A 55,103-nucleotide genomic window follows, 5' to 3' on the forward strand; every position below is an offset into this window, starting at 1 on the left:
TCAAGAGGCGATCCTCGAACGAACCAGCAGGGCAAGTTGCAGCGTGTTCGAGCAGGCTCGACACACTGACGTAGGGGTGTTCTTCAGAATCGACGACCAGAAACTTCAGTGGCGGCTATCGGTATGGGCAGTGGTGGAAAACTGCCTGCAGCGCCCAGTTCCATTCGCCACGGTGCCAATGAGCGCTTATCAAACAGACTATTCCCGCATGGCTGCGTGAGGTGGGCGATTGTTCGCGCACGCTCGGTGGCTTTGATCAGGCCAGGGGGTATGAGTTCCTTCGATAATGGCAATTTGCCTTTATATTGCCGCAGGGAAGGAGCAGTGGGGCGGCGCAGGGCGGGGGTAACCCGCCGTGGTTTGGAGGCTGTCGTTGTCATGGCGGGTTGCAGCCGCCCTGCGGCTATTCTTCGGCCTGAGCGGCCTTGAGGCTTTCATAGGCCGGTGCGGCGTAGATGCCGACTTCCACGGCCAGCTCCATCACCCGCGGCAGGTCGCTGCTGTACACCAGCACGGCCTGTAGCGCGTCGTCCAGCGGTTCGCTGAAATCCAGCAGTACATAGCCTTTGGTTTCCGGCGAGAGGCTGCTGAGTTGCACCTGGATACGGTTCAGCGCCTTGAGCGGCTCGGTCTTGACCAGTTGCTTGGGCTTGAGCACGAAGCTCACGTCGGGGCCGAAGGAGTCGACGATCTGCTGAAACAGCGCATCATAGCTGTCGGCCTGGAACAGCACGGTTTCCGGCAGGCTGCCGACCACCACCCACTCGCCAAGGGGGATGGGGAAGCTGTCGTCGTAGTTGATGTCCGGGTTGGCGGCGAGGAAGGCCTGCGGGTCGGCATAGGCCTGGGCCGCTTCATCGGCGATTCGGGCGACCTCTTCCGGCAGCATGCAGCCCGAGCTTATTTTGCCGATCAGTTCTTCGAGCTGGGCTTTCATCGGTGATTCCTGGCGAGGGGTAAAGGGTCGCAAAGGATAGCCTGGGTGCGCCCTGGCCGCGAGGGCCTGTTAAGCTTGCGCACTTTGTGGACTCGGCAGGCTGTTGAAGACGACCGGCTGCCATCACTCAGGGAGTTATTTGTGAGCGCGCGTATCCATCCTCTGGCCGGGCAGCCGGCACCCGCCTCGATGCTGACCGATATTGCCGGGCTGCTGGCAGCCTATGACGAGCTGCAGCCTGATCCGACCCAGGCCTCTCAGCGTGTCGCGTTCGGCACGTCCGGGCATCGCGGCTGTTCCTTGCAGGGCAGCTTCAATCGCTGGCATGTGCTGGCCATCAGCCAGGCGATCTGTGATTACCGGGTAGCCCAGGGCATCAGCGGCCCGCTGTTTATCGGTGCCGATACCCATGCGCTGTCACAGCCGGCGCTGGACAGTGCTCTGGAAGTGCTGGCGGCCAATGGCGTGCAGACCATGATCTCCGCCGGTGGTGAGTTCACCCCGACGCCGGCGATCAGCCAGGCCATCCTGGTGCATAACCAGGGCCGCAGTTCGGGTCTTGCCGACGGTATCGTCATCACCCCCTCGCACAACCCGCCGGACAGCGGCGGTTTCAAGTACAACCCAACCAATGGCGGCCCGGCCGACAGTGATATCACCAGCTGGGTGCAGAACCGCGCCAACGCGTTGCTGGAAGGCGGCCTGCGCGAGGTCAAGCGCATGCCCCTGGCGCAGGCGCGGCAGGCGGCCAATGTGCAGGAGTACGATTACCTCGGCAGCTATGTGAGAGATCTGGGCAATGTCATCGACTTCGCCCCGATCCGCGCCGCCGGTCTGCGCCTGGGCGTCGACCCGCTGGGCGGCGCAGGGGTGCACTACTGGGCGCGCATCGCCGAGCAGTACGGCCTCAATCTGGATGTGGTGAGCGAGATTATCGATCCGCAGTTCGCCTTTATGAGCCTGGACTGGGACGGACAGATCCGCATGGACCCGTCCTCCAGCCATGCCATGCAGCGCCTGATTGGCCTGAAGAACGGCTATGACATCGCCTTCGCCTGCGACACCGACTACGACCGTCACGGCATCGTCGCGCCGAGCGTTGGCCTGCTGCCGGCCAACCACTTTCTCAGTGTGGCCATCGATTACCTGTTCCAGCATCGCCCCCAGTGGAGCGCCACAGCAGCGGTAGGCAAGACCCTGGTCAGCAGCGCCATGATCGACCGCGTCGCTGCGCGCCTGGGTCGGCCATTGCTGGAAGTGCCGGTGGGCTTCAAGTGGTTTGCCAGCGGCCTGTTCGATGGCTCCCTTGGTTTTGGCGGCGAAGAAAGCGCCGGGGCGACCTTCCTGCGCCGCGATGGCCGGGTCTGGACCACCGACAAGGACGGCATTGCCCTGGCCCTGCTGGCCGCCGAGATGACCGCAGTGACCGGGCGCGACCCTGGCGAGCTGTACCAGAGCCTGAGCGACGAGTTCGGTGCGATTTATGCCAACCGTGTCGACGCGCCCGCTACGCCTGCGCAGAAGAAAGCCCTGGGCCAACTCTCGCCTGCGCAGATCGAGAGCCGTGAACTGGCCGGCGATGCCATCACCCAGGTGCTGGACAAGGCCCCGGGCAATGGCGCGGCGATTGGCGGGATCAAGGTGATCAGCGAAGGCGGCTGGTTCGCCGCGCGGCCATCGGGTACCGAGGACATCTACAAGATCTACGCCGAGAGCTACCGCGACGAGGCGCACCTGCAACGCATCTTCGGCGAGGCGCAGCAGCTGGTCGATGCGGCGCTGGAGTAAGCTCGGCTTTGACGGGCGGGGGAGGGAGCAAGGCGATGCAGCGTCTCGAGGTGAAAATTCGCCTGCATAACGGCAGCGATATCGCGATTGGCCCGGGCAAGGCCGATCTACTCGAGGCCATTGCCCAGCATGGCTCGATCAGCGCCGCGGCGCGGGCTCTGGGCATGTCCTACCGGCGCGCCTGGCTGCTGGTGGAAACCATGAACCGCAGTTTCCGGGAGCCGCTGGTCACCACCCTGGCCGGCGGTAAACACGGTGGCGGCACGCAGTTGACCGCCATGGGCGAGCAGGTGCTGCAGCGTTACCGGCACCTCTGCGCGCAAGCGCTGGCCGCAGTGCAAGACGGCTTTGCCGACCTCGGCGATTTGCTCGCCAGCCCCGCCTCCTCGACGCCTTAAGGCCTCAAGCGCATAGGCAGGTTTTGCTGGACGGCATTTCGTTATATATGGAAGGATATAGCGCTTGTTGAGGAGCTCGCCCGATGATGTTCGGTCTACGTAAACCGCTACGCGCTTTGCTGCTGATGTGCAGCCTCGTCCCGATCATGTCGCTGGCAGAAACGGCGAACGTCGCCGCAGCCTCGAACATGCAGTTCGCGTTGCAGGAGATCGCCGCGCGTTACCAGAAGGACAGCGGTCATTCACTGCGCCTGGTCTTTGGTTCGAGCGGCAATCTCTACCGGCAGATCAGCCAAGGGGCCCCTTTCCAGTTGTTTCTCAGTGCCGATGAGGCCTATGTGCAGCAACTGGCCGCCGCGGGTAAAACCCTCGACGAGGGGGTGCTCTACGGTCTTGGACGCATCGCCTTGATGGCACCCAAGGGGTCGTCGTTAACTCTCGGTGGCGAGCTTCAGGGTTTGACGGCCGCGTTGGCGGAGGGGCAGATCAAGAAATTCGCCATCGCCAACCCGGAGCATGCACCCTACGGTCGCGCGGCCGAACAAGCCTTGCAGCATGCGGGTTTGTGGGACGCGCTGCAGGGCAAGCTGGTGCTTGGCGAGAACATCGCCCAGGCGGCGCAGTTCGCCACCTCGGGCAATGCCCAGGGCGGCATGGTCGCCTATTCCCTGGCACTTGCGCCGGGGGTGGCCGAGCGTGGCGAATTCGTCCTGATCCCTTCGGTCTGGCATCAGCCGCTGCGTCAGCGCATGGTTCTGCTCAAAGGTGCCAGCGCCAGCGCCCAGGCGTTCTACCAATACCTGCAGCAGCCAGCCGCCCGGGCGATCATGACCAAATACGGCTTCGACATGCCTGAGGCCGGGTAGGGGAGGACGCAATGGATTGGCCCGCGCTGCTGCTGTCCCTGGAACTGGCCCTGTGCACCATGCTGATTCTCTTGCCCGTGGGCATCTGGATCGGGCGCAAGCTGGCCTGGAGCCAGTTTCGCGGCAAGAGCCTGGTGGAGGCGCTGCTGGCGTTGCCGCTGGTGCTGCCGCCGACCGTGCTGGGCTTTTATCTGCTGGTGGTCATGGGAGGCAACTCGCCCATCGGTCAGGCCTATCAGGCGCTTTTCGGCAGCCAGTTGACCTTTTCCTTCGCCGGCTTGCTGGTGGCCTCGCTGCTGTTTAATCTGCCCTTCGCCATTCAGCCCATGCAGCGCGCCTTCGAGGCCGTTCCGCGGGATGTGCGCGAGGCGGCGCGCTGCTGCGGCCTGTCGCCCTGGCGGGTGCTGCGGCGCATCGAGCTGCCGCTGGCCTGGCCGGGGATTCTCTCGGCCCTGGTACTGACCTTCGCCCACACCCTGGGCGAATTTGGCGTGGTGCTGATGGTCGGCGGCAGCATCCCGGGGGAGACCCGTACCATCGCCATTGCCATCTACGACCGGGTACAGGCCTTCGACGACCAGGCCGCCGGGCTGATGTCGGCAGTGCTGTTGCTGATTTCCCTGTGCGCCATCGGCCTGTCCTACTTTGCCACCTCGCGCCTGGCAGCGAGGCAGCGCCATGACTGAGGGCCTGCATCTCGACCTGCAGCAGAGCAGCCCGATTCCGCTGGCGGCCCAGCTCAGCTGTGCGCCCGGAGAAGTGCTGGCCTTGGTCGGACCCTCTGGTAGCGGCAAGTCGACCCTGCTGCGCAGCATTGCCGGCCTGTATCGACCGGCTCACGGCAGCATCCGTTGCGGCGGCGAAACTTGGTTCGACAGTGGGCGTGGCATCGCCGTGCCGACCATGCATCGGCGGGTCGGCATGGTGTTTCAGCATTTCGCCCTGTTTCCCCATCTCAGCGCCCGGCACAACGTCGCCGAGGCGCTGCTGGATTATCCGCCGGCCGAACGCATGGCGCGGGCCCAGGCCTGGCTGGAGCGGGTGCACCTGCACAACCTGGGTGAGCGCCTGCCCCATCAGCTGTCCGGTGGCCAGCAGCAGCGCGTGGCGGTGGCCAGGGCGCTGGCCCGCGAGCCCAAGGTGTTGCTGCTCGACGAGCCCTTTTCCGCAGTGGATCGCAGCACCCGCGAGGTCCTGTATGGCGAGCTGGCCGAACTGCGCGAGGAGCTGCGCATGCCGGTGGTGCTGGTCACCCATGACCTGGACGAAGCCACGCTGCTGGCCGACCGCATGTGCATTCTGGCAGCCGGCCAGACCCTGCAGGCCGACACCCCGGATCGTCTGATGCAGGCTCCGGCCACGGCCGAGGTGGCGCGTTTGCTGGGCATGCGCAATATGTCCAGCGGCCGGCTGCTGGGGCATGCTGGCGATCACAGTCTGCTGGCCTGGGGCGATTACCGTCTCAAGGTCCGCGCCCAGCCGCAGCTGGCGGTGGGGCAACAGGTGGCCTGGGTTATGCCGACCTCGGGGGTGCTGCTGATGCCGCTCAATCAGCGCCCGGGTACGCCTCTGGATAACCCTGTGGCGGTGCGCATCGAGCGCCTGCTGTCGTTGGGCGAGCAATACCGGGTGACACTGCTGGCCGGCGCGGAACGCCTGAGCATGAACGTGCCGCGCCATGTGGCGCAGCGTTATGGTCTTGAGGTCGGGCAGGCCATTGACGTACGTCTGCGCGGCGAGACGATTCATCTGATGCCGAGCTAGTGGCCTGCGCCACGGCGATCGATGTGAACGGCCACTGCGCCACTTGTTGCGCAGTCTTCTGTGGATAAGTCTGTGGGTAGCTTGCTCTGTCCATTGCCGTTATGGGGCTGTAGAGGGGCTGGCAGCTTCTTGCGCAGCACTGCGCAAGAAGCTGCTCAGCTTTCAGTGATAGACCGCACTATGTGACCTTTCCATTATTTGTAGTCACGCTAACTGTTTGAAATATATGTATTTTTAATGGCTGGCACGGTTATCGCTCTTAGTCTGGCTCCCGGATCGCTACAGATCCATGACCCAAGGCAAGGAAAGCACTCATGCCAACACCCGCGTATCTGTCCCTCGAAGGCACCAAGCAAGGCCTGATCACCGCCGGCACCTTCACCGAAGATTCGGTCGGCAACATCTTCCAGGAAGGTCATGAAGACCAGATCCTGGTTCAGGCCTTCAACCACCAGGTCATCATCCCGCGCGATCCGCAGTCCGGTCAGCCGACTGGCCAGCGCGTACACAAGCCGCTGATGATCACCAAAGTCTTCGACAAGTCCTCGCCGCTGATCTTCAACTCCCTGACCTCCGGTGAGCGTCTGAACAAGTGCCGTCTGGAGTGGTACCGCACTTCCTCCACCGGTACCCAGGAGCACTACTTCACCATCGAGCTGGAAGATGCCGTGATCGTAGACGTGCAGTCGCGCATGCCGAACTGCCAAGACCCAGGCATGTCGCACTTCACCCACCTGGAAGACGTGTACTTCACCTACCGCAAAATCGTCTGGACCCACGAAGTCTCCGGTACTTCCGGTTCCGACGACTGGCGTACCCCGATCTCCGCCTAAGCACTGGCTGAGTTCGTGTAACACCGCTTCGGCCAGGCATCGTCCTGGCCGTTGCGTTTCAGTCTTGGCATCTATCCGCACGAGCCTCGTAGGGTGCGCCATGGCGTTCCAGGCGGCAGGCGATAAACGTCGGGTACGCCCGGTTATCAGGACGATGTGCTCGTAAAATTGCTGGCTCATTCATGGATCGAAAGAAGAGGAACAACGAATGTTCGCCCCTGCCAACCAGACCCATTTCAGCCTCAGCATCGAAGGCCTCAGCCACGATCTGCAGGTGCTCGAATTCAGCGGCCGCGAGGCGATCAGCCAGCCCTTTGAGTTCGAGCTGGAACTGGTCAGCGAACGTCCCGACCTCGACCTGGAGAGCCTGCTGCATCAATCGGCATTCCTGGCCTTATCCCAAGCCGGCAACGGCATCCACGGGCAGATCTACCGCGTCGCCCAGGGCGAATCCGGCAAGCGCCTGACCCGCTACCACGTGACCCTGCGCCCGCAGCTGGCCTACCTGGCGCACCGCACCAATCAACGGATCTTCCAGCACCTGACGGTTGAAAAGATCATCGGCCAAGTGCTCGAAGAGCACGGCATCCAGGCCAACGCCTACCAATTCCAGCTCGGCTCGATCTACCCCGAGCGCGAGTACTGCGTGCAGTACGACGAGAGCGACCTGCACTTCGTTCAGCGCCTGTGCGAGGAGGAGGGGATTCACTACCACTTCCAGCACAGCGAACAGGGCCATGTACTGGTCTTTGGCGATGACCAGACACCTTTCCCCAAGCTCGCCCCAACTGCCTACCAGCAAGACAGCGGCCTGGTCGCCGACAAGCCGGTAATCAAGCGTTTCGGCGTGCGCGTGGAAACCCGTACCAGCCGGGTGACCCGCCGCGACTACGACTTCGAAAAGCCCAAGCTGCTGATGGAGGCCGAGGCCAAGAGCGAGTTCGTCCCGGACCTCGAGGACTACGACTACCCTGGCCGTTTCGTCGAACGCGAGCGCGGCAAGCACCTCAGCCAGCGTGCCCTCGAACGGCACCGCCACGACTTCGAACAGGCCCAGGGCGAAAGCGACCAGACCCTGTTGGTATCGGGGCACTTCCTCGCCTTCACCGACCACCCGCGCCCCAGCTGGAACGACCTCTGGCTGCTCAGCGAAATCCACCACGAGGGCAAGCAACCGCAGGTGCTGGAAGAGTCGGTCACCGAGCACGGCGAAGCCGATGGCGGCTTCCAGCAAGGCTACCGTAACCGCTTCACCGCCACGCCCTGGACGGTGCCCTACCGGCCGAGCCTGGAACACCCCAAGCCGCGCATCCTCGGCAGCCAGAGCGCCGTGGTCACCGGCCCCGCTGGCGAAGAAATCCACTGCGATGAATACGGCCGGGTCAAAGTGCAATTCTTCTGGGACCGCCACGGTCAGGCCGACGACAAAACCAGCTGCTGGCTACGGGTATCGTCGAGCTGGGCCGGCGACCGCTACGGTGCGATCGCCATCCCGCGCATCGGCATGGAAGTGCTGGTCACCTTCCTCGAAGGCGACCCCGATCAACCCCTGGTTACCGGCTGCCTGTACCACAAGGAACACGTCGTTCCCTACGACCTGCCGGCGAACAAGACCCGCAGCGTGTTCAAGACCCTGAGCAGCCCCGGCGGTGGCGGCTACAACGAAATACGTATCGAGGACAAAAAGGGCGAGGAGCAGATCTACATCCACGCCGAGCGCGACTGGGACGAAAACATCGAGCACGACCAGAAAATCCGCGTCGGCCACGAACGCCACGACACCGTCGAGGCCAACAGCTACAGCGAATTCAAAGCCGAAGAACACCGCACCATCCACCTCGACCGCAAGAGTGAAATCAAAGCCAACGACCACCTTACCGTCGGCAACAACCAGCACATCAAGATCGGTACCGGCCAGTTCATCAACGCCGGTCAGGAAATCCACCTGTCCAGCGGCCAGAAAGTCGTGCTCGAAGCCGGCAGCGAACTCACCTTCAAAGCCGCCGGCAGCTTTATCAAACTCGACGCCGGCGGCATCACCATGGTCGGGCCGATCATCAAATTCAACTCCGGCGGCGGCCCAGGCAGCGGCTCGGGGGCTGCGCCGATTCGGCCGGGCAAGGTCAAAGCGGCGGATGCGGATAAAGCAGGGGAGTTGTTGATTCAGGCGCAGAGGCAGGCGCTGCAACGTAAGCAACCGCTCTGCGTCATCTGCGAAGCCGCCAAGCTGGAGGCCGCAGATGCCGACTAACGATCTGCGTCAACTGCCGCCAGCCTTGCCCTGGGAGGCTCCCGCTTACCTGCTGTTGGACGGCATCAGCGTCGAGACACTGCCGCAACGGCTATATCAGTGGTCCGAGTCGCCCGACTTCGACGTGCTGTACCTAGATACTCCATGGGCTGAGCTGAGTGATGTATCTCCCTGCTTGGTTCGCCTCAGTGGGCAGCAGGACCCAGCACTGGCCGCTTTTCTGGAGAACAGCCACGACGAATGGGGCTACCTGCTGTTCAGTCGTGCCAGCCGGGCTGCGTTGCTCGGCCATTTACGCTGGTTGGTATGCGTGCGCCACCCGCTGGGTGAGGAGATGCTGCTACGCCTGGCCGATCCAGCGGTGATTCATGCCTTGCTTGAGCCCACGATGCGGGGCGCAGATACCACGTTATTTGGGCCCATCGAGCATATTGTTGTCGCAGATAGTCTGCACCACTGCTGGTACCAGCATTTATGCCCAGGCGTGGCACCCACCAATGATCATGGGCGCGCCTATCCGCTCACTGACGAACAGGTGCAGCGTTTAGGTGAGGTCAGTTTTCGCAGCATGCTGATCCGCCTTGATGCACATATGCGTGAGTATTTTCCCGCTTTCCAGCAACCGCTGGATCATGTGCAGCGCTGGCAGTATTTAAAGGCACTGGCCGAGCGTGGCTATGCCCAGGGCTTCCATAGCGAACATGAGATAACCCTCTACGCCAATATCTTCGGCCTTTTGGGTGATGGTGCCCTGCAGGCCCATGCAGACATTGCCGCATTACTGACGCAAAAATCGTCACTCACGCCCTCACAGCGAATTGAACAGGCTGCGGACCTGGCTTACGCCCGTGCCCAGACAGTGGAAAGGACCTCCTCATGACCGGCGGCAACCCCAATCACACCGACAAAAGTAGAGACGACGTAAAAAGCCCATTCGCCTCCTGCCCGCATATGAAAAACAAGGTGCAGCTGTTGCCCTTACGCTATGGCCTGGTTGAACGGCTCGATCCTTCAGCAGAGCTGAGCCTGCCTTACACGCTCAAGTCGCGGCCATTGGGTATTCGTTGGCTCAGAGATGGTTGGCTGTATGTGGTAGTTGGAAAACAACCCAAGGCGATATTGCATGAGTACCGCATTGCCAAGGGGGGCATTACCCAGCTGCTGTGGAACAAGGCCGAGGTCACTGCCGATAAGCGGGAGGCGAGTGTCGGCGAAGCCCAGCTGATTTTCTCCCGCAACGATCCGCTGCATGTGGCCTACTCCGAGGTGCAGTGGACCGCCGCGAAATGCGCTCAGGTGCTAAAGAGCTCTAAAGAGCGTAATCACTTTATGCAAGCCGTAGACCTCGGCCGGGTCGACCCTATTAAGGGGGCCGCGAATTTACTGACCGCAGACCAGGCCACCAAATGGCTTGCCGAGGTAGCAGAGCAGCCAGCCGCGCTGAACGCGAGCCAGGGAACGAAGCCAGAAGAAACTCAGGACTATGCCTGGGAGCAGCCGCCGCTGTTCCAGCAGGCCCAGTCAGGCAGGCTAAAGATGGGCCTGAATGCTGAGTGCAAGCTAGATTATCTCCATCTGGTGGTTCGTGATGATATTGGGGTTCTGCGTGATCTTGCTGCCCATCAAGACCTTGTTGCCGGTTGGATCACCGACTGGAGCAGTGCCGAAACCAACCAGAAGAAGTATGTGGTCGGCTGCTATATCGAATCCTTGTACAGTCTGAACGAGCAGCTTGTGCTCAGCGCCTCCAAGCAGGACCCACGCTTCGCCAAGCTCGAAGACGAAACCGATCCGGTCCAGCGCCAGAGCATCGTCGACTACATCAACGTCAAGTACAAAACCCAGTGGAGCGGCCCCGGCACGCACAGTGGAGCCATCAAGGCTTCGCGTATGCGCATGCGCCAGAGTCTTGGAGCGCCGCTCTATGTCCGCTATGAAGACTTTATCGAAAGCCTCGATGAGAATGCCGAAGATGCTTTGGAAGGCGCAAAGCTGGGACAGAAAGGCATCGATGACCTTATAGATCGCCCCGGCATGGAGGCTTTTCTCAAGCACCAGCGCACCCAGCTCAAACGCTGGAACCAACGGCTTGATCTCATCACCGAAGATCGCATTGCCCTGCTCAAGGCTGAACGCTTCCACCGCGCGGCCTGGTACTTCGACCCCCACTCGAGCGAGCAGGTTGAGGCCGCACTCGCCACTGAGTATGCCTGCCTGAAAGATATATGCCGCACCGACAAGGCCACCGATGCGATGGTCGACCTGCTGGATAAACGCCCAGAACTGAGCTTGCCTGGGTTTTTCACCCTGAGTCACAGTGATCAGATCGATATGCAGGCCAAGCTCTCCAGCTTGATCAAGGGCATACGTGGCGTGGCCATGGCCAGCAATGACTACAGCGGAGCGCAGGAGCTTAGCCTCCAGTTCAAGGGCTTGGTCGAGCAACGGTTGCCGCACATATTCAACCTCAGCGACGCGGCCATTACCTTTGATCAGGTACGCAATACCGTCTACGAGCCGGCCAAACAACTGCGCCTGGCCACCGCTATGGACAGTGCCATGCAAGGCCTGCGCAATGCGGCTCCGCTGGACCCCGGCAAGGTGTTGCGCGCCCTACCGGGGGCGGCGTGGCTGGATGTGCTGCGGGCCTATGGCCAGGGTGGCATCACCCTGGAGTTTGCTTCCGCCAGCCAGATCCAGGCATTTGAGGCAGATACCCGCCAGTTGGCAGAGCTGCGTGGCACGCTTACCGCGCTGAAACATCAAATCAGGCAGACCCTCGCCTTCGAGCGCCGGGGGCGGCTGCCACGCGGCAGCCACCGCAGCCTGCTGACTGAACGCAAGAAGCTGCAATCAAGCCTGCTGCCGCTGGAGAGTCGAGTTGCCACCGCCATCAGCCCGGTTGGTGAGGGCCCGAGCAAAGCTGGGGCCAAGATCAAAGGCCTCAACAGTGCCCAGGTCGCCGAGTTTCAGCGCATGGCCGAAGACTTTCGCCTTAAGCGGCCGTTCCAGGGCTTGAGTGCATCGGTATTCCGCTCGGCCGGAGCGGATATATTTGCCTCGGCCGTGGCGGTTTGGCAGATACGCAATTTTGTTGTGGTGAGTGCTGAGCTAAATAGAAGACCAGAATGGCGTGGGGTAGAGTTACTAGCCTACTTAAACGCTTTCTTTTCAATGGCCGCTGGAGTGTTTGCTGCCGCTCAGGGCATTGCGGTTACCAGCCTTTCGGTGGCAGTGAATAACTACGCCAGTGTCGCCGGTAAAATCACCATGGCCGCACGACTGGGCAAGCTCACCGCCAGTTTTGGTTTGCCCGCGTATTTCTTTAGCCTTACCGCCGCATCCATCAGCTTGAAGGGCAATATCGACAAGTTTAGCGAGGGCCTGCGCCGGGGCGATGCGGGTATGCTGGCGGGTGCTGGCCTGGCCAGCGTGGGCGATGCTGGGCAAGTCGGTATTAACAGCTGGGCCCTCTACCGTTCGGCCGGCATTGTGATTGGCGTGCTAAAGGATACCCAGCAAGCCCGCGCGGCGGCCTGGGCTTTAGCTGGGGGGCGCTTGGTCAGCATCGCCGCACGGGCCAACCTGATTGGCCTGGCCCTGACCGGTCTGCAACTGGGTGGGGAATGGATCTACAACCGCAATAACCTGAGCCAACTCGACGACTGGCTGCAACAAGGTCCCTGGGGCTTGCGCGATGCTCAGCGGCCATTGGCGGCCGAGCATCTGCGCCTGGCCACGATCACCGCTGCGCCAAGCGCGGGTTTGCAACCCGGCAATGCCGCCGGCCTATTTATCCTGCAGGTACCCGGCGTAATTACCGCCGAGCTGGACGATAGCGGCATAAGCCTGGCCGCCTACTGGCTAAGCAACCACCAGCGTAACGATTGGGAGCCCTGGAGCGAGCCACTGCTCTACCAGTTCAAATTACTCAGTAAACTGCACGAGCCGCTGCGGTTGGGGCTGGAGATTTACCCTCAGGAGGCCAATGCCCAGCACGGCCTGGCCATCGAGCTGCGTTACCCGCCTCTGGCAGGCAGCAACGAGGTGCAGACCAAACGCTTTGAAAGCCAGACCCTGAATGTCCAGCAAGGCAAACCCATGGCGGAAGTCGCGCTGCTGCGCGTACGCACCGCTAATGCCCCCAGCCTGCCGCTTACGCTGGATACTCTTGACCTACCTGCCACCAGCTAAAGGACCCAGTTTCCCCCATGGCCAACGCCCCCGCAGACCCCGACTTCGACCTGAAAAACCAGCGCCCAAGCGCTGGTGAAGTCCGGCGCTTCGCCACCGGCGAAGCCCTGTTTCTTGCCCCCTTACCGCTACCCTCCGGGCACACCCCAATGGATCTGGGTGGCAGTTTTCTGGAAGTTAACGACATCTACCTCGATGTGGGGCAAAGCAACTTCAATAAAGCCTTCCAGGCCCAACTGATGATTTGGGTATTAATGAGTTTTCTGATTGCGTGTTTGATAGTTGCACCCTTTCTCCTAGGAGTTGGGACATTTGGCGATCCATACGGGCGATCTTTTATGAGTCGCGCAGCGAAATTGATGCCCCTTGCGGCGCTAATTGCCTTGATGGGAGGGGCATTCTTCGGCTCGCTGGGCACCACCGCAGTTATCCGCACCACCCTGCAGAAAGCCCGTTCCCGGCCTATGCGTTTTAACCGCCAGCGTCGTGAGGTCTGCTATTTTCCGAGTGGCTCGGACGAGCCGATCATTCAACCGTGGGAAGAGCTGGTGGCCTGGGTTTCGATCAGCACCGGCACCACGGGCGAGGGCATTATGAGTACCTATACCCTGGGGATGGCCCTCGACAACCCGAAAACCGATAAGACCCACTTCCTTAATCAAGGTGTACTGACTCCGGCCCACGGCTTGTCAAAGTGGGAGGCTATTCGGGTGTATATGGAAAAAGGCCCAGCCTTTTGTCCCGGCAAAGCCCCCTACGAGGGCCGCCACACCTTTGATGAAGAGCGTGAATCCATGCGCGAGGCCTACCGCGAAGGAGACTGCTCGGCTATCGGCGTGGCTTGGTGGTACTTGCGTAATATCGTCACCTGGTGGCGTTTCCCCTACTGGGTTGCCGAGTGGGACCACCGCTATAGCATGAAAGCCATGCCCGCCAGCATCGAACAATGGTCCCAGCCCCTGCCGCCCGCACAATGGGCCAAACCCAGCAGCGCGCTGCTGGCGCAAACGGCCCAGATCGAAAAGGCCTTGGCCACGGGCCAGAGCTTTATGGATTACTTCAATAGCACGCTAGGTGATCCGGTCAGCCCGCAGGGCGAGCGCAGCTAAAGGACGGCTGTCGGGTTGCCTGATTGCTTTATCCGGCATCCAGGCCCAGCTTCTGTGGTCAGGAGCTGATCGCCCACCAGTTCACCCTGGGCGGACGCTAACAGCCAGCAAGGGGTGAGCTGGTGGGTAAATACGAGTACGACGAGCAAGGCTGCCTATACGGCATCAATAGCTCGGCTATCGTCGGGAGGGACGCCACTGACTTGGCCATCGCCGTGAAGCCAATCCCGCCACAAATTAAAGCTCTGGCCAGAGTACTCCCGTCCTAGCGCAGCTGCGCCTCGGCCAGGGTGCGTTGGTTAGGGATCAGGTCGGAGCACCAGTGCTGGCTGGCCCAGTGCAGCAGTTCCTGCGGTTGGCCGTAGCTTGCGCCTTCCGGCACTGGCTGGCCGAGGGTGCGCAGGGCGCGGATCAGCAGGGGAGTGGCCTGGTCGGCCGGTAGCGGTGGCGAGCGGTAGGATTTGCCCAGCTTGTGGCCGTCGGGCTGGATGATCAGCGGTACGTGCAGGTAGCGCGGCTGCGGCAGACCCAGCAGTTGTTGCAGGTAGAGCTGGCGCGGGGTGGAGTCGAGCAGGTCGGCACCGCGCACTATGTCGGTTACGCCCTGCCAGGCATCGTCAATCACTACTCCAAGCTGGTAGGCGTAGAAACCATCGCGGCGCTGGATCACGAAGTCGCCGACTTCGCGGCCCAGGTGCTGGCTGTAAGGGCCCTGTACCCGGTCGGTGAAGCCATAGCTCTGTTCGGGCACACGCAGGCGTATTGCCGCGTTGGCGCGGGGGTGCCCGGCCTCCCGGCAAAACCCCGGGTAGATGCCCTGATAGCCTTCCAGCTGCTTGCGCGAGCAGATACAGGCATAGGCCAGGCCCCGCGCCAGCAAGGTATCGACCAGGGCGGCGTATTCGGCATGTCGGTTGCTCTGGCGCACCAGTTCGCCATCCCACTGCAAGCCGTAGCTTTCCAGGGTCTTGAGAATGGCGCTCTGCGCGCCGGGGACTTCCCTCTGCGGGTCGAGGTCTTCCATGCGCAGCAGCCAGCGGCCATTTACTGCGCGCGCGTCGAGGTAGGACGCAAGGGCTGCGACCAGTGAGCCAAAGTGCAGGTAACCGCTAGGGGTGGGGGCGAAGCGGCCGATATAGGCGGGCGTGTTCATACGGGCGAAGGACTGCCGGTTGCGCACAGGGAGACAGAAACAACAGAGGGTGCCGAAGCACCCTCTGGGTCAGATCAGGAACCGATCTGCTTTTCCTTGATTTCCGCCAACGTCTTGCAATCGATGCAAAGGGTGGCGGTGGGGCGGGCTTCGAGGCGGCGGATGCCGATCTCGACGCCGCAGGAATCGCACCAGCCGTAATCGTTGTCTTCGATCAGCTGCAGGGTTTCGTCGATCTTCTTGATCAGTTTGCGCTCGCGATCACGGGCACGCAGTTCCAGGCTGAACTCTTCTTCCTGGCTGGCGCGGTCCGCTGGATCGGGGAAGTTGGCCGCTTCGTCCTGCATATGGTGCACAGTACGGTCGACTTCCTGCATCAACTCAAGCTTCCACTTGTTGAGGATGCCGGTGAAGTGGGCGCGCATCGGCTCACCCATATATTCCTCGCCCTTTACTTCTTTATAGGGCTCGAAACCACGAGTCAGTTGGCTGCTTTTTGCTTTTGCTTTGGTGGGCATGGATGACCGCCTCTCACTCTCTCTAATCCACTGCGCAGGACGGTGTCCCTTGCCGATCCTACGTCGAGTAGAACTGGCCCTGCGGCTGCAAGCGGGCGAACTTACCAGATCGACTCGCACGACGCCACTCCCTGTTGTCGTGGTGACTGACGTTTCGCCCGGGCCTTGGTTTAGAATCCGCGCCTTAATTCATTTGAAGGCAGCTCCATGGCCCCGTCCTACAGTGCACGCAGCCGCGCCATAGAACCTTTTCATGTGATGGCGCTGCTGGCCCGCGCCAATCAGTTGCAGGCTGAAGGCCATGATGTGATTCACCTGGAAATCGGTGAGCCGGACTTCAGCACGGCTGCTCCCATAGTCGCCGCCGGTCAGGCCGCTCTGGCCGATGGTCATACCCGCTACACCGCCGCGCGCGGTTTGCCGGCCCTGCGCGAGGCGATTGCCGGCTTCTATGCCGAGCGTTATCGCCTAAGCATAGACCCTGAGCGGATTCTGATTACCCCGGGCGGCTCGGGGGCCTTGCTGCTGGCTACCAGCCTGCTGGTCGACCCAGGCAAGCACTGGCTGCTGGCCGATCCCGGTTACCCCTGCAACCGCCACTTCCTGCGTCTGGTGGAGGGTGCGGCGCAGCTGGTGCCTGTGGGCCCCGAGGTGCGTTATCAGCTGACCCCCGACCTGGTGGCACGGTATTGGGACCAGGACAGCGTCGGCGCGCTGGTGGCCTCGCCGGCCAACCCGACCGGCACCTTGCTTAGCCATGACGAGCTGGGCGGGCTGTCTCGGGCGTTGCGCGAGCGCGGCGGGCACCTGGTGGTGGATGAGATCTATCACGGCCTGACCTACGGCGTGGACGCCGCCAGCGTGCTCGAGGTGGACGACGAGGCCTTTGTGCTCAACAGTTTTTCCAAGTACTTCGGCATGACCGGCTGGCGGCTCGGCTGGCTGGTCGCGCCGCCGGCGGCGGTGGCTGATCTGGAGAAGCTGGCGCAGAACCTCTATATCAGTGCGCCGAGCATGGCCCAGCACGCCGCGCTGGCCTGTTTTCAGCCGCAGACCCTGGAGATCCTCGAACAGCGCCGCCATGAATTCCAGCGCCGCCGCGACTTCCTCCTGCCGGCGTTGCGTGAGCTGGGCTTCCGGATCGCCGTGGAGCCGCAGGGGGCGTTTTACCTGTACGCCGATATCAGTGCCTTTGGTGGTGATGCCTTCGCCTTCTGCCAGCACTTTCTGGAAACCGAGCACGTGGCCTTTACCCCGGGCCTGGATTTCGGTCGGCATCTGGCGGCGCAGCATGTGCGCTTTGCCTACACCCAGGATCTGTCGCGCCTGCAACAGGCGGTGGATCGGATCAAACGTGGCCTGAACAGCTGGCAGCCCCATGCGCTTTGATCCCCCACTCGAAGCAGGACGGCTGCTGCGCCGCTACAAGCGTTTTCTCGCCGATATCGAGACCGCCGACGGCGAGCTACTGACCATCCACTGCGCCAATACCGGCTCGATGCTCAATTGCATGAGCGAGGGCGCGCGCATTTGGTTTAGCCGCAGCAATGACCCCAAACGCAAGTTGCCGGGCACCTGGGAGATTGGTGAGACGCCCCATGGCCGCCTGGCGGTGATCAACACCGGGCGCGCCAATGCCCTAGTGGAGGAGGCACTGCGCGGCGGACTGATTGCCGAGCTGAACGGCTTTACCGACCTCAAGCGCGAAGTGCCTTACGGTCAGGAACGCAGCCGTATCGATTTCCGCCTGGACTACCCGGACGGGGCGGCGTTCGTCGAAGTCAAAAGCGTCACCCTGGGCTTTGCCGACAGTCGCGTCGCCGCCTTTCCCGATGCGCGCACCGAGCGTGGCAGCAAGCACCTGCGTGAACTGGCCGCGTTGGCCCGTGCCGGCACCCGCGCGGTGCAGCTGTATTGCGTGAACCTGACGAACATCGATGCGGTGCGCCCAGCCGCGGAAATCGACCCGGCCTATGCCGCCGCCCTGCGCGAGGCGGTGAGCGCCGGAGTCGAAGTCCTGGCCTATGGCGCGGCGATCAGCGCGCAGGAGGTGCGGCTGATCAAGCGTCTGGATGTGCTGCTTTAAATGCCTGCCCCCTGATTGCAGGGGCAGACGGACGCCAGGCACCCGTCCGGGCCGTCGATGACTACCGGGGGCGGCTGGCAGGCGTTGGGAGGATGGCCCCTGGGGCAAGGGGCCGAGGTGCGACTGGCGCGGATCAGAAGCGGTAGTTGACGCCCAGGGTCAGGGTGCGGCCGGGTGCCGGCTGGCGGCCCCAGGGGCTGGTGTCGATGCTGCGGAAGTAATACTCGCGGTCGAACAGGTTGCTGACCCCGGCGGAGGTGGTCAGCAGGCTGCCGTCGGCGAGCTTGAATTCGCGTTCGATAGCGGTGTTCCACAGCCAATAGGCGGGCAGCTCGCCGACCGTCGCGGCGGCATCCTCGGCGTGGCTGTTGGCCGCGTCGGTGTAGGCGCTGCTGACGTAGAGGCCATCGAGGGTGTAGGTCCAGGCTTCGGCGAAGCGGTAGCGGCCATCGACGGTGAGCTGATGTGCGGAGGCGAAGGGCACTTCGTTGCCTTTGAACGCGCCGCTGCGTTGTTCGCTGTCGAGGTAGGCATAGCCGGCGTGCAGGCCGGGCAGCCATTGCTCGGCGACGGTTTCGCGTTCGACCCCGCTGACGCCATCGGCATGTGCAGCAGGCCAGGGGCTACGCCGGCGAAGGCTGCGGACGCCCCGGGCGTGCCAGGTGTCGGGGGGGCAGCGGGGCGAGGGTACGGTGTTGCGCGGGGCGCAGGCCTCTACGCCATGGTGTTGACGGGTGAGGCCGGAGCAGTGACGGGGTATAAGGCCTGCAGGGGTTTTATTTTTGATTGCCAAATGGTGGTGATTATCATTTGGCGATGTAAGTCTTTTGTTGTGCTTGATCTTGTATGGATCGCCCTGGGTGTGGGCCATGGTGGTAGAACAAATGCTCTGTGAGGTGATCGTGCAGCATTCATGGCCGCCAACTCGCGGCCAACGGGTGCGCGGGGTCAGGGTGACCGAGGGCGCTATCGGCCTGAAGGCTTCTAGGGCCGCGAATGCATGGCAGGTATGTCGTCGGTTGGCTGCATGGCGCTGCGCAGGTGCTGTTCGAACAGTTCGACTATCGCCGGCCAGCCCTGGCGTGAGGCGTGTAGGCGGGCATTCAGGCGCGCCCGGCGCAGGCCTTCGGTATCGTTCAGCAAGTCGTTGGCCGCCTGGATAAAGCCCTGTTCGTCCTGCGCGCCCGCCAGGGCACCATTGTGGCCGTGGCGGATATGCTGCGCCGCCGCGGCCTGGTCAAAGGCCACCACGCCAAGCCCGGAAGCCAGCGCTTCGAGCACCACATTGCCGAAGGTTTCCGACAGGCTGGGGAAGAGAAACAGATCGCCCGAGGCGTAATGCGCGGCCAGCTCTTCACCGCGTTGCAGGCCGCAGAACACCGCATCAGGCAGTTGCTGCTGCAGGCTGGCGCGTTGCGGCCCGTCGCCCACCAGAATCAGTTTCAGCCGCCGCTGCGGGTGCGCCTGCTGCAGCGCCTGAAAGCTCTTGCTGAGCAGCGCCAGGTTCTTTTCCGCCGCCAGACGGCCGACATGCAGGATGGCGATGTCCTGTTCTTCCAGGCCCCAGCGCTCGCGCAAGGCCGCGCAGCGTTTGGCCGGGTGGAACAGCTGGCTGTCGACGCCCCGCGATAGCAGTTCCAGATTGTCGAAACCACGGCGTTGCAGCTCGATCTGCTGGCTGACACTGGGCACCAGGGTCATCTGCGAGCGGTTATGGAACCAGCGCAGGTAGTTGGTCAGCAAGCGGGTCAGCAGGGCGACGCCGTAATGCCCGGTGTATTGCTGGAAGTTGGTATGAAAGCCGCTGACCACCGGAATCTGCAAGCGCCGCGCGGCGCGCAGCGCAGACAGGCCCAGTGGCCCTTCGGTGGCGATATACAGCACATCCGGGCGCTGGCGTTGCCAGTTGCGCAACAGCTTGTGCATCGACGACTGGCCCCACTGCAAACCGGGGTAGCCGGGCAGCGGCCAGCCACGGGTCAGCAGCAGATCCTGATCGGCAGCGCCGCGTGGGTCGACGCTCTGCCGCGGGCGCACCAGTTGCACGCGATGGCCACGACCACGCAGGCCATCGACCAGGCGACCGAGGGTATTGGCTACGCCGTTGATTTCCGGCAGGAAGGTTTCGCTGATCAGTGCGATATGCAGGGAAGCTGTGCTCATGGCAGCAGTGTCCGCTGCCGCCATGTAATGACTGTGACGTTTTGGTTGCGTTTGTATTTCAGTCGAGCAGTTCGATCAGCTGTTGGCGCAGCCAGACGTGCGCAGGGTCGAGGTGCTGCTGCTGATGCCAGATCAGGCTGACCTGCACCGGCGGCATATCGAAGGGCAGCGGTGCGATTTCCAGCGCATGTACCGGAGCGAAGGCCTCGGCCAGACGCGCGGGCACGGTGCCGAGCAGGTCGGTCTGGGCGACGATGGCCGGGATTGGCAGGTAGTTGGGCTGATGCAACGCCGCCTGCCGCCGCACCCTGGCCGAGCCGAGGACGATCTCCAGCGGCGAGCCACGTCCGGCGCGCGGCGTCACGCTGATATGCCGCGCCTGCTGGTAGTCCTCCAGGCTCAGCCCGTCGACGAAGGCCGGGTGGCCGGCGCGGCCGATCACCACCAGCGGCTCTTCGCGCAGCGGCGCGTAGTGCAGGTCCGGTGCGTCGAAGTGCAGGTAGTCGATGGCCAGGTCCAGCGCGCCGCTTTCCAGGCGTTGCACCAGGCTGTCGGCGTCATCGGCCTGCACCAGCAGTTCGACCTGCGCGGCGCTGCGTGCCAGATGCGCCTGCAGCATGGGCAGCAGTGCGGCCTGGGCATAGTCGTTGAGCGACAGGCTGAAGGCATGCGGTGTCTGTGGGTCGAACGGCTCGGCCGGGCCCAGGCCGGTCTGCAGCAGGCGCAGAGCCTGGCGCACCGGCACATACAGAGCCTGGGCGCGGGCGGTGGGCGTCATGCCACGGGCGGTGCGCAGAAACAGCTCTTCACCCAGTTGCTGGCGCAGGCGGGCGAGGGCGTTGCTCACGGTGGATTGGCTCAGGTGCAGGCGCTCGGCGGCGCGGGTCAGGTTGCCTTCCTGCATCAGTGCGTCGAAGACCAGCAGCAGGTTGAGATCGAGCTGACGCAAATTCGTTATCAAGAATAATGCTCTTTTTAAATATCCATTATTCGAATGATCTGGCCGGGCCTAGACTGTTGTCAATCCGCACAGGAGCTTTGCCATGGCCTATAACAACGACAATGCCCAGGCTTTCCGCACAGACTATCGGGCTGCCATTCATCCGCTGTACAACCCCTGGCTGCATGCCGCCTTCGTGCTGACCTACGGCCTGACCTGCGTGAGCCTGCTATGGGGGAGCCTGGATGCGGTGCCTGCCTGGCAGTGGCTGCTGGTGCCGCTGAGCCTGGTGTTCTTCAGCTGGGGCGAGTACCAGGTGCACAAGCGCCTGGGCCACAACAAGACGCGCTTCGGCCAGCTGTTCTACAAGCGCCACACCGGTGATCACCACAGCTTCTTCGTCGAAGGCCTGATGCGTTACGAGACGCCGCGCGACTGGCGGGTGATCCTTTTCCCGGCCTGGTTGATCGTGCTCTACAGCCTGCCGCTGCTGGGGATCTGGTGGTTGCTGGCGCATATCGACGGCAACCTCGCCGCGCTGTTCGCCGGCAGCATGCTGCTGGGGTATATGAGCTACGAGCTGGTGCACGCCTGCGAACATCTGCCGGACGAGCACCCCGTGTCGCGCCTGCCGTGGATTCGCCAGATGCGCCGTCTGCATGCGCTGCACCATCGCCGTGAGCTGATGCAGTCGCGCAACTTCGGCATCGTTCACCCTCTGATGGACTGGCTGTACGGCACCCTGCACTGGGAACCTGAGGCAACCCACCAGCAGAATCGCCAGCAGCACCGCATCCGCCTCGCCCGCCCGGCGGACGCGGTGCTGAGCTATGCCGCCGCGCCCATTCACTGGCCCGAGTGGCATCCGTCGTCGTTGCGCATCTACGGCCGCGAAGGTGCGTTGCTTGCTGGTGAGGTATTTGAAGAAGATATCCACGCCGGTGGCCGCGCCGGCCATCTGCGCTGGGATGTGCTCGACTACCAGCCGGCCCGCCGCTGGCAGGCCAGCGCCCGAGGCGATCACGGCCTGGCGCTGCTGCTGACCTACGAGTGCCTGGACGGCGAGGGTGGTTGCGAGTTCGTGCGCACCCTGGAGTACGGCTTCGACGGCGCGCTGATGCGCCTGGCCAATCGTCTGCTGCTGGGGCGGCGTATCGAGCGTGAATCCCAGGCCTCGATGCAGGCGCTGCGCGCGGTGCTCGAGGGCCGCCAGCCTACGCGATAGGGCTCAACGAGTGGGCGTGAGCGCCTGCTCCTGGCGTTCGCGCACCCAGAACACCGTGGCACCGGCCACTGCTGCCGGCATCATCAGGATATTCAGCCCCGGCACCAAGAGCGCAGCGTAGGTGATGCCGCCAAAGCCCAGGCTCTGCCAGCGTTTTTCACGCAGCCAGGCGAGCATGTCCTGCCAGCTCATCTTGTTGTTGTCCGCCGGGTAGTCGATGTACTGAATCGCCATCATCCATACGCCAAACAGCAGCCACAGCGGTGCGGCGATCAGGTTGACCACCGGGATAAAGCTCAGGATCAGTAGGCCGATGGCCCGGGGCAGAAAGTAGCCCAGCTTGCGCAGTTCGCGGCCCAGGGTGCGCGGCACCATGGCCATCAGCTCGGCCCAGCTGAACGGCGGAAAGTCGTCCTGGCCACGTACCACCACCTCGACCTTCTCCGCGAGAAAGCCATTGAAGGGCGCGGCGATGATATTGGCCAGCAGGGTGAAGGTGAAAAACACCATCAGCAGCACCAGCACCACAAACAGCGGCCACAGCACGTATTCGAGAAAGCCCAGCCAGCTTGGCAGGCTGGGCATGAAGGTGTCGACCCAACCACCGAACTGCTGCATGGCCAGGTAAATCAGGCCAATAAACAGGATCAGGTTGATCGTCAGGGGCAGCAGCACAAACAGCCGCAAGCCAGGACTGAGGACCAGTTTCAGGCCTTCGCTGAGGTATTGCGGGCCGGTAAGCACGGGGGCAGGCATGGGGCAGTCTCCGCGAGATAAAAGTCGCGCCGACCTTACCGGCTTTGCGGGTCAGGGGAAAGCGCCGGGGGCGCGATTGCAGGCCTGTGGTGGGCTGTCATAGGGCGCGTCTATGCAGGGAATTGCTAAAGGGTATTTCCTCTATGACGCGCACACGCCTAGGCTGCGCCGCATTGTCGGGTTCTTCCTGTTTCGGGCTCCTGTCGCTTGTACCTGTCCCTGGTGCGACGGGACGCCCCTTTTATTACGCCGGCTGTGCCGGAGAGGAGTTAACGATGTCTGCCACTCGCCATGCCCGCGTGATCATTCTGGGCTCCGGCCCTGCCGGTTACAGCGCTGCGGTGTACGCCGCCCGGGCCAACCTCAAGCCGTTGCTGATTACCGGCATGCAGGCCGGCGGCCAACTGACCACCACCACCGAGGTGGACAACTGGCCGGGTGATGTACACGGCCTGACCGGCCCGGCGCTGATGCAGCGCATGCAGGAGCATGCCGAGCGCTTCGAGACCGAGATCGTCTTCGACCATATCAATGCCGTGGACCTGGCCGGCAAGCCCTTCACCCTGATCGGTGACAGCGCTACCTACAGCTGCGACGCGCTGATCATCGCCACCGGAGCCAGCGCCCGTTATCTGGGCTTGCCCAGCGAGGAAGCCTTTATGGGCAAGGGCGTGTCGGCCTGCGCCACCTGCGACGGTTTCTTCTACCGCAACCGTGAGGTAGCGGTGGTCGGCGGCGGCAATACCGCTGTGGAAGAGGCGCTGTACCTGGCCAATATCGCCAGCAAGGTGACTCTGGTGCATCGCCGTGGCAGCTTCCGCGCGGAGAAGATTTTGCAGAACAAACTGCAGGCGCGGGTGGCCGAAGGCAAGATCGTGCTCAAGCTCCATGCCGAGGTGGATGAAGTGCTCGGCAACAACATGGGCGTGACCGGTGTACGGTTGAAGAACAACGATGGCAGCTTCGATGAACTGAGCGTCGATGGCCTGTTCGTCGCCATCGGCCATACGCCGAACACCTCCTTGTTCGAAGGCCAGCTGGCGCTCAAGGATGGCTATCTGGTGGTCAACGGCGGGCGCGACGGCAATGCCACCGCCACCAGCATTCCTGGCGTATTTGCTGCCGGTGATGTCGCTGACCACGTCTACCGCCAGGCCATCACCTCGGCTGGTGCCGGCTGCATGGCGGCGCTGGATGTGGAGCGCTACCTCGACGGTCAGTGATCCCAGTGGCGCTATGGCATGTTGCGCCAGCTAATCGGGAAGCATGTGCTGGGAGCGACCCTGTGCACCAGAACCCGCGGACTTTGGCGGTGCGCACGGCGCACCCTACGCGATGCTATCGCCTGATCGTGCAGTCAGTCGTCAGACCCAGGTGTTGAGCCTGAGATCCCGCGAACTCAGGCGCAGGAACTGGTCGCTGGCCTTGACCAGCAGGGCGTGTTCGTCCACGGCCAGTTCACAGCTCTGCAGGCCCTCGGGGTCGCTGCGGTACAGAGTGGTATCGCCTTCCTGGCGCAGGTGCTGGTAGCGCTGGCCGCGGGCTTCGATCTTGAGCGTCAGCAGGTCGACATAGGCCACCTGCAGCTGTTCGCTCTGGCCGTTTTCCAGGGCGCAGCGCTGCAGGGCCGGGGTATGGGTAAAGGGAGAGTCGGAGAGCATGACCTGCTGGCAGTCGTGCAGGTCGGGCCGTGGTTCGCCGTTATGGAACCAGTTGCCGCGTATATCGCGCTTGAGGTCGATGCGCCGCTGGCCGTGATTGTCGACTTTCAGCCACAGGCGACGAAAGCGCCAGCGCGGGTCGCAGTTGAGCACATAGGTGGCGGCGATGCTGTGGCCGCGCAGGCTCTGCATCAGATGGCTGGTGGCCTGGATACCGTTTTCGTCGATATTCAGGCGCAGGTTTTCCACGCCGGGGTTATGCCATGGTTTCCATACCAAGGTCTGCTGCATGCACGCGACTCCAAGCCAGCTGGGGTTGGGGCGGGGAGGGCGGGTGCAGCCGCGAGGCTTGGCGCAGGCACCTTCCCTGGTGGCCCGATCATTGATGGCCGCCAGGGTAATGCCTCACAACTCGGCTGTCTGTCAGCCTTTGCCGACAGTTGCGCAAGTTTTTGCGCGCTGTCTGGGCGAGTCGGTCTGGGGCAGGTTTAGAGCGCCTTGCGTTGCAGCGAAGGCTGCTCGAAGCGCACGCCGGCCAGGCCGGTGTCCATCAGCGCGCGGATATTGCCGTGGTCGTTGCCGTTCGGGGTAGCCAGCACGCTGCGGTAGTGTTCGCCGAAGCACAGCAGGGCCTCTTCCAGGCTCAAGCCTTCGAGCAGGGCCAGGCCCAGAGTCTTGCACGAGCCTTCGTTCTGCCCGGCGGCATTGGCCACCGGACCGTTGCTGAAGGCGCTGGGCTGGTAGTCATAGTGATCGGCGATAAAGGCCAGGGTTTCGCTGAAGGCGAAGTGTTCGCTGCGCAGACGGGCGCGGAAGTCGCTCAGGGTGCTCATTGGGGCTTTCCTTTGGTGAAGGCGGCCTGCTGTTCGGCACTGGCTTCCTTCTGGTATTTGGCTTTCCATTCGGCATAGGGCATGCCGTAGATTTCCTCGCGGGCCTCGTCGGGGGTGATCTGCACGCCGATATCGTCGGCGGCGGCCTTGAACCACTTGGACAGGCAGTTACGGCAGAAGCCGGCCTGGTTCATCAGGTCGATATTCTGCACGTCGGGGCGCGAACGCAGGTGTTGCACCAGGCTGCGGAAGGCGGCGGCTTCGAGTTCGAGACGTTCTTGTTCGGTCATGGCGATGCTCTCATGGGACGGGCAGGGGAGAGGTTGCCGGCGATGATAAGAGCATGCCCGCCTGGCGGCAACGGCCCCGGCGCGGGACGCGCCGGGAATCTGCAGAGCGTTTCTCAGCAGTCTATCTATGCCCGGCGAGGGTAATCGACACCGACTCGGCAAAGCGCAGGGCGTGCAGTTTGTCCACTTCCACTTCGGCGTAGCATACGTCCGGGTTGGCCATGACCAGGTCGAGAATCTCCTGGGTCATGCGCTCAAGGAGGGCGAAGCGATTTTCTTCGACGTGGCGGATCACCGCTTTGGTGATGGTGCGGTAGTTGAGGGCATGTTCGATATCGTTATCGCGCACTGCCTCCACGGCGGGATAGAGGATGGTCAGGTTGATCAACACATCCTGCTTGTTGTTGATCTCCTCTTCCTTGATACCGATATAGGTGCGCAGGCGCAGGTCCTTGACGCGGATGCGCGCCATCCCAGGTTCCAGTCGCGGCATTACTTGCTCCGTCCGATCAGTTGCAGGAATTCGTGGCGAGTGTTGCAGGATTCGCGGAAGGCTCCAAGCATCACCGAGGAGGTCATCACCGAGTTCTGCTTTTCCACACCGCGCATCATCATGCACATATGCTTGGCTTCGATCACCACGGCCACGCCGGCGGCGCTGGTGACCTGCTGGATCGCGTCGGCGATCTGCTTGGTAAGGTTTTCCTGAATCTGCAGGCGCCGGGCAAACATATCGACGATGCGCGCCACCTTGGATAGCCCCAGCACCTTGCCGGTGGGGATATAGGCCACGTGAGCCTTGCCGATAAACGGCAGCATATGGTGCTCGCACAGCGAGTACAGCTCGATATCGCGGACGATCACCATCTCGTCATTGTCCGACTCGAACAGCGCCCCGTTGACCACTTCTTCCAGGCTCTTGTGGTAGCCGTTGCACAGGTATTGCATGGCCTTGGCGGCGCGCTTGGGGGTGTCCAGCAGGCCTTCGCGTTCGGGGTTTTCACCGACGCCCACGATAATTTCGCGGTAGTGGTCAAGCATCTGAGAATTCATTGCAGGGTCCTCGCGGCGCACCTCACTTGAGGTGGCGGCCGCCGTTGACGGTTAGTGTCGTGCCGGTGACGTAAGGGTTGTCGAGCAGATAGCGCAAGCTCTGGTAGACCACTTGCGGCCCGGGTTCTATGCCCAGTGCCGATTTGTTCAGGGTTTTACTGCGGTAGTCGGCGTCGTCATCCGGGTTGAACAGGATCAACGCCGGGGCGATGCCGTTGACCTTGATCTGCGGGGCGAAGCGTGCGGCCAGCGACAGGGTCAGGCTGTCCAGCCCGGCCTTGCTGGCGCAGTAGGCGGGCCGCTTGGCGCTGCCCTTGCGCGTGACATCGTCGCTGATATGCACGATATCGGCGGGTGTCGAGCGGCGCAGCAGGTCTTCGCAGTGCAGGTTGATCAGGTAGGGTGCGAGCATATGCACGGCAAACAGCTGCTGAAAGGCGGCCGCTTCCTGGCCCGGTTGTTCATCCAGCCAGTCGGAGGCGTTGTGCACGATGGCACGCAGACTGTCGGTGTGGTTTTTCAGGGCGGCGATAAAACCGAGGATGCCGCTCTCGCTGGAAAAATCCGCCTGCAAGGCCAGCGCGCCACGCTGTCTCAGTTTCTCGACGCCTTCGCGCTCGCTACGGTAGGTGATGATCAGCGAGTGGCCGTCATCCAGCAGGCGTTCGGCGCAGTACAGGCCGATGCGCTGGCTGGCTCCGGTAATCAGGATAGGGGCGGCGCTGAGGCTCATGCTCGACTCTGCAGAAGAATAAGGGGTGGGTTCAGCGACGCTGCGCCGGGATACCTGACCAGTAGGACGCGGCCTCGACTGAACCAGGAGTAAAGTTATACCAGTAGTGCGGTTTGTACAACCATATGCACTGTGTGGGTACTGGGTGTTGTGCTGGTGTTTTGCCTATTTCATTGAGCTGCAAGGGATTTTGTCGAAGATAAGGTGCTGAAATAATTGTTTCTATCGTGTACAAGTATGGCGATCTTGTACAGCTATGAGGTGTTCGTCATGGGGTCTTGGCAGCTGCGGCTGGCGCTGGTCTGCCGGCAGGTCAGGCAGGTGGATGTATGGGCAGTGCGGGGCGCGGGTTATGCGGTACGGGTGGTCACCCGCGATGGCCAGGTGCATGCACTGTGTCCGCCAATGCCGCAGCGTCTGTGGCCTACTTGGCCGCCGCTGAAGGCGCGTCTGCAGCGTTGCGGGGTGTGCCAGGTGGTGTTGCATCAGCCGCAAAGCCACGATGAAATAATCGGTCGCCCCGTTAGGGTTGAGGCCGATCCTGGCCTGGTCATGCCGTTGCAGTAGGCCAGCTCAGGGTTGCGGGCGGCTTGAGCAGGTCCTGTCCTTGCAGCGCTGGCCGGCTTCCGGGTGGGGCAACCAGTCGAGGTGGGGGCGCAGCCGGCAGAACAGGTGGTAGCCCAGCTCGAACAACGGCCGTAGGGGCCGCCAGGCCAGGGGCGCGGCCCAGGCTCCAAGGCCCGCTGCGCGCCAGCTCCACAGGGTGGCGTCCAGCCCGGTTAGCCACTGACCGTCGGCAAAGTGGGCGTGCAATCGGTCTTGCAGGGCTTGCTGGGGCAGGCCGAGGGCGCTGGCCTGGAAATCGGGCTGGCTGATATCCACCAGTTGCAGGCGTTGTCGGTCGGCGCGCTGGCGCAGCAGGCGTATCTCCCGGGCGCACAGTGGACAATCGCCGTCGTAGTAGAGGGTCAGGGGCCATTGCGGTGAGTTATTCATGGTCAACCTCTTTGTATAAGTGTTGTACAAAGTATGCGCTAAAGAGCTGAGTTACAATGCGCGTAACATTTTTGCTGTGATGCCGCCTCCCATGTCCGATCACGCCGGTGCTTCGTCCCCCATTTCGAATGCCCTCAAGCAGGAAGAGTTGTTTCCTATTCGCGAGGTGGCGCGGCTGACCGGGGTCAATCCGGTCACCCTGCGTGCCTGGGAGCGACGTTATGGGCTGATCCAGCCGACCCGCACCGAGAGTGGCCATCGTCTCTATTCCCAGGTGGATATCGAGTCGGTGCGCAGCATTCTGGCGTGGATCGAACGCGGCGTTTCGGTGAGCAAGGTTGGCAAGATCCTCGCCAAAAGCAGCTCAATCAAGGCGGCCAGCGCACCGGTCTATGAAGAAGTCAGCGCCAGCGAATGGGCCGAGTGGCAGGCGCAGCTGCGCCGCGCCATCGCAGCCTTCGACGAGGGACGACTGGACCGGCTGTATGGCCAGGTATTCTCCAGCTACCCGCTGCCCGTGGTGTTTCAGGACATCCTGATGCCGCTGTGGCAGGAGCTGCTGCTGCGTCAGGACGAGTTCGGCCAGACCAGCGAGTGGCTGTTTCTCGATACCTTCCTGCGTGCGCGTACTCTGCAGCGCCTGCAGATGATGCGCGCCCAGGTCGAGGAGCGCGTGCTGCTGGCGGCCTTGCCGGGCCATTGCCGCGAGCTGGAGTTGCTGGTGGCCGGGCTGCTGCTGAGCAGCTCCGAGGTCGCGGTCAGCGTGCTGGGGCTGGGGCAGCCGCTGGAAGAGTTGACTCTGATCTGCGAGAAGATGCAGCCCCAGGCCCTGGTGCTGTTCTCCAACCAGCCGCCCAGCGATGACCTGCCTAAGCAGTTGTCCCGCCTGGCGCTGGCGCTGGATTGCCCGTTGGTGATGGCCGGCGATGGTGCCGACCTGGCCGAGGAGAGCCTCAGCGGTTCACCGATTGCCTGCTTGGGCAATGAAGGGCGTCTGATGCAGCGCCGCCTGCAGCAGTTTCTGGCTGGCCATCTGGATACCTGATTCTTCTTATCAAGCACCTCTGAATAGGCGCGGTCGCCGCTATGGCGAGCGAGCTTTTGCGTGCCTGCGATTTGGTGCCGATTTCAAATATCTGTACAGGTTGTACAGAAAATTGCTTGCTATCTGGGTCTTTAGGCTATACAAAAGCTGTACATTATTTGTTTGTGTACAGCTTGAGGGCTAGGTAACATGACTCAATACCGCGCACCCCTTCGTGATATGCGTTTCGTTTTTGACGAGGTGCTCGACGCTTATGCCACCTTGCAGTCGCTGCCTGGTCAGCGCGAGTTCGGAGACGACCTCGGTGGCGCCATTCTGGAAGAAGCCGCCAAGCTGGCGGAAAACGTCCTGGCTCCGCTCAATGGTCCCGGCGACAAGCAGGGCTGCAGCTACGACCCGCAGAGCAAGGCGGTAAAGGCCCCGGACGGTTTCCGCGCTGCCTATCAGCAGTTCGCCGAAGGCGGCTGGACCGCCCTGGCCTGCTCGCCTGAGTTCGGCGGCCAGGGCTTGCCTCATGTGTTGAACATGATGGTCGAGGAGATGGTCTGCTCGGCCAACCTGTCGCTCGGCATGTATCCGGGACTGACCCATGGCGCGATCAATGCGCTGACTGCCCATGGTGCGCGTGAGCTGCAGGAGCGCTACCTGCCCAAACTGATCAGCGGTGAGTGGACTGGCACCATGTGCCTGACCGAGCCGCAGTGCGGCACCGACCTGGGGCTGATCCGTACCCGTGCCTTGCCGCAGGCTGACGGCAGCTATGCCATCAGCGGTACCAAGATCTGGATCACCGGCGGCGAGCACGATCTGGTCGACAATATCCTGCATCTGGTATTGGCCAAACTGCCCGATGCACCGGACAGCGTGAAGGGTATTTCCCTGTTTCTGGTGCCCAAGTTCCTTGAGGACGGTAGCCGTAATCCGGCGTTCTGCGGCGGCCTGGAACACAAGATGGGCATCAAGGGCTCGGCCACCTGCGTAATGAATTTCGAAGGTGCTCAGGGCTGGCTGATCGGTGAGCCGAACAAGGGCCTCAAGTGCATGTTCACCATGATGAACTCGGCGCGCCTGATGGTCGGCATGCAAGGCCTCGGCATTGCCGAAAGCGCCTATCAGGTCAGTCTGGGCTTCGCTAAAGAGCGCCTGCAAAGTCGCTCGCTGTCCGGCCCGAAAGCGGCGGACAAACCGGCTGATCCGATTATCGTGCACCCGGACGTACGGCGCATGCTGCTGCGCCAGAAGGTGATGATCGAGGGTTGCCGCGCACTGGCGTATTTCACCGGCCTGCATGAAGACGTTGCCCATGATCACGAAGACCCTGCCGTGCGCCTGCAGGCCGATGATCTGGTGCAGCTGCTGACTCCGGTGGTGAAGTCCTTCCTTACCGATGAAGGTTTCAACTGTGCCAACGAAGGCCTGCAGGTGCTGGGCGGTTCCGGCTTTACCGAGGACTGGGGCATCGAGCAACTGGTGCGTGATTCGCGGATTACTCGCATCTACGAAGGCACCAACGGCATTCAGGCGCTCGATCTGGTCGGGCGCAAGCTGGGCCTGGGTGGCGGGCGCGCGGTGCGCAATTACTTCGCCCTCATCGAGGCTTGGCTCAAGGCCAACGCCGAGGCAGAGCACGTGGCTGCAGTGGGGGCGGCGCTCAAGCAGCTGCAGCAGGCCACGATGTGGATTGCCAGCGAGGGCATGAAAGACCCCGAACAAGCTGGTGCAGCGGCAACGCCGTATCTGCGTCTGTTTGCCCTGACCAGTCTGGCCTGGATGTGGGCGCGCATGGCGGCGGTGGCCAAGGCCAAGCTGGCGCAAGGCAGCACGGAAACCCCGTTTTACGGTGCCAAGCTGAAGTCTGCGGACTTCTTTATGGCGCGCATCCTGACTGAAACCGACAGCCTGCTGGCTGAGGTCAAGGCCGGCAAAGCCACGCTGATGGCCTTTAGCGAAGAGGAATTTGCTGCCTGAAACGACTGCGCAATCCGGTAGCCAGCTGTTTTGCCCATTTTCGGCTATCGGATTTTTTTATCCCTGCTGCAGGAGCCTTTCCTGCATTCAAGCTCCGCCCCTGGCGGTCACGCCGCTCACCCGATAAGTGAGCGGTTTTTTTTTGAAGACTATTGCGCTCCTGGCTGCAGGGCTGGGGTAGCTAGCCGCCTGGTCCGCGCAGCCCTGACGAAATTGGTCGAGCACCTGTGAGTGGCCTGGGTGGCACGTTCAATCAGTCAATTGCAGTATCTGAGGTTCTGATGCCGCGTTGCTGCTTCTCGTCGTAGCCCGCTCATAGCCCAGGCTCGGTAAACCACGGGCTACTAGCGCTGCAGTTGTTGCTCGTAGCGGCGGTGTTGCTGGTAGAGGAACTGGCGCAAATGCTCATCGCCATCCGGGTCCAGCGCCTGCACCTGATAGGCGAACAGACCGTCGTCGGTCATGCGCACAAGCTCGCCTTTCAGGGTAATGGGCGGTTGTTCATCGAGTGGCAGCATCAGGCGGAAATGTGCGGGGGGCTTGCGCTTTGCGCGCTGCTCGATCAAGGCACCATTCATCGACAGTTGGTGAACCCACAGGTCGCAGGGGCGGGTGTCGGGGCGCTGCAGGAGTAGCGGTTGTGGTAGCGGCGAGCGCCAGGCGCGGTTGACCGCGCCTTCGTCAAAGATCTGCGGGGCACCCAGTTGCAGGCGCGGTTGATTATCCGCGTCGTGGGCCAGGTGCAGGTCAAAGGTCAGGTGCTGGTTGGCGATATGCGCATGGATGCGCAACGGGTCGTTGGCCGCGCACTGGGAAAGCAGCTCGCCAAGCTGTTGGCTGGCATCGACCCGCAGAGCCGCTTGGCCCGACTTTTCGTCGTCCGCAGTTTGAACCTGCAGCTGTCGGATAAAGGCCAGTTCAGCCGCCGTTAGAAGTGGACGCTCCTGCATGATCGAGTTCTACGCATAATCGCTATAACTCTTGTGACCGCAGGATGGGCCTTTTGTTACGGCTTGCTGGTCACCGTCTGTAAGCGCGCCAGCTCGGCCTTGAGGCTGGCCAGTTCGGCTTCCAGTTCCTTGACCCGTTCCTGAGCTTCGACCTGCTCGGTGACGTTCTTCTGGATGCCGATGTAGTAGGTCAGCTGGTCGGCGTCGTTGACCACCGGGGTGATCGACAGCTCGTTCCAGAACGGGCTGCCGTCCTTGCGGTAATTGCGGATGATCTGCCGGCACGGGCGGTGCGCCTTGACCGCTTCGCGGATCGCGGCCAGGCCCGGCTGGTCGCGGTCACCGGCCTGGAGGAAGCGGCAGTCCTGATACAGGATGTCTTCGCTGGCGTAGCCGGTGAGCTTTTCAAAGGCGGGGTTGGCATAGATCAGGATGTTGTCGTCACCTTCCTGTTCGGCCACCACGATGCCGTCGTTGGAGGCGTTGATCACCAGTTGCAGCAGTTTGGCGTTGATCATGAGGCGATTTCCCAGTCTATGTCCGCTGCATTCTAAAACATCCGGGCGGGCTGTCTACTTGCGGCATAATGCCGTGTTTATCGATTTGGTTCTGACTGTTTCGGAGTTCTGCATGAAAATCGCCATTCTTTCCGGCTCGGTGTACGGCACTGCCGAGGAAGTTGCCCGCCACGCCGAGCGCCTGCTCAAGGCCGCCGGCCATGAGGCCAGGCATAACCCGCGGGCCAGTCTGACGGATATTCAGGCCTTCGCTCCCGAGGCTTTTCTGGCCGTGACTTCAACCACCGGCATGGGCGAATTGCCGGATAATCTGCAGCCTTTGTACTACGCCATCCGTGACCATCTGCCGGCCTGGAGCGGGCTGCCGGGTGGGGTGATTGCCCTCGGTGATTCAAGCTATGGCGATACCTTCTGCGGCGGCGGCGAGCTGGTGCGCGAACTGTATGCCGAGCTGGGCATTCGCGAGGTGCAGCCGATGCTGCGCCTGGACAGCAGCGAAAGCGTGACCCCGGAAGCCGATGCCGAGCCCTGGCTGGCGGACTTTATTGCGGCGCTGCAGGGCTGATACAGCCCGTCTTCATGCGTTGATCGAGGCGGGTTGTTGCTGCGCATCGAGCGGCTGGCATGCCGTGCCGCCCTCCGTGCGGCGGTAGTTCGAGCCGCTTTGACTCGCAAGGCCAGCATGCTGGCCGCCAGAGCGACTCATCTTTGCTGCATCTCTCGCTAGACTCCTTGGCATTCCATAATAAGAACAGCCGAGGAGTTCACCATGACCGTTGCCCACACTCTGCCCGTAGCAAGCCTCAAGGATCAGGTGTCTGCCGCCGAATGGCAGACCCGGGTGGATCTCGCCGCCTGTTACCGGCTGATCGCCCTGTATGGCTGGGATGACCTGATCTTCACCCATATCTCGGCGAAGATTCCCGGTAGCGAAGATTTCCTGATCAACCCCTACGGCCTGATGTTCCACGAGATCACCGCCTCCAGCCTGGTGAAGATCGACCTGGCCGGCAACAAACTGATGGACAGCCCCTTCGACATCAACCCGGCCGGCTACACCATCCACAGCGCCGTGCACGAGGTGCGTCACGATGTCGGTTGCGTGTTGCATATCCACACTGCTGCGGGGATTGCTGTGTCGGCTCAGAAACAGGGTTTGCTGCCACTGTCGCAGCAGTCGCTGTTTGTTCTCGCCAGCCTGGCCTACCACGGCTATGAAGGCGTGGCGCTGAACCATGATGAGAAGTCGCGGTTGCAGGCCGATCTGGGCGACAAGAACTTTATGATCCTGCCCAATCACGGCCTGCTCACCGCTGCCGGCAGTATCGCCGACGCCTTCCTGATGATGTTTATTCTGCAGCGCGCCTGCGAGATCCAGGTCATGGCGCAAAGCGGTGGCACCGAGCTGATCCATATCCCCCAGCAGGTGCTCGACGGTGCCCGGGCGATGATCGCCGGGGTGATGAAAGGCCCGCAGGGCATGGGCGGCGCATTGCCCTGGCCGGCGCTGCTGCGCAAGCTCGATCAGCAGATGCCGGGTTACGCCGCATGAGTGCGCTGCCAGGTATCGCCCTGGCGGACTGGCGCGCCCGGGGCCTGAACTTCAGCTTTAAAGGCCATGCAGTACGCTACTGGACGGCGGGGCAGGGCGAGCCGCTGCTGCTGATCCACGGCTTTCCCACCGCCAGCTGGGACTGGCATCGTCTATGGGCACCCTTGGCCGAGCAATACCAGGTGATTGCCTGCGATATGCTTGGCTTCGGCGACTCGGCCAAGCCCCGCGGGCATGCCTACAGCCTGCTGGAGCAGGCTGATCTGCAGCAGGCGCTGCTGGCGCACTTGGGCATCGCGAAATCGCTGCATGTGCTAGCCCATGACTACGGCGACAGCGTGGCTCAGGAACTGCTCGCCCGGCATCAGGATGGGCGCATCAAGCTGGCCAGCTGTGTGTTTCTCAATGGCGGGCTGTTTCCGGAAACCCATCACCCGGTGCTGGTGCAGAAGCTGCTGCTCAGCCCCATTGGCCCGCTGATCGGCCGATTATTCAGCCGCAAGAAGCTGGCCGCCAGCTTTGCCCAGGTATTCGGCCCGCATACCCAGCCAAGCGCCCACGAGCTGGATGATTTCTGGAGCCTGATTGCCGCTAATGACGGGCCCGGCGTGATGCATCGGTTGATCCGCTATATACCCGAGCGCCGCCAGCAGCGTGAACGCTGGGTGGCGGCGATGCAGGTCACGGCGGTGCCGATGCGGGTGATCGACGGCGCAGTCGATCCGATTTCCGGCGCGCATATGGTGGGGCGCTACCGCGAGCTGATTGCCAATGCCGACACCGTGCTGCTTGAGGGTATCGGTCACTATCCGCAAACCGAGGCAGCGGATCAGGTGCTGGCGCATTACCTGCAATTTCGTCAACGGCTGGAGAGCAAAGGATGCAACGACGTACTGTCCTGAAGGGGGCCGCTCTGGGCAGCATGGCGGTGCTGGGGGCCGGGTTCTGGGCATTGCCCAGCGGCGAGGCACCGGCAGCCCTGAGCCTGGACGGCGCGCAGCAGGTGCTGGCCGGGCTGGTCGATAAACCACTGTCGAGCGTCAAGGGCTGGAGCCCGGCGGAGGTGTTCAACCACTGCGCACAGAGCATCGAGTATTCCATCAGCGGTTACCCCGAACTGAAACCCGCCTGGTTTCGCAGCAGCGTCGGCCCGCTGGCCTTTAGCGTCTTTGCCGCCCGCGGGGCCATGCGCCATGCGCTGGATGAGGCCATCCCTGGTGCCGCCGCGCTGAACACGCCAGCTACTCAGGCTCAGGCGCTGCAGCGTTTGCAGCAGGCCTTTGCCGACTTCGCCGCCTACCGGCGCGAATTGCAGCCGCATTTTGCCTATGGCGCGTTAAATCACGCGGACTATGCCCAGGCTCATGTGCTGCATTTATATAACCACTTGAGCCTGATCCGGCCAGCCTAGCGGGTCTGATTATGGCTATTGCCCAATTAAGTGTTGCCAACAGAGCTGGCGGGTTCTGCGAATCCCGTAGGCGCGGCGGGGACGCCGAGTCATTGGCCGCGATGTTTTTCTAGTGACCTCGATTCGCGGGCAGGCCCGCTCCTACAAGGGCTGAGAATCACGACAACAGTCAACGCAGATGTGCCTGATTATCCCGCTGCTTTATCGCGCACCATTCAGCGTGACTCGTATCTATTGTGACTGGCGCGCACCTGCTGGACACTCGAGGCATTGTTAATCTGCCGAGGAATGCTGCATGAGCGACGCCATCCGTTTTCAAGATCAGGTTGTAATCGTCACAGGGGCCGGCGGCGGTCTGGGTCGCGCCCATGCGCTGCTGTTCGCCAAACACGGTGCCAAGGTGGTGGTCAACGATCTGGGCGGCAGCACCCATGGCGAAGGGGCCAACGCTTCGGCGGCCGACAAGGTGGTTGAGGAAATCCGCGCCGCGGGCGGCACCGCGGTGGCCAACCATGACTCGGTGACCGACGGCGAGAAGATCGTGCAGTGCGCCCTGGATACCTTCGGCCGCATCGATGTGGTGGTGAACAACGCCGGCATCCTGCGCGACAAGACTTTCCACAAGATGGAAGACGCCGACTGGGACCTGGTTTACAAGGTCCACGTCGAGGGTGCCTACAAGGTTACCCGCGCCGCCTGGCCGCATATGCGCGAGCAGAACTACGGTCGGATCATCTTCACCGCGTCCACCTCGGGTATCTACGGCAACTTCGGCCAGTCCAACTACGGCATGGCCAAGCTTGGTCTCTACGGCCTGACCCGCACCCTGGCCATCGAAGGGCGCAAGAACAACATTCTGGTCAACGCCATCGCCCCCACCGGCGGCACGCGCATGACCGAAGGCTTGATCCCGCCGCAGGTTTTCGAGCAGCTCAAGCCCGAGCTGGTCAGCCCGCTGGTGGTGTACCTGGCGAGCGACGCCTGCGAAGAAACCTCCGGGCTGTTCGAAGTCGGCGGCGGATGGATGGGTAAAGTCCGCTGGGAGCGCAGCCTGGGTGCCGGCTTCGACCCCCGCGTGGGCTACAGCCCGGAAGACGTGGCGGCCAACTTCGCGCAGATCTGCGACTTCGAAGGCGCTGCCCACCCGGCCGACAACCTCGAAGCGCTAAAAGAGATGATGGCCAACCTGCAGAAATACGCGCTCTGACCGCGCTAGGCGGACATGCCGAAGGCTTGTCCGCCATCTGATGCGTCAGCGGTAGACAAGGCTTCGCCATGTCTCCCCTACAAAGCCCGCTGCGTAGTCCGGATAAGCTTTAGCGCAATCCGGGAGCGATTTAACGGCGGGCATTGCTCCCGGATTGCATCCGGGCTACCAGAGCGGTCCCTTCGCGTTGTTCGTCAGCCCTTGCCCGGTATCCCGTATTTGCGCAACCGCATGGCGATGGCGCTGTGCGAGGTGTGCAGGCGGGTCGCCAATTGCCGGGTCGAGGGATGACTGGGATAGAGCTTTTCCAGCAGGGCTTTTTCGAACTCGGCCACCGCCGCTTCCAGGCTACTGACTTCGCCATCGACCTGCTGCACGGCCACGGCGGTGCCGGCGATATCCAGGTCGTCGATCTGCACCAGATTGCTTTCGCAGATGGCCGCCGCGCGGAAGATCACGTTCTGCAGCTGCCGCACATTGCCCGGCCAGCGGTTGCCCAGCAGCGCCGGGTAGGTGTCTGGCGTCAGGCGGCAGGGCAGGCGCTGGATCTGTGCGCAGGCCTGCTGCATAAAATGCCGCGCCAGCAACAGGATGTCCTGGCCGCGCTCGCGCAACGGCGGCACTTCCAGGTTGAGTACGTTGAGGCGATAGAACAGGTCCTCACGGAACGCGCCTTCGCCGACCATCTTTTCCAGGTTGCGGTGGGTGGCGCTGAGGATGCGCACATTGACCTTGACCTCGCTCTGCCCGCCGACCCGGCGAAAGCTGCCGTCGCTCAAGAAGCGCAGCAGCTTGGCCTGCAGGTAGGGTGACATTTCGCCGATTTCATCGAGAAACACCGTGCCCTGGTTGGCCAGTTCCAGCAGCCCCGGCTTGCCGCCGCGCTGGGCACCGGTAAAGGCACCGGGGGCGTAGCCGAACAGCTCGCTTTCGGCGAGGTTCTCCGGCAATGCCGCACAGTTCAGCGCCAGAAACGGCGCGGTGCGCCGCGTGCTGATGGCGTGACAAGCGCGCGCCACCAGCTCCTTGCCGGTGCCGGTTTCACCCTGGATCAGCAGCGGCGCATCCAGGGTGGCGACGCGCTGGGCGCGGGTCTTCAGGCTGCGGATCGGCGCGGAGTCGCCGAGCAGCGAGTCGAAACCCTCGGCATGATCATGGTGCAGCGCCGCCAGGCGTTCGCCGATACGGCTCGGCGCATACAGGCTGAGCAGGCCGCCGGTCAGGCGTCGTGCGCCGCCGTCCACGCCTTCGGTGATCGGTTGTGCGTCCAGCAGCAGGGCCTGGCCCCTGAGGGTGATCTCGCGCATCGGCAGGCGAAAGCCCTGATCGAGCAGTTCCACCTGCAGCTGGCTGTCGGCAAACAGCTCACCGATGCCCAGCCCCTCAGGCTGCTGGCCGCACAGTTCGATCAGCGCCGGGTTGGCCAGCAGCACGCGGCCCTGGCTGTCGACCGCCAGCACCGGGTCGGTCATGGCCGCGAGCAGGGCGTCGAGCTGCAGATGGCGGCGCTGGCCGGGGAGGATGTCGACTATGTTCACCGCCTGCACGCCACGCACCTTGAACAGGGCCTCGCGCAATTCGTCGAGCACCTCGGGGCTCAGGGTCGGGGCGTCGATATAGACGTTCGGCGGCACCATCTCCACCGCATCCAGGTTGAGATTGCGCCCGCCCAGCAGGGCCAGCACTTCCTGGGTGATGCCAACGCGGTCGATAAAGGTGACGTGAATACGCATGGGGCGACTGAGCTGCGAGGGGGAGGGGCAGAATACCCGGTCTGCCGGGCTTAGTTAACTGCGCTATTTTCTGCCGGGCTTGGTAACCGCCTGTCTACGTGCAAAGCGCTACTGGCGGGGCGGGTGTGGTTGGAGTTGGTGCGCACGGCGCACCCTAGGGGCAACACCGTATTGGCGCATAGTCCAGAGATCAGGGCTCCAGCTTGTAGCCCACCCCGTAGATCGAGTGGATCAGCTCCTGCCCAGGAGCCACCTGCTCCAGCTTGCGCCGCAGGTTTTTCACGTGGCTGTCCACGGTGCGGTCGGTGACCACGCGGTGGTCGTCGTATAGCCGGTTCATCAACTGATCGCGGGAATACACCCGGCCTGGTGTTGCCGCCAGACAATGCAGGAGGCGGAATTCCACGGGCGTCAGATCCAGCTCCACCCCGGAGTAGCTGGCCCGGTAGGTTGCGGCATCCAGTTGCAGGCCGCCGCTGGCCTGTGGCGGGCAGCGGCGCAGGATGGCCCGTACGCGGGCCATCACCTCCCGTGGGCTGAAGGGTTTGCAGATGTAGTCGTCGGCCCCCAGGTCCAGGCCGAGCAGGCGGTCCACTTCCTCGACCCTCGCGGTAATCAGCATGATCGGCACTTCGCTGAAGCTGCGCAGCTCACGGCAGATATCCAGGCCGTCGCGGCCGGGTAGCATGATGTCGAGCAGGATCAGCTGCGGTTCCGCCGCCCGCACTGCTGGCACCACGGCCAGGCCGTCGTCCAGGCAGGTAACCCGGTGCCCAGCGGCCTGCAGGTAATCGCGCAGCAGGGCGGCCAGTTTCGGTTCGTCCTCCACCACCAGAATGTCGGCGCTGCTCAGTTCGTCGTTGTTCAGCATCAGCGCGCTTCCCGTGGCAGGCTCAGTTGTAGCCACAACCCGCCGAGTGGCGAGGGGAGGGCCTCCAGTGTGCCGCCGTGGGCTTCGGCGATGCTGCGGCAGATCGCCAGGCCCAGCCCCGAACCGCCGCTGGCACGGCCGCGCGAGGCTTCACCGCGAAAGAAGCGCTCGAACAGCCGCGGCAGGTCCGCCTCGGCCACCCCGGGTGCGGAGTCCAGCCAGTCCAGCACTATATGGCCGTTCTGCTCCAGCAGGCGGATACGCAGCCGGCCGCCCGCTTCAGTGTAGCGCAGGCTGTTTTCCATCAGGTTGCCGAGCAGTTGGCGCAGGCGCGCGGCATCGGCCAGCACCGGCTTGGCGGCCATGGGCAACTGCAGCTCCAGGGTCAGGCCCTGTTCCTGGCAGCGCTCGCGGGCCCCTGCCAGGCTCTCATGCAGCAGCTCCACCAGGTCCAGCGGCTGCTTGCGGTAGGTCAGCGCGCCGACATCGGCCATCGACAGCTCGTGCAGGTCGTTGACCAGTTGGTTGAGCTGGCCGACTTCCTGTTGCAGCGAGTGCAGCGAGTCGCCGTCGAGCTTGCGCACACCGTCTTCCAACGCCTCCAGCTCGCCGCGCAGCACCGCCAACGGGGTGCGCAGTTCATGGGAGATATCGGCCATAAATTCACGGCGCAGCTGTTCGTTGCGCTCCAGGGTATGGGCCAGTTGGTTGAAGTCGCGGGCCAACTGGCCGACTTCGTCGTCGCTGCTGACGCTGACCCGCTCGGCATAATCGCCCGCGGCCAGGCGATGAGTCGCCGCCGCCACCTGGCGCACCGGGGCGAGCAGGCGGCGCGTCGCCCATCCGGCGATCAATGCAGCCAGCAGCAAAGCCAATGCGCCTACCGCCAGACTGGCCAGCAGCTGGCGTTTGAGCAGCATCGCGCCACCGGCTTCGGTAACGCTCTGGAAGGGCGTCATGACCAGCCAGCCTACCGTTTGGCCGTTCACTTCGATGGGCATGCGTGGGGCATCGGCCCGCAACTCGACGAAGCTGATAACACTGCGCTGCTGGGCATCCAGCAGGGAAATACGGAACACCGCACCGGTGAGGTCGGACACCGGCAGCGACCAGTCGGCCTGATCCAGGCGCAGGCCACCCTGCGGGTGGATCAGGGCAAACCACTCCTTGCGATCTTCACGCAGGCCATCCCAGCTGCGCTGCTCACGGTAATAGTCGCGCAGGCGTGGCAGCACCGTGGCCATGCGTTCCTCGGTCTGGCTATTGATGTGGCCGAGAAAACCGCGGGCGAAGCTCCAGCCATCGGCTGCGCCCATGGCCAGGGTGGCGAGCAGGGCGGGACCGAGCACGGCGAGGAAGAGTTTGCGCGACAGGCTGAGTTTCATGACGGACCAGAACCGAGGGCGAGCTTCTATTAAGGCCGTCCGCCGCGTGGGATTCAACGCCCTGACGGCAATCTCCAAATTCTCTGCACATTTGCCCGCCAGCATGGCCCTGTCGAAACACGATTCGTTTCCGGTCAGATGCCGGTTGGAGAACGCCATGTTACCTACTCTCAGCAGACCACTGCTTAGCCTGTTCGTCCTGCTTGGCCTGGCCGGTTGCGCACCGAATGCCGAGCCGCCCGCACGTGGCCCCAGCGAAGTCGGGGTGCTGACCCTCAGCGCGCAGGCGCAGACCCTTACCAGCGAACTGCCCGGGCGCACCAAGGCCTGGCTGACGGCGGAAATTCGCCCGCAGGTCGGCGGCATCGTGCAGCAACGGCTGTTTACCGAAGGTGCCGAGGTCAAGGCCGGTGAGGTGCTTTACGTGATCGATCCGGCCACCTACCAGGCCGCCTTCGATCAGGCCCGAGCCAGTACCGCTGAGGCCAAGGCTGCGCTCAATTCGGCGCGGCTGAAGGCGACTCGCTACGCCGGGCTGGTGAAGATCGATGCCATCAGCCAGCAGGATAACGAGGACGCCCAGGCCAGCCTGCAGAGTGCTCAGGCGGTCTATCAGGCCGCCCAGGCCGCGGAGAAAAGCGCGCGTATCGACCTGACCTACACCCGTATCAAGGCCCCCATCAGCGGCCGCGTGGAAAGCTCCAGCGTCACCCCCGGCGCGTTGGTGACCGCCAGCCAGGACACGCCGCTGACCACGGTGCAGCAGCTCGACCCGCTGTATGTCGACATCACCCAGTCCAGCGCCGAGGTGCTGCGTCTCAAGCGCGAGCTGGCTGCTGGCCGTCTAAGCAAGGCTGGCGACAACGAGGCACGCATTGTCCTGCGCCTGGAAGACGGCAGCGAGTACAGCCACCCCGGACGCTTGCAGTTCAGTGGTGCCAGCGTTTCGCAAAGCACCGGCAGCGTCACCCTGCGCGCCGTGGTACCCAACCCGGATGGCCTGCTGCTGCCGGGCATGTATGTACGCGCCGTGCTCGAAGAGGCGGTGGATGAACAGGCCCTGCTGGTGCCGCAACGCGCCGTGACCCGCAGCCACAGCGGTGATGCCAGCGTGCTGCTGGCCGTGGACGGCAAGGTTGAGCAGCGTCAGATCAGCATCGGTCGCAGCATCGGCAACCAGTGGTGGGTCGACGCCGGGCTGGCTGCCGGCGACCAGGTGATAGTCGAGGGCGGGCAGAAGGTGCGCGTGGGCGACAGCGTCCTCACGGTCGCCGTCGATAGCCCGGCCACATCCACCCCCCTGGCCAGTCACTGAGGAACACAGCATGGCTCACTTCTTTATCGACCGGCCGATCTTCGCCTGGGTTATCGCCATCGTCATCATGCTCGGCGGTGGGCTGTCGATCAGCCAGCTGCCGCTGGAGCAGTACCCGGACATCGCTCCACCGACCGTGAATATCTCCGCCACCTACACCGGTGCCTCGGCCAAGACCATCGAAGACTCGGTGACCCAGGTGATCGAGCAGCAGATGAAGGGGCTCGATGGTCTGATGTATATGTCCGCCAGCAGCAGCTCGGCGGGTAGTGCGAGTCTTAGCCTGACGTTCGCCGCCGGCACCGATGTCGACGTGGCGCAGATGCAGGTGCAGAACAAGCTGCAGCAGGCCGAATCGCGCCTGCCTCAGGCCGTGCAGAACCAGGGCATCACGGTGACCAAGGGCGGCGGCGACTTTCTGATGATCATCGCTTTTCTGTCGAGCAACCCAGGCGTGACCAACACCGATATCGGCGACTTTATCGACAGCCAGCTGCTCGATCAGATCAGCCGCGTCGACGGCGTCGGCGAGGTGCAGACCTTGGGCTCCGGCTATGCCATGCGCATCTGGCTGGACCCGGCCAAGCTTGAGCAATACGCGCTGATGCCGTCCGATATCAGCAGCGCCCTGGAGGCGCAGAACACCGAGGTCTCCGCCGGCCAGCTCGGCGCGCTGCCGGCAGCGGCCGGGCAGCAGCTCAATGCGACCATCAGTGCGCGCAGCAGGCTGCAGACGGTGCAGCAGTTCCGCGACATCGTACTCAAGAGCGCCAGCGACGGCTCGCTGGTGCTGCTCTCCGATGTGGCCCGGGTCGAGCTGGGCAACGAAAGCTACGATGTGGTCACCGCGCTCAACGGCAAACCCTCGGCGGCCATGGGCATCAAGCTGGCCACCGGTGCCAACGCGCTGAATGTGGCGGAGGCGGTCAAACTCAAACTTGCCGAACTGGAGGTCAATTTTCCCGCCGATATGCAGCTGGAAATGGCCGTTCCCTACGACACCACGCCCTTCGTCAGCCTGTCGATCGAGGCGGTGGTGGAGGCGTTGTTCGAAGCCACCGCGCTGGTGGTGCTGATCATGTACCTGTTCCTGCAGAACTGGCGCGCTACTCTGATCCCCGCCATCACCGTACCGGTGGTGCTGCTCGGCACCTTCGGTGTGCTGGCGCTGTTCGGTTACTCGATCAACACCCTGAGCATGTTCGCCATGGTTCTGGCCATCGGCCTGCTGGTGGACGATGCCATAGTCGTGGTGGAGAACGTCGAACGGGTGATGGCCGAAGAAGGCCTGTCGCCGCTGGAGGCCACGCGCAAATCGATGAGCGAGATCAGCGGCGCGCTGGTGGGCATCGCCCTGGTGTTGTCGGCGGTGTTTATTCCCATGGCCTTTTTTGGCGGTTCCACCGGGGCGATCTATCGGCAGTTCTCGGTAACCATCGTCAGCGCCATGTTGCTCTCGGTGCTGGTGGCCATGAGCCTCAGCCCGGCGCTGTGCGCGACCCTGCTCAAACCTGTGGCCAAGGGCGAGGTGCATCAGGCGCGGGGTTTCTTTGGCTGGTTCAACCGCACCTTCGAACGCAATGCGGCGCGCTACCAGCGTGGCGTTGCCAGCGCACTGCGCCGTGGCTCACGCATGCTGGCGCTGTATGGGCTGATTCTGGCGGCGCTGGCGGTTGGCTATATGAACCTGCCGGGTGCCTTCCTGCCCGATGAGGATCAGGGCATGTTGATGGCCATGGTCCAGCTGCCGGAGGGTGCCACCGACGCGCGTACCCAGGCTGCCACCCAGCAGCTGGTCGAGTACATGCTGGCCCAGCCCGAGGTGGATTCGCTGGTGACCATCACCGGTATGGGCATGGGCGGCAACGCGCAGAACTCCGGTCGCGCCTTTATCAAGCTGAAGGACTGGAGCCTGCGCGAAGGGGTCGAGCAGAGCGCCGCGGCCCTGGCCCGGCGGGCCACCGGCGAGCTGTCCGGTTTGCGCGATGCGCGCATCTTCGTCATGCAGCCGCCGGCGATTCGCGGCCTGGGCGACAGCTCCGGCTTCAACCTGCAACTCAAGGATGTCGGCGGCGTTGGCCATGATGCGCTGATCGCCGCGCGCAATCAGTTTCTCGGCCTGGCCGCACAGAGCGACAAGCTGGTGGGCGTGCGCAGCAACGGCCTGGAGGATACCTCCGAGTTTCGCGTCGTCATCGATGACCGCAAGGCCGGCGCTTACGGCCTGGCCCCTGGCGACATCAACAGCACCCTCGGTACGGCCATGGGCGGCAGCTATGTCAACGACTTCGTCTACAACGGCCGGGTGAAGAAGGTCTATGTCCAGGGCGAAGCCGAGAGCCGCATGCAGCCCGAGCATATCGAGCGCTGGTACGTGCGCAACGACGCCAGTGAGATGGTGCCGTTCAGCGCCATCGCCAGCAGTGCCTGGAGCTACGCTTCGCCGCTGCTGGAACGCTACAACGGCAACGCCTCGCTGGAACTGGTCGGCGACCCGGCCGACGGCGTCAGCTCGGGCGAGGCCATGGACGAGGTCGAGCGACTGGTTGCCCAGCTGCCAGCCGGCATCGGTTTCGAGTGGTCGGGGCAGTCCTATCAGGAGCGCTTGTCCGGCTCCCAGGCACCGCTGCTCTATGCGTTGTCCATTCTGTTCGTGTTCCTCTGCCTGGCGGCGCTGTACGAGAGCTGGTCGGTGCCCTTCACGGTGATGCTGGTGGTGCCGCTCGGGGTGATCGGTGCGGTGCTCTGCAGTGGCCTGGCCGGACAGAACAACGATGTGTACTTCCAGGTCGGCCTGCTGACCACCGTCGGCCTGGCGGCGAAGAACGCCATCCTCATCGTCGAGTTCGCCAAGCAGTTGCAGGAGCAGGGCCAGGATCTGTTCAGCGCCGCCATGGAAGCCTGTCGCCAGCGTCTGCGGCCGATTCTGATGACATCCCTGGCCTTTATGTTCGGCGTGCTGCCCCTGGCACTGAGCAGCGGTGCCGGGGCCGGCGGACGCCAGGCCATCGGCACCGGCGTACTGGGCGGCATGTTCAGCGCCACCGTGCTGGGTATTTTCTTCGTCCCGCTGTTCTTCGTTCTGGTGGGCCGCCTGGCCAGCCGTCGCGTGCCGGCTGAGACTGGCACAGGAGTAGAAGCATGATCCGTCCATCACGCCTGACTCTGCTGCTGCCGGCTCTGCTGCTGGCCGGCTGCGTCAACCTGGCACCCGATTATCAACAGCCTCAGGCACCGATTCCCCAGCAGTGGCCGGCCAGCGCCGAGCTGGGCAGTGCTTCCGCGCAGATCGGCTGGCAAGCGTTCTTTCTCGATGCCCGCCTCAAGCAGGTGATTGAGCAGACCCTGGCCAATAACCGCGACCTGCGCGTAGCCGCCCTCAATGTCGAGAAGGCCCGCGCCCTGTACCGGGTGCAACGCGCCGAGCAATTGCCGACCCTCAATGCCAGCGGCAGCGGCACTCACAGCCGCACTCCGGCCAGCCTCAGCGGCACGGGCAGCGCCAGCACCACGCATCAGTACAGCGCCGCGCTGGGCCTGAGCGGCTACGAGCTGGACCTGTTCGGGCGTATCCGTAACCTCAGCGATGCGGCACTGGAAGACTATCTGGCGCTTGAGGAAACCCGGCGCAGCACACAGATCAGCCTGCTGGCGGAGGTGGCCAATGCCTGGCTGACCCTGGCCGCCGACCGCGACCTGCTCAAGCTGGCCGAGGACACCCTGACCAGCCAGCAGGCCAGCTATGAACTGCAGCAACGCAGCCATGCCCTGGGCAATACCTCGGGCCTGACCCTGGCCCAGGCGCAGACCACCGTGGAGTCGGCGCGGGTCGACGTGGCGGCTTACCAGAGCCAGGTGCAGCAGGACCTCAATGCTCTCAACCTGCTGGCAGGCAGCCAGTTGGCCGAGGAGCTGTTGCCCGGCGGGCTAAGCGAGAATAGCGCCGAGCTGCTGGACGTTCCTGCCGGGCTGCCCTCCAGCCTGCTGCAGCAGCGTCCCGACGTGCTGGCTGCCGAACATGGCCTGAAGTCCGCCAACGCCGATATCGGCGCGGCGCGCGCGGCGTTCTTCCCCAGCATCAGCCTGACCGCCAGCGCCGGCACTAGCAGCGCGGCCTTGAGTGGCTTGTTCACGGGTGGCAGCGGTGCCTGGCACTTCGCCCCGAGCATCAGCCTGCCGATCTTCGACGCCGGCTCCAACCGCGCCAATCTGCAGGCCGCAGAGAGTGAACGCGATATTCAGTTGGCCACTTACGAGAAGACCCTGCAGAGCGCCTTCCGCGAGGTGGCCGATGTGCTGGCCGAGCGCGGCACCCTGCGTCAGCGCATGGACGCGCAACGGGCGCTGACCGAGGCCACAGCCAGAAGTCAGAATCTGGCGGACGCGCTGTATCGCAACGGGGCCAGCAGCTACCTGGATGCCCTGGACGCGCAGCGCGAGCTGTATGCCGCGCAGCAGAACCTGATCAGCCTGCAACTGACCGAACAGAGCAACCGCATCGCCCTGTACCGAGTGCTGGGCGGCGGTATCACCGAATAGCGGGACTGAACCGGTCCCCTCGTTGTTGACCCCATAGGTGAAATGAAATGGATAAAACCCGGATTGCCAGTTTGGCCATTGCCTTGCTCTGCGCCAGCCCGCTGCTGTCGGCGCTGCCCCAAGGCCCCGATGAGCAGCAGGGTCGTGCGGCCCAGCACGGCGGCAAGGCAGCCCACAGCCAGCCGCACAATCCAGGCAACGTTCAGAGTGCGCCGCAAAAAAGCTCGGCCAAGAGCCATGCCCAGCAACCGCCCAGGGACTTTGCCCCGGTACACCAGGCTTTTCGCGAGCATCGTGGGCAGATCGGCCGCGGCGGGCCGCTTCCCGCCGGGATCAAAATTCAGAAGGGCAAGCCGCTGCCCCATGGCTATGGCAAGCGCCTGGATGCCAGGGCGCTTAAAGGCTTGCCGCATTACCCGGGTTACGAGTGGCGTCGGGTGGGCAGCGATATCGTGCTGATTACCGTCACCAGCGGCATTGTCTACACCATTTTGCAGGGGGTGCTGGATTGACCGGGCAATCATTAACCTAGGCGTAATGATCGCTCGCCCTGGTTGATTGATGACCAGGTGGTCACACCCCTAAGGTGGCTCCACGACAGCGGAACTCGTGGAGTCTTCAATGACAACAACAATATCCCCACCGCCGCAGTGGTCGCGTCGTCGCGCTGAAAAAGCGCGACGCCTCGATCAGGTGCGCACCCTTGCAGATGGTGTAGTCCTGCCCAGCGACAAGATCGTCGCCGCGCTTGAGGCGTTGATCGCCCCCGGCGATCGGGTGGTGCTCGAAGGCAATAACCAGAAGCAGGCGGATTTTCTCTCCCGCTCCCTGGCCCAGGTCGACCCTGGCCGCTTGCATGACCTGCACATGATCATGCCCAGCGTCAGCCGCGCCGAGCACCTGGATCTGTTTGAGCGGGGCATCGCCCGCAAGCTCGACTTCTCCTTCGCCGGCCCGCAAAGCCTGCGCATCAGCCAGTTGCTGGAAGATGGCCTGCTCGAAGTCGGTGCCATCCACACCTATATCGAGCTGTATTCGCGGCTGCTGGTCGACCTGATTCCCAACGTCGCGCTGGTCGCCGGCTTTCAGGCCGACCGCGCCGGCAATATCTACACCGGGCCAAGCACCGAGGACACCCCGGCGCTGGTCGAACCCACGGCCTTCAGCGATGGCATCGTGATCTTCCAGGTCAACGAGATCGTCGACGAGCTGCCGCGGGTAGACATTCCCGCCTCCTGGGTGGATTTCGTGGTGGTGGCGGACAAGCCGTTCTATATCGAACCGCTGTTCACCCGCGACCCGCGCCATATCAAGCCGGTGCATGTGCTGATGGCGATGATGGCGATCCGCGGCATCTACGAGAAACACAAGGTGCAGTCGCTCAACCACGGTATCGGTTTCAACACCGCCGCCATCGAGCTGATCCTGCCGACCTACGGCGAGTCCCTTGGCCTCAAGGGCAAGATCTGCCGCAACTGGACGCTCAACCCGCACCCGACGCTGATCCCGGCCATCGAAACCGGCTGGGTCGAGAGTGTGCATTGCTTCGGCACCGAACTGGGCATGGAGAACTACATCGCCCAGCGCCCGGATGTGTTCTTCACCGGCCGCGACGGCTCGATGCGTTCCAACCGCATGATGTGCCAGCTGGCCGGGCAGTACGCGGTGGACCTGTTTATCGGGGCCACCCTGCAGGTGGATGGCGATGGCCATTCCTCCACCGTGACCCGTGGCCGCCTGGCCGGTTTTGGCGGCGCACCGAACATGGGCCACGACCCGCGCGGCCGCCGCCATCCCACGCCCGCTTGGCTGGATATGCGCCCGAGCGAGAGCGAGGCACCGCTGCTCGAACGCGGCAAGAAGCTGGTGGTGCAGATGGTCGAGACCTTCCAGGAGGGCGGCAAACCGACCTTCGTCGATCAGCTCGACGCCATCGACGTGGCGAAGAAAAGTGGCATGCCGCTGGCACCGATCATGATCTACGGCGACGACGTCACCCACCTGCTCACCGAGGAGGGCATCGCCTACCTGTACAAGGCGCGCTCGCTGGAAGAGCGCCAGGCGATGATCGCCGCCGTCGCCGGGGTGACCGCCATCGGCCTGCGGCATAACCCGAAAGACACCGAGCGCATGCGCCGCGAAGGGCTGATCGCATTGCCGGAAGACCTTGGCATTCGCCGTGCCGACGCCAGCCGCGAGCTGCTTGCGGCCAAAAGCATTGCCGAACTGGTCGACTGGTCCGGTGGCCTGTACAACCCGCCCGCCAAATTCAGGAGCTGGTGATGAGCGCAGTCAATGCACTACAACAGCCACTGTCGCTGAGCGAGTGTCTGGCTGACCTGGCGGTAGATGCGCTGATCGACGAGGCCGACCTGTCGCCCAAGCCAGGCCTGGTCGACCGCCGTGGCAGCGGCGCGCATACCGACCTGCACCTGGGGTTGATGCACGCCTCGGCGCTGTCGCTGTGGCCATGCTTCAAGGCCATGGCCGATGCCGCCTGCGCACGAGGGGCTCTTAGCCAGGCACTACGTGAGGACATCGGGCAGATCGGCCGCGAGGGCGAAGTGGAAATGCTGCGCATTACCGCAGGGGTGAACACTCACCGTGGGGCGATCTGGGCGCTGGGCTTGCTGACGGCTGCCGCCGCCCTGGACAGCACGGCCTTGCAGCCGGGCGAAGTGAGCCTGCGTGCCGCGCGGCTGGCCATGCTCAACGACCGGCGCGCCCCGGCCAATGGCGACAGCCATGGTGCTCAGGTCTGCCGGCTGTATGGCGTGCGCGGTGCCCGTGAGGAAGCGCAGCTGGGCTTTCCGGCCGTGACTCAGCAGGCCTTGCCGCAGTTGCAACGCAGCCGCGCGGCGGCGGCCGGCGAGCAGAACGCTCGGCTGGATGCCTTGCTCGCCATCATGACCAGCCTGACGGATACCTGTGTGCTCTACCGCGCCGGCCTGGCCGGTCTGAGCAGCATGCAGAGCGGCGCCCGTGCCGTGCTCAAGGCCGGCGGCAGCGCCAGCCTCGAAGGGCGCAGACGCCTGCGTGAACTCGATGACGACATGTTGAGGCTGCGTGCCTCACCCGGCGGTGCCGCCGATCTGCTCGCCGCCTCTTTATTCCTCGACCGCCTGCAGCCTGCGCTGCAGACGCAGATTGGGAGTGTTTAAGCATGGAAACCCTGTCCTTTGAATTTCCCGCTGGGCAACCGAGCCACAGCCGTGCCCTGGTCGGCTGTGTCGGCTCCGGCGACCTGGAAGTGATGTTCGAGCCCGGTAGCGCCGGCACCCTGTCGATTCAGGTGGTGACCTCGGTCAATGGCAGCGCGCCGCGTTGGCAGCAACTGTTCGAGCGCATGTTCGGCGAGCAGCAACTGCCGGCCCTGAATATTTCCATTCATGACTTCGGCGCAACTCCAGGCGTGGTTCGCCTGCGCCTGGAGCAAGGCCTGGAGGAGCTGTCCCATGCATGATGCCAATATCCAGCGTCTGCTTGCGCAGCGCAGTTTTACCGAACTGGGTGCCCGTCAGCGTGCCCGCGCCTTGCTCGACCCCGGTAGTTTTCGCGAGCTGATCGAGCCCTTTGCCAAGGTGGTGTCACCCTGGCTGCCCCAGCAGGGCATCGTGCCCCAGGCCGATGATGGCGTGGTGGTCGGCAAGGGTCTGATCGACGCTCAGCCGGCGGTCATTGTCGCCATCGAAGGGGCATTTCAGGGCGGCAGTCTCGGCGAAGTCGGTGGCGCGAAGATCGCCGGTGCCCTGGAACTGGCCGCCGAGGACAACCGCAGCGGCACGCCAACCCGCGCCATCTTGCTGCTGGAAACCGGTGGCGTGCGCTTGCAGGAGGCCAACCTCGGCTTGGCGGCCATTGCCGAAATCCAGGCGGCGATTGTCGAGCTGCGCCAGTACCAGCCGGTGATCGCCCTTATTGCCGGCCCGGTCGGCTGCTTTGGCGGCATGTCGATTGCTGCTGGCCTGTGCAGCTACCTGCTGGTGACCCGCGAGGCCCGACTGGGGCTTAACGGCCCGCAGGTGATCGAGCAGGAAGCCGGCATCGACGAATACGACTCGCGCGACCGGCCCTTTATCTGGAGCCTGACCGGCGGCGAGCAGCGCTATGCCAGCGGTTTGGTGGACGGCTATGTAGCCGACGATGTCGAGCCGATTCGTCATGAGCTGATTGCCCTGTTTCGCGCCGGCAAGCCCGCGCTGGAACGTAGCCGCCGACATGCCTGGTTCCTCGAGCGCCTGCAACGGGTCGACACCTCCATCCAGGCCGATGCCGCTGCCGTACGCAGCGCCTTTCAAGGAGAGCAGCCATGAGCCGCGCAACTGAACAACGTGGACGCAACTGGTTCCAGGCGTTGAGCCTGGGGGGCACGCCAGCCGAGGGCTTGCCCGCTTCCGTGCTGGCGGCTGACAGCCAGTTGGGTGATCAGGCGGTGCGCTACCTGGCGGTGGTGACCGATGCCAGCAATCCCTTCCCCCGTGCGCGCAATGGCGAAGTTGGCCTGTTGGAAGGCTGGGGCCTGGCCAAGGCGGTGGATGAGGTCATCGAGGCCGATGCGGGCCGTGCGCACAAGCGTGCGCTGATCGCCATTGTCGATGTGCCGAGCCAGGCCTATGGCCGCCGCGAGGAAGCCTACGGCATTCACCAGGCCCTGGCCGCTGCGGTAGACAGTTATGCCCGCGCTCGCCTGGCCGGGCATGCGGTGGTTGGGCTGCTGGTGGGCAAGGCCATGTCCGGGGCTTTTCTGGCCCACGGTTATCAGGCGCAGCGGCTGATTGCCCTGCGCGACCCGGGCGTGATGGTGCATGCCATGGGCAAGGCCGCGGCGGCGCGGATCACCCTGCGCAGCGTCGAGGAGCTGGAAGCCTTGGCCGCCAGCGTGCCGCCCATGGCTTATGACCTGGACAGCTATGGCTCCCTCGGGTTGCTCTGGGAAACCCTCTCGGTGGCCGAGATCGCTCAACCGAGCACCGAGGATATCGCCCGGGTGCAGGACTGTCTGGCCCGGGCCCTGGGGGATATCGCCAGGGGCAGCAAGGACCTGCGCGGGCGGCTTGGGGCGGCTAACCGAGCGGCCTCATCGCAGGTTCGTGAACTGCTGCGCGCGCAGTGGTAAGGAGCCTTCGATGGCCAGTGAAGCGTTCGCCATGCCCCGTCCCCATGACCTGCTCTGTGGGTTGACTGCGCAGCATCTGCCAGCCGCTGCCCCGGCGTGGGCGCGTGCCGCCTTGGCGCGCTATGCGCCAGTGGTGGTGCGTCGCGCCGTGGCTGAGCCAGGCTGGGTGGCTGTGGGTATCCGCGGCGCGGCGCGAGAAGAGCGGTTTGCCAGCTGGATGCGCCTAAGCGATGTGCGGCGGCGGGTCAGCCCGGAAGCGATAGCCAGGGCAGGGCGCTGGGTACGGCACGCCCAGGGCCAGTGGCCTGCACTGCGCGCACTGAGCTACCTGGCTGCGCCACTGAATGCCGGCGGCCTGCATTGGGGCGTCACCGGCAGCCTGGGTTTCGAACTGGCCAGCGGCTTGCCTGCGGTGCATCCGGCCAGCGATCTGGATCTGCTTATTCGTGCCCCCCAGCCACTGTCGCGAAGCTGGGCGCAGGGGCTGTGCACGCTGCTTGACGGCGCGCCGGGCACGGTCGATGTGCAACTGGAAACGCCCCAGGGAGCCTTGGCCCTGCGCGAGTGGGCCCAGGGGGCACCGCGCGTGTTGCTCAAGACTCATACCGGACCGTTGTTGGTCAACGACCCTTGGATGGCAACATGAGCACGCTCTGGGCATTTCCCGGCCAGGGTGCGCAGCAGCCCGGCATGCTGCATCACTTGCCCGATAGCCCAATCGTCCAGGCGTGCCTGGCCGAAGCCTGCGAGGTGCTGGGCGAGCCGGTGCTGGCGCTGGACACGGCCGAGGCGCTGCGTGCGACCCGCGCGGTGCAACTCTGCCTGTTGATTGCCGGGGTGGCCGGCGCGCGTCTGTTGCTGGCGCGTGATGCGCGGCCTGACTATGTTGCCGGGCTGTCCATCGGTGCCTATGCGGCTGCGGTGGTGGCGGGTGCACTGGCGTTTGCCGATGCCGTGCGCCTGGTCGCCCTGCGTGGCGAACTGATGCAGCAGGCGTACCCTGAAGGCTATGGCATGACCGCCATTCTCGGCCTCGACCTGGCCAGCCTGGAACCACTGCTGGCGGCGGTAAACAGCGCGGAACTGCCGGTCTATCTGGCCAATATCAATGCCGACAACCAGCTGATCATTGCCGGCAGCGAGGCGGCCATGCAGCGTGTCGCCGAACGTGCGCGGGGCCTGGGCGCGGGCATGGCCAAAGCCCTGGCCGTCAGCGTGCCGTCGCACTGTGCACTGCTTGCCGAGCCTGCCGCGCAGCTGGCTGCGGCCTTTGCCGAGGTCACGGTGCAGCGCCCGAGCGTACGCTACCTGAGCAGCAGTTCGGCGCGGCTGATCAGCGACCCCGAAAAATTGCGCGACGACCTGGCTCACAACATGTGCCGGGTGGTCGACTGGCAGGGCACCCTGCAGACCGCGTTCGAACGCGGGGTTCGCCTGCATCTTGAATTACCGCCGGGTAACGTACTGAGCGGTCTGGCTCGGCGCGTGTTCGAGCCCGGTATGGCTATCGCCTTTCAAGGTTCGCGCCTGGATACACTGGACGCCATGTTGCGCCAGGAGGTGAATCGGAGCCGATAGCAACACCCGATTACCGAAGGACAAAAACAACAACTTCGATGCGTAATACGAGGATAAAAACAATGATTATCTACGGTGTGGCCTTTCTGGCCTTCTGCACCCTGGCAGGCATCTTTATCGGTGAGCTGCTAGGCAAAATGATTGGCGTGCCTGCCAACGTCGGTGGTGTCGGTATCGCCATGATGCTGCTGATCTTCCTGGGCAGCTATCTGCACAAACGCGGTGTGCTCGATGCCACGTCCGAGAAGGGGGTGGCGTTCTGGAGTGCCATCTATATCCCCATCGTGGTCGCCATGGCCGCCCAGCAGAATGTTTACGGTGCCCTCAGTGGCGGACCGATGGCTATCCTGGCGGGCACTGCCGCTGTAGTCGTGGCCTTTGCTCTGGTTCCCGTGCTGAGTCGTGTCGGGCAAAAAAAGCCTGAAGAGTCCGCAACCGCCCCTCTGACTAAAGCGCCACGGTGATCGCCATGTACGAATCCTTGATGAAAGTACTTACCAGCTACGGCTTGCTCAGCGGTTTCGCCATCATCGGCCTCACCATGTGGCTGTCCTACTGGATCTCAGACACCTTCACCAAAGGCCGTTTGCACGGGTCGGCGATTGCCATCCTGTTGGGGCTGCTGCTGTCTTATATCGGTGGTGCCTACACCGGCGGGACCAAGGGCTTGGTGGATATCCCGCTGTTTGCCGGGGTCGGCCTGCTCGGTGGGGCCATGTTGCGTGACTTTGCCATTGTTGCCACTGGCTTTGGGGTAAGCGTTGAAGAGCTCAAGCGTGCAGGTTTTGCCGGGGTGCTGGCGTTATTTGTCGGCGTGGGCGCTTCATTTGTTGCCGGGGTCGGCGTGGCCATGGCCTTCGGTTACAACGACGCGGTTAGCCTGACCACCATCGGCACCGGCGCGGTGACCTACATCGTCGGCCCGGTGACGGGGGCGGCAATCGGTGCCAGCTCGGAAGTCATGGCGCTGTCGATCGCAGCCGGTCTGGTCAAGGCGATTCTGGTGATGGTGGCGACACCCTTTATTGCGCCCTATATCGGCCTGAACAACCCGCGCAGTGCGGTGATTTTCGGCGGTCTGATGGGTACCTCCAGCGGTGTGGCCGGTGGCCTGGCGGCAACCGATCCGAAGCTGGTGCCCTATGGCTGCCTGACCGCTGCGTTCTATACCGCGCTGGGCTGTCTGCTTGGTCCATCGCTGTTGTACTTTCTCATGCGCGGCCTTTTAGGCTGAGCCTTCGCCCGCCGCTTGGCGGGCTTTTTCTTTCTGTAGGGTGGCGTATAGGCGGCATTCGCTGAGCCGGTAGGGTGCGCTGTGCGCACCACGGTGAACCCCTATAAGCGGCCCCTACGACTGGCGGCTGTACA

At 63.4% G+C, this 55,103-nt stretch carries 55 protein-coding genes and 1 pseudogene (2 of these 56 cut by a window edge); 35 read left to right on the forward strand and 21 right to left on the reverse strand.

Translation table 11 applies throughout. From position 1 onward, the window contains the following. On the reverse strand, positions 1-4 hold the beginning of the coding sequence (locus WMW70_RS05280; RefSeq protein ID WP_341436437.1) for a L,D-transpeptidase family protein. Its footprint begins 1,007 nt before the window's first position; 4 of the gene's 1,011 nt are visible here — the first part of the coding sequence; its start codon is at positions 2-4; the stop codon falls past the left edge of the window. 399 nt (positions 5-403) lie between these two features. Beyond that, positions 404-937, reverse strand: coding sequence for a hypothetical protein (locus WMW70_RS05285; RefSeq protein WP_341436438.1), 534 nt, complete (start codon positions 935-937; stop codon positions 404-406). A gap of 189 nt (positions 938-1,126) precedes the next feature. On the opposite strand from WMW70_RS05285, the gene pgm reads away from it, so the two are divergent. From pgm to WMW70_RS05335, 10 genes are all read left to right on the forward strand, one after another. Then, positions 1,127-2,725, forward strand: a complete 1,599-nt coding sequence (gene pgm / locus WMW70_RS05290) for a phosphoglucomutase (alpha-D-glucose-1,6-bisphosphate-dependent) (protein WP_445942109.1) — start codon at positions 1,127-1,129, stop codon at positions 2,723-2,725. A gap of 35 nt (positions 2,726-2,760) precedes the next feature. After that, positions 2,761-3,123: a winged helix-turn-helix domain-containing protein gene (locus WMW70_RS05295; RefSeq protein ID WP_341436440.1), complete on the forward strand. Its 363-nt coding sequence runs from the start codon at positions 2,761-2,763 to the stop codon at positions 3,121-3,123. A gap of 83 nt (positions 3,124-3,206) precedes the next feature. Next, positions 3,207-3,989, forward strand: a complete 783-nt coding sequence (modA, locus tag WMW70_RS05300; RefSeq protein ID WP_341436441.1) for a molybdate ABC transporter substrate-binding protein — start codon at positions 3,207-3,209, stop codon at positions 3,987-3,989. A gap of 11 nt (positions 3,990-4,000) precedes the next feature. Continuing rightward, positions 4,001-4,675 (forward strand): molybdate ABC transporter permease subunit, encoded by a 675-nt coding sequence (modB, locus tag WMW70_RS05305; RefSeq protein WP_341436442.1) that lies wholly within the window; start codon positions 4,001-4,003, stop codon positions 4,673-4,675. After that, positions 4,668-5,753 (forward strand): ABC transporter ATP-binding protein, encoded by a 1,086-nt coding sequence (locus tag WMW70_RS05310; protein ID WP_341436443.1) that lies wholly within the window; start codon positions 4,668-4,670, stop codon positions 5,751-5,753. Before modB ends, WMW70_RS05310 begins: the two co-directional genes overlap by 8 nt. Positions 5,754-6,067: 314 nt before the next feature. Then, complete coding sequence (locus WMW70_RS05315; RefSeq protein WP_298136559.1) at positions 6,068-6,586, forward strand: Hcp family type VI secretion system effector; 519 nt, start codon at positions 6,068-6,070, stop codon at positions 6,584-6,586. 208 nt (positions 6,587-6,794) lie between these two features. Continuing rightward, on the forward strand, positions 6,795-8,837 hold the full coding sequence (tssI, locus tag WMW70_RS05320) for a type VI secretion system Vgr family protein (protein ID WP_341436444.1): 2,043 nt from the start codon (positions 6,795-6,797) through the stop codon (positions 8,835-8,837). Beyond that, entirely contained in the window at positions 8,827-9,717 is an 891-nt protein-coding gene (locus WMW70_RS05325; RefSeq protein ID WP_341436445.1) for a DUF4123 domain-containing protein, read from the forward strand. The genes tssI and WMW70_RS05325 overlap by 11 nt, the downstream gene beginning before the upstream one ends. Further along, on the forward strand, positions 9,714-13,031 hold the full coding sequence (locus tag WMW70_RS05330; protein ID WP_341436446.1) for a toxin VasX: 3,318 nt from the start codon (positions 9,714-9,716) through the stop codon (positions 13,029-13,031). Before WMW70_RS05325 ends, WMW70_RS05330 begins: the two co-directional genes overlap by 4 nt. A 17-nt stretch (positions 13,032-13,048) precedes the next feature. After that, positions 13,049-14,140, forward strand: coding sequence for a DUF6708 domain-containing protein (locus WMW70_RS05335; protein ID WP_341436447.1), 1,092 nt, complete (start codon positions 13,049-13,051; stop codon positions 14,138-14,140). A gap of 265 nt (positions 14,141-14,405) precedes the next feature. Here WMW70_RS05335 and gluQRS read toward each other — a convergent pair whose 3' ends face one another. Together gluQRS and dksA are read right to left on the reverse strand one after the other, a co-directional pair. After that, positions 14,406-15,293, reverse strand: coding sequence for a tRNA glutamyl-Q(34) synthetase GluQRS (gene gluQRS / locus WMW70_RS05340; RefSeq protein ID WP_341436448.1), 888 nt, complete (start codon positions 15,291-15,293; stop codon positions 14,406-14,408). A 74-nt stretch (positions 15,294-15,367) separates the two neighbouring features. After that, positions 15,368-15,811, reverse strand: a complete 444-nt coding sequence (gene dksA, locus WMW70_RS05345) for an RNA polymerase-binding protein DksA (RefSeq protein ID WP_305623958.1) — start codon at positions 15,809-15,811, stop codon at positions 15,368-15,370. A gap of 207 nt (positions 15,812-16,018) precedes the next feature. Between dksA and WMW70_RS05350 the strand changes: the two genes are divergently transcribed. Further along, the gene (locus WMW70_RS05350; RefSeq protein ID WP_341436449.1) at positions 16,019-17,200 is read left to right on the forward strand and encodes a pyridoxal phosphate-dependent aminotransferase; all 1,182 of its coding nucleotides are present in this window, start codon (positions 16,019-16,021) and stop codon (positions 17,198-17,200) included. Next, a complete protein-coding gene (gene sfsA, locus WMW70_RS05355) occupies positions 17,190-17,897 on the forward strand; it encodes a DNA/RNA nuclease SfsA (protein WP_341436450.1) in 708 nt (235 codons plus the stop codon). Before WMW70_RS05350 ends, sfsA begins: the two co-directional genes overlap by 11 nt. A gap of 133 nt (positions 17,898-18,030) precedes the next feature. Here sfsA and WMW70_RS05360 read toward each other — a convergent pair. The 3 genes and pseudogenes from WMW70_RS05360 to bsrA all read right to left on the reverse strand — a co-directional run. After that, positions 18,031-18,444 (reverse strand): annotated as a pseudogene (locus WMW70_RS05360) (TonB-dependent siderophore receptor); the annotation flags it as partial. A 437-nt stretch (positions 18,445-18,881) separates the two neighbouring features. Continuing rightward, positions 18,882-20,084 carry a glycosyltransferase family 4 protein gene (locus WMW70_RS05365; protein ID WP_341436451.1) on the reverse strand — a complete coding sequence of 401 codons (1,203 nt, stop codon included), beginning with the start codon at positions 20,082-20,084 and terminating at the stop codon, positions 18,882-18,884. Between the two features lie 34 nt (positions 20,085-20,118). Further along, positions 20,119-21,021, reverse strand: a complete 903-nt coding sequence (bsrA, locus tag WMW70_RS05370) for a LysR family transcriptional regulator BsrA (protein ID WP_341436452.1) — start codon at positions 21,019-21,021, stop codon at positions 20,119-20,121. Positions 21,022-21,103: 82 nt separating this feature from the next. Between bsrA and WMW70_RS05375 the strand changes: the two genes are divergently transcribed. Next, positions 21,104-22,225 (forward strand): SRPBCC family protein, encoded by a 1,122-nt coding sequence (locus WMW70_RS05375; protein WP_341436453.1) that lies wholly within the window; start codon positions 21,104-21,106, stop codon positions 22,223-22,225. 3 nt (positions 22,226-22,228) lie between these two features. On the opposite strand, the gene cysZ is transcribed toward WMW70_RS05375, so the two are convergent. Beyond that, on the reverse strand, positions 22,229-22,981 hold the full coding sequence (cysZ, locus tag WMW70_RS05380; RefSeq protein ID WP_341436454.1) for a sulfate transporter CysZ: 753 nt from the start codon (positions 22,979-22,981) through the stop codon (positions 22,229-22,231). A gap of 275 nt (positions 22,982-23,256) precedes the next feature. Here cysZ and trxB point away from each other — a divergent pair, with 275 nt between their 5' ends. Further along, positions 23,257-24,204, forward strand: a complete 948-nt coding sequence (gene trxB / locus WMW70_RS05385) for a thioredoxin-disulfide reductase (RefSeq protein WP_341436455.1) — start codon at positions 23,257-23,259, stop codon at positions 24,202-24,204. A gap of 141 nt (positions 24,205-24,345) precedes the next feature. Here the strand turns inward: trxB and WMW70_RS05390 are convergent, their stop codons facing one another. The 6 genes from WMW70_RS05390 to folM all read right to left on the reverse strand — a co-directional run bounded on the left by WMW70_RS05390 (position 24,346) and on the right by folM (position 27,551). After that, entirely contained in the window at positions 24,346-24,933 is a 588-nt protein-coding gene (locus WMW70_RS05390; RefSeq protein WP_341436456.1) for a putative glycolipid-binding domain-containing protein, read from the reverse strand. A gap of 197 nt (positions 24,934-25,130) precedes the next feature. Then, a complete protein-coding gene (locus tag WMW70_RS05395; protein ID WP_341436457.1) occupies positions 25,131-25,475 on the reverse strand; it encodes a HopJ type III effector protein in 345 nt (114 codons plus the stop codon). Then, complete coding sequence (locus WMW70_RS05400) at positions 25,472-25,765, reverse strand: DUF1244 domain-containing protein (protein ID WP_341436458.1); 294 nt, start codon at positions 25,763-25,765, stop codon at positions 25,472-25,474. Before WMW70_RS05400 ends, WMW70_RS05395 begins: the two co-directional genes overlap by 4 nt. A 121-nt stretch (positions 25,766-25,886) precedes the next feature. Next, the gene (gene folX / locus WMW70_RS05405; RefSeq protein ID WP_341436459.1) at positions 25,887-26,258 is read right to left on the reverse strand and encodes a dihydroneopterin triphosphate 2'-epimerase; all 372 of its coding nucleotides are present in this window, start codon (positions 26,256-26,258) and stop codon (positions 25,887-25,889) included. Next, positions 26,258-26,806, reverse strand: a complete 549-nt coding sequence (folE, locus tag WMW70_RS05410; protein ID WP_445942110.1) for a GTP cyclohydrolase I FolE — start codon at positions 26,804-26,806, stop codon at positions 26,258-26,260. The genes folX and folE overlap by 1 nt, the downstream gene beginning before the upstream one ends. Positions 26,807-26,840: 34 nt before the next feature. After that, positions 26,841-27,551, reverse strand: a complete 711-nt coding sequence (gene folM, locus WMW70_RS05415) for a dihydromonapterin reductase (protein ID WP_341436461.1) — start codon at positions 27,549-27,551, stop codon at positions 26,841-26,843. Between the two features lie 270 nt (positions 27,552-27,821). Between folM and WMW70_RS05420 the strand changes: the two genes are divergently transcribed. After that, positions 27,822-28,118 (forward strand): DUF6482 family protein, encoded by a 297-nt coding sequence (locus tag WMW70_RS05420; RefSeq protein WP_341436462.1) that lies wholly within the window; start codon positions 27,822-27,824, stop codon positions 28,116-28,118. Positions 28,119-28,124: 6 nt separating this feature from the next. Here WMW70_RS05420 and WMW70_RS05425 read toward each other — a convergent pair whose 3' ends face one another. Next, a complete protein-coding gene (locus tag WMW70_RS05425; RefSeq protein ID WP_341436463.1) occupies positions 28,125-28,547 on the reverse strand; it encodes a thiol-disulfide oxidoreductase DCC family protein in 423 nt (140 codons plus the stop codon). A 91-nt stretch (positions 28,548-28,638) separates the two neighbouring features. Here WMW70_RS05425 and WMW70_RS05430 point away from each other — a divergent pair, with 91 nt between their 5' ends. Next, a complete protein-coding gene (locus WMW70_RS05430; protein WP_341436464.1) occupies positions 28,639-29,592 on the forward strand; it encodes a MerR family transcriptional regulator in 954 nt (317 codons plus the stop codon). 189 nt (positions 29,593-29,781) lie between these two features. Beyond that, a complete protein-coding gene (locus WMW70_RS05435; protein ID WP_341436465.1) occupies positions 29,782-31,560 on the forward strand; it encodes an acyl-CoA dehydrogenase C-terminal domain-containing protein in 1,779 nt (592 codons plus the stop codon). Between the two features lie 344 nt (positions 31,561-31,904). Here WMW70_RS05435 and WMW70_RS05440 read toward each other — a convergent pair whose 3' ends face one another. Both WMW70_RS05440 and WMW70_RS05445 read right to left on the reverse strand, forming a co-directional pair. After that, positions 31,905-32,510 carry a PilZ domain-containing protein gene (locus WMW70_RS05440; RefSeq protein WP_341436466.1) on the reverse strand — a complete coding sequence of 202 codons (606 nt, stop codon included), beginning with the start codon at positions 32,508-32,510 and terminating at the stop codon, positions 31,905-31,907. Positions 32,511-32,566: 56 nt separating this feature from the next. Further along, entirely contained in the window at positions 32,567-33,028 is a 462-nt protein-coding gene (locus WMW70_RS05445; RefSeq protein ID WP_341436467.1) for a PAS domain-containing protein, read from the reverse strand. 112 nt (positions 33,029-33,140) lie between these two features. Here WMW70_RS05445 and WMW70_RS05450 point away from each other — a divergent pair, with 112 nt between their 5' ends. From WMW70_RS05450 to WMW70_RS05470, 5 genes are all read left to right on the forward strand, one after another. Continuing rightward, a complete protein-coding gene (locus WMW70_RS05450; protein ID WP_341436468.1) occupies positions 33,141-33,593 on the forward strand; it encodes a flavodoxin in 453 nt (150 codons plus the stop codon). Positions 33,594-33,797: 204 nt separating this feature from the next. After that, complete coding sequence (locus tag WMW70_RS05455) at positions 33,798-34,580, forward strand: class II aldolase/adducin family protein (protein ID WP_341436469.1); 783 nt, start codon at positions 33,798-33,800, stop codon at positions 34,578-34,580. Then, positions 34,577-35,482 carry an alpha/beta fold hydrolase gene (locus WMW70_RS05460; protein WP_341436470.1) on the forward strand — a complete coding sequence of 302 codons (906 nt, stop codon included), beginning with the start codon at positions 34,577-34,579 and terminating at the stop codon, positions 35,480-35,482. The genes WMW70_RS05455 and WMW70_RS05460 overlap by 4 nt, the downstream gene beginning before the upstream one ends. Next, the gene (locus WMW70_RS05465; protein ID WP_341436471.1) at positions 35,461-35,991 is read left to right on the forward strand and encodes a DUF1569 domain-containing protein; all 531 of its coding nucleotides are present in this window, start codon (positions 35,461-35,463) and stop codon (positions 35,989-35,991) included. The genes WMW70_RS05460 and WMW70_RS05465 overlap by 22 nt, the downstream gene beginning before the upstream one ends. A gap of 295 nt (positions 35,992-36,286) precedes the next feature. Then, positions 36,287-37,198, forward strand: coding sequence for an SDR family oxidoreductase (locus tag WMW70_RS05470; protein ID WP_341436472.1), 912 nt, complete (start codon positions 36,287-36,289; stop codon positions 37,196-37,198). A 194-nt stretch (positions 37,199-37,392) separates the two neighbouring features. Here WMW70_RS05470 and WMW70_RS05475 read toward each other — a convergent pair whose 3' ends face one another. The 3 genes from WMW70_RS05475 to WMW70_RS05485 form a co-directional block, all read right to left on the reverse strand. Then, positions 37,393-38,931 (reverse strand): sigma-54-dependent transcriptional regulator, encoded by a 1,539-nt coding sequence (locus tag WMW70_RS05475; RefSeq protein WP_341436473.1) that lies wholly within the window; start codon positions 38,929-38,931, stop codon positions 37,393-37,395. Between the two features lie 190 nt (positions 38,932-39,121). Next, positions 39,122-39,802 carry a response regulator gene (locus WMW70_RS05480; protein WP_341436474.1) on the reverse strand — a complete coding sequence of 227 codons (681 nt, stop codon included), beginning with the start codon at positions 39,800-39,802 and terminating at the stop codon, positions 39,122-39,124. Beyond that, positions 39,802-41,187 (reverse strand): ATP-binding protein, encoded by a 1,386-nt coding sequence (locus tag WMW70_RS05485; protein WP_341436475.1) that lies wholly within the window; start codon positions 41,185-41,187, stop codon positions 39,802-39,804. Before WMW70_RS05485 ends, WMW70_RS05480 begins: the two co-directional genes overlap by 1 nt. Positions 41,188-41,344: 157 nt before the next feature. On the opposite strand from WMW70_RS05485, the gene WMW70_RS05490 reads away from it, so the two are divergent. The 13 genes from WMW70_RS05490 to madM all read left to right on the forward strand — a co-directional run bounded on the left by WMW70_RS05490 (position 41,345) and on the right by madM (position 54,969). After that, the gene (locus WMW70_RS05490) at positions 41,345-42,502 is read left to right on the forward strand and encodes an efflux RND transporter periplasmic adaptor subunit (protein ID WP_341436476.1); all 1,158 of its coding nucleotides are present in this window, start codon (positions 41,345-41,347) and stop codon (positions 42,500-42,502) included. Between the two features lie 10 nt (positions 42,503-42,512). After that, positions 42,513-45,647, forward strand: a complete 3,135-nt coding sequence (locus WMW70_RS05495; protein ID WP_341436477.1) for an efflux RND transporter permease subunit — start codon at positions 42,513-42,515, stop codon at positions 45,645-45,647. Further along, positions 45,644-47,041, forward strand: coding sequence for an efflux transporter outer membrane subunit (locus WMW70_RS05500; RefSeq protein WP_341436478.1), 1,398 nt, complete (start codon positions 45,644-45,646; stop codon positions 47,039-47,041). The genes WMW70_RS05495 and WMW70_RS05500 overlap by 4 nt, the downstream gene beginning before the upstream one ends. Before the next feature lie 47 nt (positions 47,042-47,088). After that, positions 47,089-47,553: an anti-virulence regulator CigR family protein gene (locus tag WMW70_RS05505; protein WP_341436479.1), complete on the forward strand. Its 465-nt coding sequence runs from the start codon at positions 47,089-47,091 to the stop codon at positions 47,551-47,553. Positions 47,554-47,662: 109 nt separating this feature from the next. Beyond that, positions 47,663-49,324, forward strand: coding sequence for a malonate decarboxylase subunit alpha (gene mdcA / locus WMW70_RS05510; protein ID WP_341436480.1), 1,662 nt, complete (start codon positions 47,663-47,665; stop codon positions 49,322-49,324). Then, entirely contained in the window at positions 49,324-50,202 is an 879-nt protein-coding gene (locus WMW70_RS05515) for a triphosphoribosyl-dephospho-CoA synthase (protein WP_341436481.1), read from the forward strand. Before mdcA ends, WMW70_RS05515 begins: the two co-directional genes overlap by 1 nt. A gap of 2 nt (positions 50,203-50,204) precedes the next feature. After that, positions 50,205-50,504 carry a malonate decarboxylase subunit delta gene (locus WMW70_RS05520; protein ID WP_341436482.1) on the forward strand — a complete coding sequence of 100 codons (300 nt, stop codon included), beginning with the start codon at positions 50,205-50,207 and terminating at the stop codon, positions 50,502-50,504. Then, a complete protein-coding gene (locus WMW70_RS05525) occupies positions 50,497-51,354 on the forward strand; it encodes a biotin-independent malonate decarboxylase subunit beta (protein WP_341436483.1) in 858 nt (285 codons plus the stop codon). Before WMW70_RS05520 ends, WMW70_RS05525 begins: the two co-directional genes overlap by 8 nt. After that, on the forward strand, positions 51,351-52,157 hold the full coding sequence (gene mdcE / locus WMW70_RS05530) for a biotin-independent malonate decarboxylase subunit gamma (RefSeq protein ID WP_341436484.1): 807 nt from the start codon (positions 51,351-51,353) through the stop codon (positions 52,155-52,157). The genes WMW70_RS05525 and mdcE overlap by 4 nt, the downstream gene beginning before the upstream one ends. Before the next feature lie 10 nt (positions 52,158-52,167). Next, on the forward strand, positions 52,168-52,803 hold the full coding sequence (locus WMW70_RS05535; protein WP_341436485.1) for a malonate decarboxylase holo-ACP synthase: 636 nt from the start codon (positions 52,168-52,170) through the stop codon (positions 52,801-52,803). Further along, entirely contained in the window at positions 52,800-53,735 is a 936-nt protein-coding gene (mdcH, locus tag WMW70_RS05540) for a malonate decarboxylase subunit epsilon (RefSeq protein ID WP_341436486.1), read from the forward strand. Before WMW70_RS05535 ends, mdcH begins: the two co-directional genes overlap by 4 nt. 62 nt (positions 53,736-53,797) lie before the next feature. Next, positions 53,798-54,199: a malonate transporter subunit MadL gene (gene madL, locus WMW70_RS05545; protein ID WP_341436487.1), complete on the forward strand. Its 402-nt coding sequence runs from the start codon at positions 53,798-53,800 to the stop codon at positions 54,197-54,199. A 5-nt stretch (positions 54,200-54,204) separates the two neighbouring features. After that, on the forward strand, positions 54,205-54,969 hold the full coding sequence (gene madM / locus WMW70_RS05550) for a malonate transporter subunit MadM (protein WP_341436488.1): 765 nt from the start codon (positions 54,205-54,207) through the stop codon (positions 54,967-54,969). Between the two features lie 114 nt (positions 54,970-55,083). Here the strand turns inward: madM and WMW70_RS05555 are convergent, their stop codons facing one another. Further along, positions 55,084-55,103, reverse strand: the 3' end of a protein-coding gene (locus WMW70_RS05555) for a LysR family transcriptional regulator (protein ID WP_341436489.1). The gene runs 892 nt beyond the window's last position; 20 of the gene's 912 nt are visible here — the last part of the coding sequence; the start codon falls outside the window, past its right edge; its stop codon occupies positions 55,084-55,086.

Source organism: Pseudomonas sp. XK-1, assembly GCF_038069885.1.
Classification (GTDB): domain Bacteria; phylum Pseudomonadota; class Gammaproteobacteria; order Pseudomonadales; family Pseudomonadaceae; genus Aquipseudomonas.

What these genes read in the sequence shown, in the direction of transcription:
- WMW70_RS05420 (WP_341436462.1), top strand. Translation starts at nt 27,822, where the DNA reads ATGGGGTCTTGGCAGCTGCGGCTGGCGCTGGTCTGCCGGCAGGTCAGG.
- WMW70_RS05430 (WP_341436464.1), top strand. Translation starts at nt 28,639, where the DNA reads ATGTCCGATCACGCCGGTGCTTCGTCCCCCATTTCGAATGCCCTCAAG.
- WMW70_RS05505 (WP_341436479.1), top strand. Translation starts at nt 47,089, where the DNA reads ATGGATAAAACCCGGATTGCCAGTTTGGCCATTGCCTTGCTCTGCGCC.
- WMW70_RS05535 (WP_341436485.1), top strand. Translation starts at nt 52,168, where the DNA reads ATGGCCAGTGAAGCGTTCGCCATGCCCCGTCCCCATGACCTGCTCTGT.
- WMW70_RS05315 (WP_298136559.1), top strand. Translation starts at nt 6,068, where the DNA reads ATGCCAACACCCGCGTATCTGTCCCTCGAAGGCACCAAGCAAGGCCTG.
- modA (WP_341436441.1), top strand. Translation starts at nt 3,207, where the DNA reads ATGATGTTCGGTCTACGTAAACCGCTACGCGCTTTGCTGCTGATGTGC.
- gluQRS (WP_341436448.1), bottom strand. Translation starts at nt 15,293, where the DNA reads ATGAACACGCCCGCCTATATCGGCCGCTTCGCCCCCACCCCTAGCGGT.
- mdcA (WP_341436480.1), top strand. Translation starts at nt 47,663, where the DNA reads ATGACAACAACAATATCCCCACCGCCGCAGTGGTCGCGTCGTCGCGCT.
- WMW70_RS05500 (WP_341436478.1), top strand. Translation starts at nt 45,644, where the DNA reads ATGATCCGTCCATCACGCCTGACTCTGCTGCTGCCGGCTCTGCTGCTG.
- WMW70_RS05440 (WP_341436466.1), bottom strand. Translation starts at nt 32,510, where the DNA reads ATGCAGGAGCGTCCACTTCTAACGGCGGCTGAACTGGCCTTTATCCGA.
- dksA (WP_305623958.1), bottom strand. Translation starts at nt 15,811, where the DNA reads ATGCCCACCAAAGCAAAAGCAAAAAGCAGCCAACTGACTCGTGGTTTC.
- WMW70_RS05445 (WP_341436467.1), bottom strand. Translation starts at nt 33,028, where the DNA reads ATGATCAACGCCAAACTGCTGCAACTGGTGATCAACGCCTCCAACGAC.
- madM (WP_341436488.1), top strand. Translation starts at nt 54,205, where the DNA reads ATGTACGAATCCTTGATGAAAGTACTTACCAGCTACGGCTTGCTCAGC.
- WMW70_RS05465 (WP_341436471.1), top strand. Translation starts at nt 35,461, where the DNA reads ATGCAACGACGTACTGTCCTGAAGGGGGCCGCTCTGGGCAGCATGGCG.
- modB (WP_341436442.1), top strand. Translation starts at nt 4,001, where the DNA reads ATGGATTGGCCCGCGCTGCTGCTGTCCCTGGAACTGGCCCTGTGCACC.
- WMW70_RS05470 (WP_341436472.1), top strand. Translation starts at nt 36,287, where the DNA reads ATGAGCGACGCCATCCGTTTTCAAGATCAGGTTGTAATCGTCACAGGG.
- WMW70_RS05310 (WP_341436443.1), top strand. Translation starts at nt 4,668, where the DNA reads ATGACTGAGGGCCTGCATCTCGACCTGCAGCAGAGCAGCCCGATTCCG.
- trxB (WP_341436455.1), top strand. Translation starts at nt 23,257, where the DNA reads ATGTCTGCCACTCGCCATGCCCGCGTGATCATTCTGGGCTCCGGCCCT.
- madL (WP_341436487.1), top strand. Translation starts at nt 53,798, where the DNA reads ATGATTATCTACGGTGTGGCCTTTCTGGCCTTCTGCACCCTGGCAGGC.
- WMW70_RS05490 (WP_341436476.1), top strand. Translation starts at nt 41,345, where the DNA reads ATGTTACCTACTCTCAGCAGACCACTGCTTAGCCTGTTCGTCCTGCTT.
- folX (WP_341436459.1), bottom strand. Translation starts at nt 26,258, where the DNA reads ATGCCGCGACTGGAACCTGGGATGGCGCGCATCCGCGTCAAGGACCTG.
- WMW70_RS05495 (WP_341436477.1), top strand. Translation starts at nt 42,513, where the DNA reads ATGGCTCACTTCTTTATCGACCGGCCGATCTTCGCCTGGGTTATCGCC.
- folM (WP_341436461.1), bottom strand. Translation starts at nt 27,551, where the DNA reads ATGAGCCTCAGCGCCGCCCCTATCCTGATTACCGGAGCCAGCCAGCGC.
- WMW70_RS05515 (WP_341436481.1), top strand. Translation starts at nt 49,324, where the DNA reads ATGAGCGCAGTCAATGCACTACAACAGCCACTGTCGCTGAGCGAGTGT.
- WMW70_RS05365 (WP_341436451.1), bottom strand. Translation starts at nt 20,084, where the DNA reads ATGGCGGCAGCGGACACTGCTGCCATGAGCACAGCTTCCCTGCATATC.
- WMW70_RS05455 (WP_341436469.1), top strand. Translation starts at nt 33,798, where the DNA reads ATGACCGTTGCCCACACTCTGCCCGTAGCAAGCCTCAAGGATCAGGTG.
- WMW70_RS05435 (WP_341436465.1), top strand. Translation starts at nt 29,782, where the DNA reads ATGACTCAATACCGCGCACCCCTTCGTGATATGCGTTTCGTTTTTGAC.
- WMW70_RS05480 (WP_341436474.1), bottom strand. Translation starts at nt 39,802, where the DNA reads ATGCTGAACAACGACGAACTGAGCAGCGCCGACATTCTGGTGGTGGAG.
- folE (WP_445942110.1), bottom strand. Translation starts at nt 26,806, where the DNA reads ATGCTTGACCACTACCGCGAAATTATCGTGGGCGTCGGTGAAAACCCC.
- WMW70_RS05400 (WP_341436458.1), bottom strand. Translation starts at nt 25,765, where the DNA reads ATGACCGAACAAGAACGTCTCGAACTCGAAGCCGCCGCCTTCCGCAGC.
- WMW70_RS05325 (WP_341436445.1), top strand. Translation starts at nt 8,827, where the DNA reads ATGCCGACTAACGATCTGCGTCAACTGCCGCCAGCCTTGCCCTGGGAG.
- WMW70_RS05295 (WP_341436440.1), top strand. Translation starts at nt 2,761, where the DNA reads ATGCAGCGTCTCGAGGTGAAAATTCGCCTGCATAACGGCAGCGATATC.
- WMW70_RS05350 (WP_341436449.1), top strand. Translation starts at nt 16,019, where the DNA reads ATGGCCCCGTCCTACAGTGCACGCAGCCGCGCCATAGAACCTTTTCAT.
- mdcE (WP_341436484.1), top strand. Translation starts at nt 51,351, where the DNA reads ATGAGCCGCGCAACTGAACAACGTGGACGCAACTGGTTCCAGGCGTTG.
- sfsA (WP_341436450.1), top strand. Translation starts at nt 17,190, where the DNA reads ATGCGCTTTGATCCCCCACTCGAAGCAGGACGGCTGCTGCGCCGCTAC.
- WMW70_RS05475 (WP_341436473.1), bottom strand. Translation starts at nt 38,931, where the DNA reads ATGCGTATTCACGTCACCTTTATCGACCGCGTTGGCATCACCCAGGAA.
- WMW70_RS05285 (WP_341436438.1), bottom strand. Translation starts at nt 937, where the DNA reads ATGAAAGCCCAGCTCGAAGAACTGATCGGCAAAATAAGCTCGGGCTGC.
- WMW70_RS05390 (WP_341436456.1), bottom strand. Translation starts at nt 24,933, where the DNA reads ATGCAGCAGACCTTGGTATGGAAACCATGGCATAACCCCGGCGTGGAA.
- WMW70_RS05460 (WP_341436470.1), top strand. Translation starts at nt 34,577, where the DNA reads ATGAGTGCGCTGCCAGGTATCGCCCTGGCGGACTGGCGCGCCCGGGGC.
- cysZ (WP_341436454.1), bottom strand. Translation starts at nt 22,981, where the DNA reads ATGCCTGCCCCCGTGCTTACCGGCCCGCAATACCTCAGCGAAGGCCTG.
- WMW70_RS05375 (WP_341436453.1), top strand. Translation starts at nt 21,104, where the DNA reads ATGGCCTATAACAACGACAATGCCCAGGCTTTCCGCACAGACTATCGG.
- WMW70_RS05525 (WP_341436483.1), top strand. Translation starts at nt 50,497, where the DNA reads ATGCATGATGCCAATATCCAGCGTCTGCTTGCGCAGCGCAGTTTTACC.
- tssI (WP_341436444.1), top strand. Translation starts at nt 6,795, where the DNA reads ATGTTCGCCCCTGCCAACCAGACCCATTTCAGCCTCAGCATCGAAGGC.
- mdcH (WP_341436486.1), top strand. Translation starts at nt 52,800, where the DNA reads ATGAGCACGCTCTGGGCATTTCCCGGCCAGGGTGCGCAGCAGCCCGGC.
- WMW70_RS05395 (WP_341436457.1), bottom strand. Translation starts at nt 25,475, where the DNA reads ATGAGCACCCTGAGCGACTTCCGCGCCCGTCTGCGCAGCGAACACTTC.
- WMW70_RS05485 (WP_341436475.1), bottom strand. Translation starts at nt 41,187, where the DNA reads ATGAAACTCAGCCTGTCGCGCAAACTCTTCCTCGCCGTGCTCGGTCCC.
- WMW70_RS05450 (WP_341436468.1), top strand. Translation starts at nt 33,141, where the DNA reads ATGAAAATCGCCATTCTTTCCGGCTCGGTGTACGGCACTGCCGAGGAA.
- WMW70_RS05520 (WP_341436482.1), top strand. Translation starts at nt 50,205, where the DNA reads ATGGAAACCCTGTCCTTTGAATTTCCCGCTGGGCAACCGAGCCACAGC.
- WMW70_RS05335 (WP_341436447.1), top strand. Translation starts at nt 13,049, where the DNA reads ATGGCCAACGCCCCCGCAGACCCCGACTTCGACCTGAAAAACCAGCGC.
- pgm (WP_445942109.1), top strand. Translation starts at nt 1,127, where the DNA reads ATGCTGACCGATATTGCCGGGCTGCTGGCAGCCTATGACGAGCTGCAG.
- WMW70_RS05425 (WP_341436463.1), bottom strand. Translation starts at nt 28,547, where the DNA reads ATGAATAACTCACCGCAATGGCCCCTGACCCTCTACTACGACGGCGAT.
- WMW70_RS05330 (WP_341436446.1), top strand. Translation starts at nt 9,714, where the DNA reads ATGACCGGCGGCAACCCCAATCACACCGACAAAAGTAGAGACGACGTA.